This is a genomic window from Kitasatospora sp. NPDC096204 (assembly GCF_044763205.1).
Lineage (GTDB): Bacteria > Actinomycetota > Actinomycetes > Streptomycetales > Streptomycetaceae > Kitasatospora.
In genome coordinates, this window is sequence record NZ_JBIWFT010000002.1 from 1 (window position 1) to 56,907 (window position 56,907).

Annotated in this window: 47 protein-coding genes (1 of these 47 only partly in view); 21 read left to right on the top strand and 26 right to left on the bottom strand. The window is 74.4% G+C overall.

What is annotated here, in order from left to right:
- A partial coding sequence (locus ACIQ87_RS01780) for an IS110 family transposase (protein ID WP_402400031.1) occupies positions 1 to 841 on the top strand: 841 nt, incomplete at its 5' end.
- 8 nt (positions 842 to 849) lie between these two features.
- Here the strand turns inward: ACIQ87_RS01780 and ACIQ87_RS01785 are convergent.
- A complete protein-coding gene (locus ACIQ87_RS01785; protein ID WP_402400034.1) occupies positions 850 to 1,512 on the bottom strand; it encodes a LysE family translocator in 663 nt (220 codons plus the stop codon).
- Between the two features lie 86 nt (positions 1,513 to 1,598).
- Between ACIQ87_RS01785 and ACIQ87_RS01790 the strand changes: the two genes are divergently transcribed.
- Entirely contained in the window at positions 1,599 to 3,008 is a 1,410-nt protein-coding gene (locus ACIQ87_RS01790; RefSeq protein ID WP_402400037.1) for a PLP-dependent aminotransferase family protein, read from the top strand.
- Between the two features lie 80 nt (positions 3,009 to 3,088).
- On the opposite strand, the gene ACIQ87_RS01795 is transcribed toward ACIQ87_RS01790, so the two are convergent.
- Genes ACIQ87_RS01795 through ACIQ87_RS01805 form a run of 3 tightly spaced genes read right to left on the bottom strand, consistent with a single transcriptional unit; the run spans position 3,089 to position 6,599 of the window.
- A complete protein-coding gene (locus ACIQ87_RS01795; protein WP_402400040.1) occupies positions 3,089 to 3,994 on the bottom strand; it encodes an SDR family oxidoreductase in 906 nt (301 codons plus the stop codon).
- Positions 3,991 to 4,992 (bottom strand): alpha/beta fold hydrolase, encoded by a 1,002-nt coding sequence (locus ACIQ87_RS01800; protein WP_402400043.1) that lies wholly within the window; start codon positions 4,990 to 4,992, stop codon positions 3,991 to 3,993. Before ACIQ87_RS01800 ends, ACIQ87_RS01795 begins: the two co-directional genes overlap by 4 nt.
- The gene (locus ACIQ87_RS01805) at positions 4,989 to 6,599 is read right to left on the bottom strand and encodes a flavin-containing monooxygenase (RefSeq protein WP_402400045.1); all 1,611 of its coding nucleotides are present in this window, start codon (positions 6,597 to 6,599) and stop codon (positions 4,989 to 4,991) included. The genes ACIQ87_RS01800 and ACIQ87_RS01805 overlap by 4 nt, the downstream gene beginning before the upstream one ends.
- Positions 6,600 to 6,801: 202 nt before the next feature.
- On the opposite strand from ACIQ87_RS01805, the gene ACIQ87_RS01810 reads away from it, so the two are divergent.
- Both ACIQ87_RS01810 and ACIQ87_RS01815 read left to right on the top strand, forming a co-directional pair.
- Positions 6,802 to 7,590: a MerR family transcriptional regulator gene (locus ACIQ87_RS01810; protein WP_402400048.1), complete on the top strand. Its 789-nt coding sequence runs from the start codon at positions 6,802 to 6,804 to the stop codon at positions 7,588 to 7,590.
- Between the two features lie 59 nt (positions 7,591 to 7,649).
- The gene (locus tag ACIQ87_RS01815) at positions 7,650 to 8,672 is read left to right on the top strand and encodes an ABC transporter substrate-binding protein (protein ID WP_402400051.1); all 1,023 of its coding nucleotides are present in this window, start codon (positions 7,650 to 7,652) and stop codon (positions 8,670 to 8,672) included.
- A 114-nt stretch (positions 8,673 to 8,786) separates the two neighbouring features.
- Here the strand turns inward: ACIQ87_RS01815 and ACIQ87_RS01820 are convergent, their stop codons facing one another.
- From ACIQ87_RS01820 to ACIQ87_RS01840, 5 genes are all read right to left on the bottom strand, one after another.
- The gene (locus tag ACIQ87_RS01820) at positions 8,787 to 9,716 is read right to left on the bottom strand and encodes a CPBP family intramembrane glutamic endopeptidase (RefSeq protein WP_402400054.1); all 930 of its coding nucleotides are present in this window, start codon (positions 9,714 to 9,716) and stop codon (positions 8,787 to 8,789) included.
- A gap of 360 nt (positions 9,717 to 10,076) precedes the next feature.
- The gene (locus ACIQ87_RS01825; protein ID WP_402400057.1) at positions 10,077 to 11,714 is read right to left on the bottom strand and encodes a M4 family metallopeptidase; all 1,638 of its coding nucleotides are present in this window, start codon (positions 11,712 to 11,714) and stop codon (positions 10,077 to 10,079) included.
- Between the two features lie 619 nt (positions 11,715 to 12,333).
- Positions 12,334 to 14,388 (bottom strand): serine/threonine-protein kinase, encoded by a 2,055-nt coding sequence (locus tag ACIQ87_RS01830; protein WP_402400060.1) that lies wholly within the window; start codon positions 14,386 to 14,388, stop codon positions 12,334 to 12,336.
- A 311-nt stretch (positions 14,389 to 14,699) separates the two neighbouring features.
- On the bottom strand, positions 14,700 to 15,506 hold the full coding sequence (locus tag ACIQ87_RS01835; RefSeq protein ID WP_402400062.1) for an alpha/beta fold hydrolase: 807 nt from the start codon (positions 15,504 to 15,506) through the stop codon (positions 14,700 to 14,702).
- A gap of 176 nt (positions 15,507 to 15,682) precedes the next feature.
- Entirely contained in the window at positions 15,683 to 16,441 is a 759-nt protein-coding gene (locus ACIQ87_RS01840; RefSeq protein ID WP_402400067.1) for a dienelactone hydrolase family protein, read from the bottom strand.
- 236 nt (positions 16,442 to 16,677) lie between these two features.
- Between ACIQ87_RS01840 and ACIQ87_RS01845 the strand changes: the two genes are divergently transcribed.
- Entirely contained in the window at positions 16,678 to 17,040 is a 363-nt protein-coding gene (locus ACIQ87_RS01845) for a DUF6191 domain-containing protein (protein WP_402400069.1), read from the top strand.
- Here the strand turns inward: ACIQ87_RS01845 and ACIQ87_RS01850 are convergent.
- Together ACIQ87_RS01850 and ACIQ87_RS01855 are read right to left on the bottom strand one after the other, a co-directional pair.
- Complete coding sequence (locus ACIQ87_RS01850) at positions 17,001 to 17,402, bottom strand: VOC family protein (RefSeq protein ID WP_402400072.1); 402 nt, start codon at positions 17,400 to 17,402, stop codon at positions 17,001 to 17,003. The two genes, ACIQ87_RS01845 and ACIQ87_RS01850, sit on opposite strands and share 40 nt — an antisense overlap.
- Before the next feature lie 66 nt (positions 17,403 to 17,468).
- Positions 17,469 to 18,275 carry a (2Fe-2S)-binding protein gene (locus ACIQ87_RS01855; RefSeq protein WP_402400075.1) on the bottom strand — a complete coding sequence of 269 codons (807 nt, stop codon included), beginning with the start codon at positions 18,273 to 18,275 and terminating at the stop codon, positions 17,469 to 17,471.
- Between the two features lie 296 nt (positions 18,276 to 18,571).
- Here ACIQ87_RS01855 and ACIQ87_RS01860 point away from each other — a divergent pair, with 296 nt between their 5' ends.
- From ACIQ87_RS01860 to ACIQ87_RS01905, 10 genes are all read left to right on the top strand, one after another.
- The gene (locus tag ACIQ87_RS01860; RefSeq protein ID WP_402400886.1) at positions 18,572 to 19,549 is read left to right on the top strand and encodes a FecCD family ABC transporter permease; all 978 of its coding nucleotides are present in this window, start codon (positions 18,572 to 18,574) and stop codon (positions 19,547 to 19,549) included.
- Entirely contained in the window at positions 19,546 to 20,580 is a 1,035-nt protein-coding gene (locus tag ACIQ87_RS01865; RefSeq protein WP_402400078.1) for a FecCD family ABC transporter permease, read from the top strand. Before ACIQ87_RS01860 ends, ACIQ87_RS01865 begins: the two co-directional genes overlap by 4 nt.
- Entirely contained in the window at positions 20,580 to 21,563 is a 984-nt protein-coding gene (locus ACIQ87_RS01870; RefSeq protein WP_402400080.1) for an ABC transporter ATP-binding protein, read from the top strand. Before ACIQ87_RS01865 ends, ACIQ87_RS01870 begins: the two co-directional genes overlap by 1 nt.
- A gap of 127 nt (positions 21,564 to 21,690) precedes the next feature.
- Entirely contained in the window at positions 21,691 to 22,695 is a 1,005-nt protein-coding gene (locus tag ACIQ87_RS01875) for an ABC transporter substrate-binding protein (RefSeq protein WP_402400083.1), read from the top strand.
- Between the two features lie 144 nt (positions 22,696 to 22,839).
- Positions 22,840 to 24,066 carry an acetyl-CoA carboxylase biotin carboxylase subunit family protein gene (locus ACIQ87_RS01880; RefSeq protein WP_402400086.1) on the top strand — a complete coding sequence of 409 codons (1,227 nt, stop codon included), beginning with the start codon at positions 22,840 to 22,842 and terminating at the stop codon, positions 24,064 to 24,066.
- Positions 24,063 to 25,937: an IucA/IucC family protein gene (locus tag ACIQ87_RS01885; RefSeq protein ID WP_402400089.1), complete on the top strand. Its 1,875-nt coding sequence runs from the start codon at positions 24,063 to 24,065 to the stop codon at positions 25,935 to 25,937. The genes ACIQ87_RS01880 and ACIQ87_RS01885 overlap by 4 nt, the downstream gene beginning before the upstream one ends.
- Positions 25,934 to 27,157: an MFS transporter gene (locus tag ACIQ87_RS01890; protein ID WP_402400092.1), complete on the top strand. Its 1,224-nt coding sequence runs from the start codon at positions 25,934 to 25,936 to the stop codon at positions 27,155 to 27,157. The genes ACIQ87_RS01885 and ACIQ87_RS01890 overlap by 4 nt, the downstream gene beginning before the upstream one ends.
- Positions 27,154 to 29,001, top strand: coding sequence for an IucA/IucC family protein (locus ACIQ87_RS01895; RefSeq protein ID WP_402400095.1), 1,848 nt, complete (start codon positions 27,154 to 27,156; stop codon positions 28,999 to 29,001). The genes ACIQ87_RS01890 and ACIQ87_RS01895 overlap by 4 nt, the downstream gene beginning before the upstream one ends.
- Positions 28,998 to 30,281 carry a type III PLP-dependent enzyme gene (locus ACIQ87_RS01900; protein ID WP_402400098.1) on the top strand — a complete coding sequence of 428 codons (1,284 nt, stop codon included), beginning with the start codon at positions 28,998 to 29,000 and terminating at the stop codon, positions 30,279 to 30,281. Before ACIQ87_RS01895 ends, ACIQ87_RS01900 begins: the two co-directional genes overlap by 4 nt.
- A 252-nt stretch (positions 30,282 to 30,533) precedes the next feature.
- The gene (locus ACIQ87_RS01905; RefSeq protein ID WP_402400889.1) at positions 30,534 to 31,331 is read left to right on the top strand and encodes an inositol monophosphatase family protein; all 798 of its coding nucleotides are present in this window, start codon (positions 30,534 to 30,536) and stop codon (positions 31,329 to 31,331) included.
- A 55-nt stretch (positions 31,332 to 31,386) separates the two neighbouring features.
- Here ACIQ87_RS01905 and ACIQ87_RS01910 read toward each other — a convergent pair whose 3' ends face one another.
- The 4 genes from ACIQ87_RS01910 to ACIQ87_RS01925 all read right to left on the bottom strand — a co-directional run bounded on the left by ACIQ87_RS01910 (position 31,387) and on the right by ACIQ87_RS01925 (position 37,244).
- Positions 31,387 to 32,901 carry a pyridoxal phosphate-dependent decarboxylase family protein gene (locus tag ACIQ87_RS01910; protein ID WP_402400101.1) on the bottom strand — a complete coding sequence of 505 codons (1,515 nt, stop codon included), beginning with the start codon at positions 32,899 to 32,901 and terminating at the stop codon, positions 31,387 to 31,389.
- Positions 32,898 to 34,367 carry a diaminobutyrate--2-oxoglutarate transaminase gene (locus tag ACIQ87_RS01915; protein ID WP_402400104.1) on the bottom strand — a complete coding sequence of 490 codons (1,470 nt, stop codon included), beginning with the start codon at positions 34,365 to 34,367 and terminating at the stop codon, positions 32,898 to 32,900. The genes ACIQ87_RS01910 and ACIQ87_RS01915 overlap by 4 nt, the downstream gene beginning before the upstream one ends.
- Before the next feature lie 244 nt (positions 34,368 to 34,611).
- A complete protein-coding gene (locus tag ACIQ87_RS01920) occupies positions 34,612 to 35,364 on the bottom strand; it encodes a response regulator (RefSeq protein ID WP_402400107.1) in 753 nt (250 codons plus the stop codon).
- Entirely contained in the window at positions 35,361 to 37,244 is a 1,884-nt protein-coding gene (locus ACIQ87_RS01925; RefSeq protein ID WP_402400110.1) for an ATP-binding protein, read from the bottom strand. Before ACIQ87_RS01925 ends, ACIQ87_RS01920 begins: the two co-directional genes overlap by 4 nt.
- A 323-nt stretch (positions 37,245 to 37,567) precedes the next feature.
- Here ACIQ87_RS01925 and ACIQ87_RS01930 point away from each other — a divergent pair, with 323 nt between their 5' ends.
- Entirely contained in the window at positions 37,568 to 38,983 is a 1,416-nt protein-coding gene (locus tag ACIQ87_RS01930; protein WP_402400113.1) for a cation:dicarboxylate symporter family transporter, read from the top strand.
- A gap of 172 nt (positions 38,984 to 39,155) precedes the next feature.
- Here ACIQ87_RS01930 and ACIQ87_RS01935 read toward each other — a convergent pair whose 3' ends face one another.
- Entirely contained in the window at positions 39,156 to 40,262 is a 1,107-nt protein-coding gene (locus ACIQ87_RS01935; RefSeq protein WP_402400116.1) for a hypothetical protein, read from the bottom strand.
- A 30-nt stretch (positions 40,263 to 40,292) separates the two neighbouring features.
- The gene (locus tag ACIQ87_RS01940; protein WP_402400118.1) at positions 40,293 to 40,946 is read right to left on the bottom strand and encodes an RNA polymerase sigma factor; all 654 of its coding nucleotides are present in this window, start codon (positions 40,944 to 40,946) and stop codon (positions 40,293 to 40,295) included.
- A gap of 331 nt (positions 40,947 to 41,277) precedes the next feature.
- Here ACIQ87_RS01940 and ACIQ87_RS01945 point away from each other — a divergent pair, with 331 nt between their 5' ends.
- A complete protein-coding gene (locus ACIQ87_RS01945; RefSeq protein WP_402400121.1) occupies positions 41,278 to 41,649 on the top strand; it encodes a hypothetical protein in 372 nt (123 codons plus the stop codon).
- A gap of 215 nt (positions 41,650 to 41,864) precedes the next feature.
- On the opposite strand, the gene ACIQ87_RS01950 is transcribed toward ACIQ87_RS01945, so the two are convergent.
- The 7 genes from ACIQ87_RS01950 to ACIQ87_RS01980 form a co-directional block, all read right to left on the bottom strand.
- The gene (locus ACIQ87_RS01950) at positions 41,865 to 42,437 is read right to left on the bottom strand and encodes a GTP-binding protein (protein ID WP_402400891.1); all 573 of its coding nucleotides are present in this window, start codon (positions 42,435 to 42,437) and stop codon (positions 41,865 to 41,867) included.
- Positions 42,438 to 42,543: 106 nt separating this feature from the next.
- Entirely contained in the window at positions 42,544 to 42,873 is a 330-nt protein-coding gene (locus ACIQ87_RS01955) for a DUF742 domain-containing protein (protein ID WP_402400894.1), read from the bottom strand.
- A 143-nt stretch (positions 42,874 to 43,016) separates the two neighbouring features.
- Positions 43,017 to 43,427, bottom strand: a complete 411-nt coding sequence (locus tag ACIQ87_RS01960) for a roadblock/LC7 domain-containing protein (RefSeq protein WP_355257205.1) — start codon at positions 43,425 to 43,427, stop codon at positions 43,017 to 43,019.
- Entirely contained in the window at positions 43,424 to 46,483 is a 3,060-nt protein-coding gene (locus tag ACIQ87_RS01965) for a nitrate- and nitrite sensing domain-containing protein (protein WP_402400124.1), read from the bottom strand. The genes ACIQ87_RS01960 and ACIQ87_RS01965 overlap by 4 nt, the downstream gene beginning before the upstream one ends.
- A 125-nt stretch (positions 46,484 to 46,608) precedes the next feature.
- Positions 46,609 to 47,472: an MHYT domain-containing protein gene (locus ACIQ87_RS01970; RefSeq protein WP_402400127.1), complete on the bottom strand. Its 864-nt coding sequence runs from the start codon at positions 47,470 to 47,472 to the stop codon at positions 46,609 to 46,611.
- A 365-nt stretch (positions 47,473 to 47,837) separates the two neighbouring features.
- Positions 47,838 to 49,241 carry a cytochrome P450 gene (locus ACIQ87_RS01975; protein ID WP_402400130.1) on the bottom strand — a complete coding sequence of 468 codons (1,404 nt, stop codon included), beginning with the start codon at positions 49,239 to 49,241 and terminating at the stop codon, positions 47,838 to 47,840.
- 121 nt (positions 49,242 to 49,362) lie between these two features.
- Positions 49,363 to 50,430 carry an RNA ligase (ATP) gene (locus ACIQ87_RS01980; RefSeq protein WP_402400133.1) on the bottom strand — a complete coding sequence of 356 codons (1,068 nt, stop codon included), beginning with the start codon at positions 50,428 to 50,430 and terminating at the stop codon, positions 49,363 to 49,365.
- 381 nt (positions 50,431 to 50,811) lie between these two features.
- Here ACIQ87_RS01980 and modA point away from each other — a divergent pair, with 381 nt between their 5' ends.
- The 3 genes from modA (at position 50,812) to ACIQ87_RS01995 (ending at position 53,835) form a co-directional block, all read left to right on the top strand.
- Positions 50,812 to 51,672 carry a molybdate ABC transporter substrate-binding protein gene (gene modA, locus ACIQ87_RS01985; protein ID WP_402400136.1) on the top strand — a complete coding sequence of 287 codons (861 nt, stop codon included), beginning with the start codon at positions 50,812 to 50,814 and terminating at the stop codon, positions 51,670 to 51,672.
- Between the two features lie 95 nt (positions 51,673 to 51,767).
- On the top strand, positions 51,768 to 52,634 hold the full coding sequence (locus tag ACIQ87_RS01990; protein ID WP_402400897.1) for an ABC transporter permease: 867 nt from the start codon (positions 51,768 to 51,770) through the stop codon (positions 52,632 to 52,634).
- A 124-nt stretch (positions 52,635 to 52,758) separates the two neighbouring features.
- A complete protein-coding gene (locus ACIQ87_RS01995) occupies positions 52,759 to 53,835 on the top strand; it encodes an ABC transporter ATP-binding protein (protein ID WP_402400139.1) in 1,077 nt (358 codons plus the stop codon).
- Positions 53,836 to 53,977: 142 nt separating this feature from the next.
- On the opposite strand, the gene ACIQ87_RS02000 is transcribed toward ACIQ87_RS01995, so the two are convergent.
- The gene (locus ACIQ87_RS02000) at positions 53,978 to 54,685 is read right to left on the bottom strand and encodes a response regulator (protein ID WP_402400142.1); all 708 of its coding nucleotides are present in this window, start codon (positions 54,683 to 54,685) and stop codon (positions 53,978 to 53,980) included.
- Complete coding sequence (locus tag ACIQ87_RS02005; protein WP_402400144.1) at positions 54,682 to 56,043, bottom strand: sensor histidine kinase; 1,362 nt, start codon at positions 56,041 to 56,043, stop codon at positions 54,682 to 54,684. Before ACIQ87_RS02005 ends, ACIQ87_RS02000 begins: the two co-directional genes overlap by 4 nt.
- A 205-nt stretch (positions 56,044 to 56,248) precedes the next feature.
- Here ACIQ87_RS02005 and ACIQ87_RS02010 point away from each other — a divergent pair, with 205 nt between their 5' ends.
- Positions 56,249 to 56,907, top strand: the 5' portion of a protein-coding gene (locus tag ACIQ87_RS02010; protein WP_402400147.1) for an ATP-binding cassette domain-containing protein. Its footprint extends 259 nt past the window's final position; 659 of the gene's 918 nt are visible here — the first part of the coding sequence; it begins with the start codon at positions 56,249 to 56,251; the stop codon falls past the right edge of the window.

The following is a 56,907-nucleotide window of genomic DNA, read 5'->3' on the forward strand; positions in this document are numbered from 1 at the left end:
GTCGACTTCCGTCCTACGCGGAGCCCCGCCCATCTACATCAACTTCACCAAACCACTTGACAGCAGCCCTATACCCCAAACTTCCCGGCATTGGGGCAAGACCGACGCCCGCGACGCCCACGTGATCGCCGACCAGGCCCGGATGCGCCGCGACCTTCAACCGATTCGTCCCGGCGACGAGGCCGCGATCGAACTCAAGCTGCTGACCGGGCGCCGTGCCGACGCGCGGTTGACGAAGTGGTTGGCCAACCGCAAGGTCCGCAACGCAAGAGCACTTGCCGAGGCGGCAGTTGAGGCTGCCGGGCGGCAGTACACCTCCGTTCCCGGGGAGAAGACCATCGCCAGACTGGTCCACACCCTGGCCGAGGGGGTGATGGCCCTCAACGAGCAGATCGCCGAGATGGACAAGCTCATCGAGGGCCGGTTTCGCGAGCACGAACTCGCCGAGATAGTCGAGAGCGTCCCCGGCATCGGCACCGTCCTCGGCGCCGAGTTCCTCGCCGGCGTCGGCGGCAACCTGGACGGCTTCGCCTCCCCGGACGCCCTGGCGGCCTTCGCCGGCGTCGCCCCCGCGCCCCGCGACTCCGGCAAGGTCAGCGGCAACCTCCACCGGCCGACCGTCTACCACCGCAGACTCCAACGCGTCTTCTACACCTCCGCGCTGGTCAGCATCCGATGCGACCCGAACTCGCGAAAGTTCTACGACCGCAAACGCGCGGAGGGGAAACGGCACGTCCAGGCCGTGATGGCCCTGGCCCGCAGACGCGTCAACGTCCTGTGGGCGCTGGTCCGTGACCGACGGTGCTACCACATCACACCCCCAGCGACCGAGACGGCTTGACAACAACATTAGGAAGCGACGGCCTTGGCGCGGTCCGCCGCGATGTTCACGGCGAGGCCGGCGAGGACGGTGCCCATCGCGTAGCGCTGGATCCGCAGCCAGCCGGGGCGACGGTTGAGGAAGGCCGCGATGCTGCCCGCGCTCACCGCGATCAGGCCGTTGACGGTGATCGCGATCGCGATCTGGGTCAGGCCCAACAGCAGGCTCTGCACGGCGACGTGACCGCGCTCCGGGACGACGAACTGGGGCAGCAGCGAGATGTACATGATGGCGATCTTGGGGTTGAGCAGGCAGGTCAGGAAGCCCATCGCGAACAGCCGGCGCGGCGGGTCCGGCGGCAGCTGCTGCGGGGCGAAGACCGCCGTGCCGCCCGGCTTGACCGCCTTCCAGGCCAGCCAGAGCAGGTAGCCGGCACCGGCCAGCTTGATCGCGGTGTAGAGGACGGGCACCACCGAGAACACCGCGGCCACCCCCGCCGTCACCGCGACCAGGTAGACCAGGAAACCGGCCCCGACCCCGACCAGCGAGATCAGCCCGGCGCGGCGGCCCTGCGCGATCGAACGCGACACCAGGTAGATCATGTTCGGCCCTGGCGACAGCACCATGCCCAGGGCAACGGCGGCGATCCCGAGCACGGCCCGGCCGTCCACGGCGGTTGTCAACGCGTCCATGCGAGGAGGCTAGGCCGGGCAATCGGCTCGATGCAATGATGACTTTGCACTCGGTGCAATGTGAGCCCGCTGGAGGACCGACCCCGATGGACGACTACCGCCTGATCGCCGACCGGATCGCCGCCGAGATCGCGGACGGACGGCTGCGTCCCGGCCAACAGCTGCCGACCCAGCGCGCGTTCGCCCGCAGCAAGGGCATCGCCGGCTCGACGGCCGGGCGCGTGTACCGGGAGCTGGCCCGGCGCGGACTGACCGTGGGGGAGGTCGGGCGCGGCACCTTCGTCCGGGCCGGGCGCGCACCGGACGGCGCCCGGGTCGCGCTCGCGGAGCCGTCCGCCACCCCCGTGGACCTGGAGCTCAACTACCCCTCCGTTCCCGGGCAGAGCGAACTGCTGACGGCCGCACTGGCACCGCTGCTGCGGCCGGACGCACTGGGCGAGGCGCTGCGGCCGGTCGGCGCGGCGGGAACGGGCGCGGCCCGGCGGGCGTTCGCGGGACTGCTCTCGGTCGACGCCTGCGACGCCTGCGACGCGTGCGATGCCTGCGACTCCTGCGACTCCTGGCACGTCGACGCGGCGGACCTGCTGTTCGCCGGCAACGGGCGGCAGGCCATCGCCGGGGCGCTGTCCGCCCTGGTGCCGCCCGGGCAGCGGCTGGGCGTGGAGGAACTGACGTACCCGGTGGTCAGGGCGGTGGCGGAACGCCTGGGCATCGTGCTGGTGCCGCTGGCCGTGGACGAGCACGGGCTGCTGCCGGACGCCGTGGCGGCCGCCCACCGGAGCGCCGGGCCGCTGCGCGCGGTGTACGTCCAGCCTCGCCTGCAGAACCCGCTCGGCGTGAGCCTGCCGCGGGACCGGGCGGTGGCGCTCGTGGCCGTGCTGCGGCGGCTCGACCTGCCGGTGGTCGAGGACGCCGTCTGGTCCTTCCTCCGGCCGGGGTCGGCACCGCTGGCCGCGCTCGCGCCGGAGCGCACGGTGCTCGTGGACAGCCTCTCCAAGCGGCTCGCCCCGGGGCTGACCACCGGGTTCGCGGTCGTCCCGGCGGCGCTGCGCGAGCGGGTGGCGGGAGCGCTGCGCTCGGGCGGGTGGGCGCCGAGCGGCTTCGCGCTGGAGGCGGCGGTGCGCTGGATCGGGGACGGCACGCTGGCCTCGGTGGAGGCCGCGAAGCGGGCCGACGCGACGGCCCGGCAGCTGCTGGCGCGCGAGGTGCTGACGGGGCAGCGGCTGCGGTCCGACCCGGGCTCGTACTACCTGTGGTGGGAACTGCCGCCGGGCCTGCGGGCGGAGGCCTTCGTCGCGGAGGCGGCGCGGGCCGGGGTGTCGATCACGCCGGCGGCGGCCTTCGCCGTCGATCCCCGGCGCTCGCCCTCCGCAGTCCGGGTCGGGCTCGCCTCACCGCCGTTGCCGGTACTGGCGCGGGCGCTGGAGACGCTGGCGGGGATCGCGGCGGGGCGCGGCGAGCAGGCCAGGGGCGGACGGATGACAGCTGACAGCTGACAGATTTCGAAATCTGTCAGCTGTCAGCTGTTCGCTGTCATCTGTTCGCAGCCCGCCGCCGGCCGTCGGACTGTCAGCCATCAGCCGCCCGACCCGCTCCGGCTCCCCCGGGCCACCGTGTCCGCCGCGCCCCCGGCACCGACGGCGCGCAGGCGGCTCGCGGCGGTGGCGGCGAGCTGGGGGGCGAGCCTGGCCACGTCCCGGGAGCCGACCACCGCGATCATGGTCGGCAGCAGCCAGCGGACCGGCTGCATCCCGCGCAGCCAGGCCTGCGCGTAGACGTGGGCGGACCGGCGGGCGATACCCGCGACGATCCGCTCCACTGCGGGTTCCAGCGGGTACGTCTTGTTCGCCGGCCACGGCAGCCGGGATCGCATCTGCTTCAGCACGGCATCCTGGTCGGCCCCGCGCACCATGTCGGTGTCGGTCCAACTCAGGTACCCGACACCGACCTTGACCCCCTGGTACGCCACCTCGGCGCGGATCGAGTGGGCGAAGGCCTCCACCCCGGACTTGCTGGCGCAGTAGGCGCTCATCAGCGGCGCGGGGGTCAGCGCGGCGAGCGAGGCGATCTGGAGCAGGTACCCGCGGCTCTCGGCGAGCGCCGGCAGGAAGGCCCGCGCGGTGGCCACGCTGCCGAGCAGGTTCACCTCGATGACCCGGCTGAACGCCTTGTGGTCGCTGTCGGCCAGCGGCCCGCCGATGGCGATCCCGGCATTGGCGACGACGGTGTCGATCCGCCCGTAGTGCTCCTTGATCCGGCGGGCGGTGTCCTCCAGCGCCTCGAGGTCGGTGACATCCACCTCCCAGCTGGTGGCGGACGGGCCGCACCGCTCGGCGACGTCCTTCAGCTCCTCCGGCTCCAACCCGAGCAGGGCCACCTTGGCCCCGCGCCGGGCGAGCTTGCGGGCCAGCGACGCGCCGACGCCGCGCGCGGCCCCGGTGACGACGACGACCTGCGCGGACAACGGCGGGATGGCATTCATGCGACGGAGGTCCTCTCGTCGACGGAGGCGGGAACGGTGCCGGTGGGCTCGGCAACAGCGACGGAACCGGCGGAACCGGCGGGAGCGGCGGCCAGGTACGCCGAGGCCATCCGGTGGATCTCGGCGGCGACCTCGTCCGGGCGCTCCAGCGGCGACATGTGGCCGACCCCGGGGAGCAGCAACAGCCCCTGTGGGTCCTGGAGTTCGGCGACGATCCGGTGGGCGTGCACCGGCGGGGTCAGGCGGTCGGCGGTACCGACCACCACCGCCGTGGGCGCGGCGAGCCGGGCGAGCCCGGCGTGGACGTCCAGCCGGTCCAGCACCGCGGCCCAGTTGGCGCGGACGGCGGTCGGGCAGGCGTGCACGACCCGGGCCGTCGCCTCGACCTGGCCGGCGGGCGAACCGGGCCCCATGGTCGCGTACTTGAGCGCCACCCGGCTGACCGGCGAGACCGGTCCGAGCGGCAGGCGGGAGCGCAGCAGCTGCCGGTGCAGGAGGCGCCGCAGACCCGGGGAGCGTACGGCCGGTGGCAGGACGGTGAGTTCGGCCACCAGGTCGCCGGGCCCGGTGGAGATCAGGACGGCCGCGGCGGTGCGCTCGGCGACGTCGGGTCGGCCGCCGGCGGCCATGATGGTCATCCCGCCCATGCTGTGTCCGGCCAGCACGGCCCGCTCTCCTGCCGGAACGGTCCGCGCGAGCACGGCGGAGAGGTCCTCGGCCAGTGCCCGGGTCGAGTAGCGGGCCCGGCTGGGCGGGATCTCGCTGTGCCCGTGACCACGCTGGTCGTAGGCCACCACCCGGTAGCGGTCGGCCAGTCGGCGGATCACCGGGGCCCAGAAGGCGGTCGAGCAGGTCCAGCCGTGCGCGAGCACCACGGTGGGCGCGTCGGGCCGGCCGTGCACCTCGGCGTGCAGCCGGATGCCGTCCGCCGACCGGATGCTCAACTCCTCGGCCGGAAGCGGTGGTTCGTACCCCTCGGGGAGGTGGACGCGACTCACGCGGACACCTCCTGGCCGGTGGTGCGGGCGGCGGCCGGTGCGGCGCGCATGATCAGTTCGTACTCCCCGAGGTCGACCTTGCGGGTGGACCGCCGGAACGAGGTGGTGGAGCCGGGCCAGAGCACGGTGTTCTTGCCGTTCGGGTCGAGGTACCAGCTGAGGCAGCCGCCGGTGGTCCAGACGGTGCGGTCCATCCGGTGCTGGAGTTCGAGGTTCCACTGCCGCTGGGCACGCGCGGTGGGCTGCATCGCGGCGGCTCCGATCGAGCCGAGCGTGGTCAACGCGTCGATCATGTAGTTCAGTTGGGACTCGATCATCAGGATCATCGAGCTGTTGCCGAGGCCGGTGTTGGGCCCGATGACGAAGAAGAGGTTCGGGAAGCCGTTCACGGTCGAGCCGCGCAGCGCCTCCATGCCGTCCTTCCACTCCTCCGCCAGGCTGGTGCCGTTGGCGCCGAACACCCGGGCGCCGATGGGCATGTCGGTGACGTGGAAGCCGGTGCCGAAGACGATGGCGTCCACCTCGTGCTCGCTGCCGTCGGCCGCGACCAGGGTGGAGCCGCGCAGTTCGCGCAGGCCGGAGGAGACGACCTCGGTGTTGGCCGCCGCGAGCGCCGGGTAGTAGGTGTTGCTGAGCAGGATGCGCTTGCAGCCGATCCGGTAGTCCGGGGTCAGCCTGGCGCGCAGCGCCGGGTCGGGGACGCCCTGGGCGATGTGGCGTTCGGCGATCCGCTGGACCAGGCGCAGCAGTCCGGGGCGGCGTACGAAGGCGTCGACCTGGATCTCGCGGAGGGCGAAGAGAGTGCCGCGGCGGATCTTGGTGGTGACCGGCAGGCGGCCGTGCAGCCACTTCTCCAGCTGGGTGATCTCGCGGTCGCGGCGCGGCAGCACCCAGGCCGGTGTGCGCTGGAAGACGGTCAGCTTGCCGACCTTGGGCTGGATCGACGGGATGATCTGGGCGGCGGAGGCGCCGGTGCCGACCATGGCGACGCGCTTGCCGGTGAGGTCGAAGTCGTGGTCCCAGCGGGAGGAGTGGAACACCTTGCCGGGGAAGCCGCCGAGCCCGGGCAGGTCGGGGATCTGCGGGTCGGCGAGCGGTCCGGCGGCGGAGACGATGGCGTCGGCGGTCCACTGCCCGGCCGAGGTGGTGATCCGCCAGTGGGTCCGCTCGCTCTCCCAACGGGCTTCCAGTACTTCGGTGTTGAAGCGGAGGTGGGGGCGGAGGCCGAAGACGGTGGCGACCTTCTCCAGGTAGGCGCGGATGTCCGGCTGACCGGAGAAGCTGCGCGGCCAGTCGGGGTTGGGCGCGAAGGAGAAGGAGTAGAGGTGCGAGGGCACGTCGCAGGCGCAGCCGGGGTAGCTGTTGTCGCGCCAGGTGCCGCCGACGGAGTCCGCGCGTTCCAGCACCACGAAGTCGGTGATCCCGGCGCGGCGCAGCCGGACCGCGGCGCCGAGGCCGCCGAAGCCGGAGCCGATCACCGCCACCCGGACGTGCGGGACGGACGCCCGCGCAGCGGCGGTGTCGGTCGCAGCGGCGGTGTCGGTGGCAGCGGCGGTGTCGGTCGCTGCGGACGCGCCGGAGCTGGGGCGCTTGCTGCTGGATGCCATGCGGCAACCTCCTGAGGGTGGGACGGTGATCGTCGCGCTCTCCCGGGGGTCTGCGGCCCCGGAACTTCCCGGGGGCTCGCCTCCGGGACCCTGTCAATCGCGCCAGCAATCACTGGCATGATTGGCAGGGTAGCCCTTGCTGACACCGGATGGAAGAAGCGCGACGGCTCCGGTTCGGGGATCCTTCCGAGCCGACGGTCCTATGCTGATCGCCGTGGACAAGGTCAGAGCTGCTGCGGGCGACAGAAAACGCGAGTACCGGGTGGAGGAACTGGCCGAGGCCGCCGGCATCACCACCCGCACCCTGCGCTTCTACCGCGAGCGCAAACTGCTTCAGCCGCCCCGCAAGGAGGGCCGCATCGCCTGGTACGGCGAGGAGCACCTGGCCCGGCTGCGGATGATCGGCGAGCTGCTCGAGCGCGGCCACACCCTGGGCGGTATCGCCGAGCTGATCGGCGCCGGGGAGAGCGGGCGGGACGTCGCCGGGCTGATCGGGCTGGAGGCGGCGATCGTCGCACCGTGGTCCGACGAGACGCCGGTGCGGCTGGACTGGGAGGAGCTGAAGGCGGCCTTCGGCGACCAGCTCACCGAGGAGAACACCGCCGAGTCGATCGCCCAGGGCTACATCACCGTCGAGGAGGACGGCATCACCCACGTCAGCCGCCGGCTGATGGACGCCACCACCGAGCTGGTGGCGGAGGGGGTGCCGCTCTCGGCGGTGCTGGAGGCGAGCCGCCGTACCTGGGAGCACGTGGACGCCATCGCCGAGATCTTCATCGAGGTGGTCACCGAACACCTGCTCAGCGCGCTCGCCACCGACACCCCGCTGCCGGCCGGCGAGGCGGCCCGGCTCACCGAGCGCATCCTGCGGGTCCGGCCGCTGGCGCGGACCGTCGCGGACGCCCAGTTCACCCTCGCGATGGACCGGCGGGTACACGTCGAGTACGCCGAACTCCTGCGCCAGCGACGGGAGAACGGCTCCGAGGCGTAACCCGGCCGCTGTCCGGGCAGGGATTCCGGCGCCCCGCCCGCACGTTGGAGGTGCCGCCGATGCCCCGACCGCTCAGCCGCCGCACCGCTCTCGGCCTCGCCGCCGGGATCGCCCCCGGGCTCGTGCTCGCCGCGTGCGGGGCCGGCTCCCCTGCCTCGGGCTCCGACTCGGCCGGCTCGTCCGGATCTTCCGGCACGGGCAGGACGGGCGGCACCGGCGGCACCGGCGGGACTCGGACGGTCCGGCACGCGCGCGGCGAGAGCACCGTACCGGCGCGGGCGAGCCGGGTGGTGGCCCTGGACAGCGACGCGCTGGACTCGGTGGTCACCCTCGGGCTCAGCCCGGTCGGCGCCACCACCGTCGCGGCGGGCGCCGCCTTCCCCGCCTACCTGCCCGCCGAGCGGCTGGCCGGCACGAAGCCCGTCGGGGCCATCGGCCAGCCCAGCCTGGAGACGGTCGCCGCACTGCGGCCGGACCTCATCCTGAGCAACCAGGTCCGCGACGACAAGCGGTACGACGAACTGTCGAAGATCGCGCCGACGGTGCTCACCCGGACCACCGGGCCGACCTGGAAGGAGAACGTCCGGCTGCACGCCGAGGCCCTGGGCCGGACGGCCGAGGCCGACACGGCGGACGCGGCGTACCGGGCGAAGCTGCGGGACCTGGTCACCGCGCTCGGCGGGCCGGCCAGGGCGGCGGCCACCCGGGTCGAGATGGCCCGCTTCCTGGCGGGCGCGCCGACCAGGCTCTACCTGAACGACACCTTCGTCGGCTCCCTGTTCAAGGACCTCGGACTCGGCCGGCCCGCCAACCAGGACAAGACCGGCTTCTCGATGGAGATCAGCCCCGAACAGGTCGACCAGGCCGCGGCGGACGTCGTCTTCTACTCCGTGTACGGGGACGAGGCCAAGTCCGACCAGGGGAAGATCACCGGAGGGGCGCTCTGGAGGAACCTGGACGCCGTGCGGAGCGGGCGGGTCTTCCGGGTGGACGACAGCCTGTGGATGCTCGGCATCGGCTACACCGGGGCCGGGCTGATCCTGGACGAGATCCGCAAGGACCTGGTGCCGGCGGTCGGGTGACGGGCGACAGGTGACGGGCGACGGATTTCAGATGTCAGCTGACAGCTGACAGCTGACAGCTGACAGCTGACAGCTGACAGATTTCATCATCTGTCAGCCGAACTCCGTCATCTGTCACCGACCGCCCGTCGGCGCCAGCCGCCCGGTGCACGCGAGGAAGGCCACGAACCCGCCGAGGACGATCCAGCCGGGCCAGCCCGCCAACGACATGGTGAGCGGGTCCAGCTCGGCGTCCGGGTCCGCGAACTCCCGGACCATGGACACGCTCATGCTGCTCGCAAAGGCGTGCGCCACCACCGCCGGGACGACCGACCCCGAGCGCAGCCTCAGCCAGGTGAAGACCGGCACGACGAGCACACAGCTCACCGTCAGCGCGGGCACCGCCAGGTACCAGGGCCGTCCCGGGTACTGGCCGCCCATCAGCAGTGTCGGCAGGTGCCAGAGCGCGAAGGCCGTCCCGGTGAGCAGGTACGCCCGCACCAGCGCCGCCGTACCGCCGCCACCCCCGTAACCGTGGACGCGGCCGTGCTGCAGCAGCCGGGGGAAGAGGAAGCCCTGCCAGCCGATCTCCTCACCGAAGAACAGTGGCAGCGACAGCACCATCCCGATCGACCCCCGGACCGCCCACGCTCCGACCCGCCCCGGGTCCAGCGAGCCGAAGCCGGCGAAGGGGTAGCTGCCCACCAGGGCGCCGAGCACCAGCGCCGCGGCCGTCAGCCCGCCGAGCACCCCGAGCGGCAGCAGGCAGGCCCGGACCGCGAGCCACCGCGGCTGCGGCAGGCGCAGCGCGAGCGCCTCCCGTACCCCGCCGCCGCGCTCGACGAAGCGGACCACGAGCAGCGCCGCCAGCGCCGGGGCCAGCATGGCGGCCCCGATGCAGAGTTGCTCCAGGGCGCCGGTCTCCTCCCGGGCGTCGGCCCGCCGGTACCCGTCGGCGAGCAGCGGCGCCATCGCCGCCCACATCCCGGCGTAGGCGAGCACGAGGTAGACCAGCAGGCCGCGCCGCCGGACGGCGCTCGTCGGGGTTCGCGTCAGTAGCGTCATGTCGGGGACGCTACGGAACCGCGCTCCACCCCGGAACCAAGTGCACTGCCGCCCCGGGTAGTTGTCCACTACCACCGCGATGGTCGAGTTTTCTGGGTGTACGGGAGCCCGGCAGAGGTGCTACTTCACGCCCCGCGCTCCGCCGCCCACCGCCCGTCGTGCCGCGAGCCACCACGAAAGCTGCACGAGAAGGAAAATTGACGTATCGTCAGGCGTCACACAGCGGAAGCGACGGTGGTCCGCTCACCGTCGCCCCCGCCGTACTCCCCCGCCGGCCGGCACCCACGGCCCGGCGGGGCCTCGACACTGTCCCGGGCCGGGCCTGATCGGCTCAGGCCCGGGCCTCGACCTCGGTCCGGATCAGTTGACGTTGACCGCCGTCCAGGCGGCGGCGACCGCGTTGTACTCCGCACTGCCCGAGCCGTACAGGTCGGCCGCCGCGCTGAGGGTGCCCGCGCGGGCGCCCGCGTAGTCGGTGGTGGAGGTGAAGTACGTGGTCAGCGCGCGGTACCAGATCTGCGCGGCCTTGTCCCGGCCGATGCCCGCGAGCGTGGAGTTGTCGTACGTCGGGCTGTCGTAGCCGAACCCGTTGATCGTCTTCGCGCCGCTGCCCTCGGACAGCAGGTAGAAGAAGTGGTTCGCCACCCCGGACGAGTAGTGCACGTCGAGGTTGCCGACGTTCGCGTCCCAGTAGTCCGCCGAGCCGCCGTCCTTGCTCGGCTGGTCCATGTAGCGCAGCGGGCTGCCGTCGCCGCGCAGGTTGATCAGCTCGCCGATCCAGTAGTTCGGCGGGTTGGAGGGCAGGTTGGCGTACCACTCGACCATCGTGCCCATGATGTCCGAGGTGGCCTCGTTGAGGCCGCCGGACTCGCCCGCGTAGTTGAGGTTGGCGGTCGCCGCGGTGACGCCGTGGCTCATCTCGTGGCCGGCCACGTCGATCTCGGTGAGCGGTGCGGTGTTGTTGCTGCCGTCGCCGTACGACATGCAGAAGCAGCTGTCGTCCCAGAAGGCGTTGACGTAGTTGGAGCCGTAGTGCACCCGGCTCAGGGCGCCGACGCCGTCGTTGCGGATGCCGCTGCGGCCGAAGGTGCTCTTGTAGAAGTCCCAGGTGGTGGCGGCACCGAACTGGGCGTCCACGGCGGCGGATTCGCGGTTGTTGACGGTTCCGTCGCCGAAGCTGTTGCTGGTGTTGGCGAACAGCGAGCCGGTTCCGTCGGTGCCGTTGTTGAGGTCGCTGGTGGACTGGCCGCCACGGCTGTCGTCCTTCAGCCGGTACTCCGAGCCGCTCTGGGCGGTGGTCAGCGGGACCTGGCCGACGAAGACGCCGTTGCCGGTGCCGGCCGCGGTCTGGACGGTCTCGTGGGTGGCGAGGGTGCGGCCGTCGGTGGCGTCGGTGACCAGGATCTGGCGGCTCGGGGTGCCGTCGGCGCGCAGGCCCTCGACCGTGGTGCGGTACGCCAGGCGGGGGTTGCCGTCGGTGGCCCAGACCACCAGCTCGGCCCGGCCGGCCTGGTGGACCTCGGTGAGCGGCGACTCGTCGGCGTCGGTGGTCACCCCGACGGTGGCCCTGACCGTCGCGGTGACCTGCGTGACGGCCTGGTCGACGGAGAGCTTCGGGGTCAGGTTCGGCAGCGTGATCCGTGCCGCGACCGCCTTGTCGACCGACTTCACCGAGCCGTCGGCCTTCTGGTGCACGACGAGGTCGCCGCCGATCACCGGCAGGCCGGCGTAGGTGCGCTCGAAGCGCAGGTGGCGGGTGCCGTCCTTGTCCAGCACGGCGTCCTTGGCGACCAGTTGCTCCTTGTCGCCGAGCTTGAGCACCTCGGCCAGCGGGCCGGCCTGACCGGCCGCCAGCTTGAGCACGGTCGCGTGCTGCTGGGCGGCCTGGGCCTGCAGCGAGGGGGCGGGAGCGGCCTGGGCGGCGGTGCTCACCTGGATCACACCGGTCAACAGGGCCGTGGCCGAGAGTACGGCGACGGCCGCGAGCTTACGCTTCACGTACGAGTCCTTCCGGGAAACCGCGTCATGGGCGCGGTCGTACCTCGTCCCGGGGGGCCGGGTCGGCACACCTGTGGGGCGGGACGGGCACTGACGTGCGGGAACCCCCGTGCAGTCGAGCGGCTCGCCACCGAGGGGTGGGGGTGGGGCTACCGCTGAGGGATGACCAGAAGCATGACAATCCAGCAGATGAATTGACAGGTCTGGCTCAGCTATTGGCCAGGTCCCGCCATTGGGTAAAGGGCGTCCAATCGACGGGCATACCGGGGCGATTCACCACATCCCGTCGCGGGTTTCGCCCCGCATGACGGCCGACCGCCTGCGCCTACGGGCACTCAGCCGCCGAACGCCGGGGGGACTCGCGCACCAGGCCGGCCGTCGATCGACTTTTACATGTGTGTAGAAGATTCCATACGGTCCCTTGACACCCGGGTGGCGAGGTCCCGCCACCCGAACCCCCTTGCCCGCCTGGAGGGTTCCTGCTAGCGGCGCGCGTCGGCCCGGGCCTGCGCCCGGGACCGTGGCCGGACCTGCGGCCGGGGCTGAACCCGGCCCTGAACGCGGGCCTGAAACCAGGTCTGTAACCGGGTCTGTAACCGGGCCTGCGCCGCCCGGGCCGTCACTGGAGCCGCCACTCCTGGGCGGTGTTCCCAGGGGTGCAGGCGACCATGGTGACCGCGTTGCCGGGGCCGTTGTTGGTCATGCAGATCTGGTTCTGGTAGTCGCCGAGCGTGTACGAGCCGGCCGAACTCCCCGTGCGGACCGTCCAGTTGGTGAGGAAGCTGAATCCGCTGTTCAGGACGACCTTCCCGTCCATCGTCTGGACCATCAGCGGGCCGCCGTTGTTGCAGGCGTTGAAGAGGATCCACGAGCCGGGGTTGGTCGATCGCACCCAGCCGTACTGCGGGTGGCCTCCGACCACGATCGGGTTGTCGCCGTTCAGGTTGTCGTCGCGCATGCCGATCGCGCGGCCGTCCTTCACGCTGACGATGCTGCCCCAGCTGTTGCCGCCGCAGGAGGCGGGCCGGCTCGGGCTCTGCGGGGCGCCGGTGGAGCCGCCACCGGTGGTCTGCGCCGGGGGCTGCGGGTTCTGGTTGGCGGGCGGGTTGGCCGGGTTGCCGCCGACGGGCTGGTTCGCCTGGCCGGCCGACGCCCCGCCCGCGGCCGTTCCCGTACCGCCGGTCCGGCCGGCGCCGGAGCCACCCGGGCCCCCGCTGCCGCCCTGACCGGCCGCCGGGACCTGGGCGGGCGGGAGTTGCGGCTGGCCCTGGGCGGCGCCGGGCACCGGCTGGTCGGGCCCCGGGGTGGCCGCGGGGGTGTCGGTCGGTGCCGGGGCGGCGGGCGCGGTCGTGGTCGCGGGCGTGGTCGCCGACGTGGCGCCGCCCGGGTTCGCGGGGGCGGTGACCACCACGGTCGACTGCGCGCCTGGCGGCAGGGCCGCGTCGGAGCCGCCGGCGCCGCGGTCGATCAGCAGGACGGTCGCCGTGCCCATCGAGATGACGACGGGGATGACGACGGGCACCAGCAGGGTGCGCCGCGAGCGCCGTCGGCCCGGTTCGGTGGGCGCCTGCGGCCCCACCTTCGCGACCTCGTCCGGCGCCGGGGCGCCGCCCTTCGCCAGGTCCACCGCGGCACCGCCCCCGGCCGGCTCCGCCGCACCGCCCTCGGGCCGATCCGCCGCACCGCCCTCGGCCCGATCCGGCGTGCCCCGCTCGGCCGGCTCCACCGCACCGGCACCGCCCGCGGCCCGCTCGCCCGCACCGGGCCGCAGCGGGATGGTCCCGCCGGCCACCGCGCCGGCCTTCCCGGGCCCCTGCGCGCCTACGGCGCCGCCCTCCCCCGCGAGCGCCGCACGGGCCGCACGGGCCGCCGACGCCATCGCGGCGGCGTCCGCGTACCGCTCCTCGGGCTTCTTGGCGAGCGCCCTGGCGACCAGTGCCCGCACCGACACCGGGAAGGTGTCCGGCAGTTGCGGCACTGGCTGGTTGACGTGCTTCAGCGCGATCTGGAGCGGCCCGTCACCGGAGTACGGCGGCCGGCCGACCAGCAGCTCGTAACAGACCACGCCGATCGAGTAGAGGTCGGTGGCCGGCCCGAGGTCCGCGCCCTCGGCCTGCTCCGGGGACATGTAGAGCGCGGTGCCGATGATCGCGAACGGGGCGGTGAGCTTGGTGCTGGCGAGCGCCCGGGCGATGCCGAAGTCGGTGACGGCCACCCGTCCGTCGGCGCGCACCATCAGGTTGGAGGGCTTGATGTCCCGGTGCACGATCTCCCGCCGGTGCGCGGCGTGCAGCGCGTCCAGCGCGCCGGCCACCAGGTCGAGGACGCGCTCGACGCCCATCGGGCCGGTGTCCTTGAGCACCCGGTCCAGCGGACGGCCGTCGATCAGCTCCATGACGATGTAGGCGCAGCGCTCCTCGCCGTCTCCGCCGCTCTCGCCGTAGTCGTGGACGCCCACCACGCCGGGGTGGTCGACCGCGGCGACCAGCTGGGCCTCGCGGCGGAAGCGCTGGGCCGAGGTCTCGTCCTCCAGCAGCTCCGAGCGGAGGATCTTGACCGCGACCCGCCGCGCCAGCACGGTGTCCTCGGCCTTCCAGACCGACCCCATCGCGCCGCCGCCGATCTTCTCGACCAGCTCGTATCGCCCACCGAGCACGGTGCCCGCGCCGCTCATACCCCTGCCCCCCGGTGTCATGACCCCGCCCCCGCGGGTTGTCGGCACACAGTGTGCCAGAGGGTGTCGAGGACTCAGTCGCACAGGTCCGAACAGGAATTGAGCATCAGTTGTCAGTCGACGAGGAAGTACCGAGCACGATCCGCGACTTCCCGGACGGCCGCGACGACTGCCCGCGGCCGGCCGGACCGGATGGCATGACCGGCGCCGCGGACCGTGCCATGCGTTCCCCGGACGGCGCTCCTCGCGATGCCCGCCTGCCGGGCGGTCCGCTGGGCGCGCATCGCCCGGGGGCAGCCCCCGGGTCGCGCTCAGGACCGCCGGCGGCACCTCGGGCGGGGCGGTGCCTCGGCGCGGTGACGGCGGATCTCGGGGACGGCGGTCGCGGTCAGCCGCTGCTCGGCGAGGATGGCCCGCCGCTGGTGCCGGTGCGCGATCACGGCCGTCTCGGCCCGGTCGAGCGGCTCGTCCGGTTCGATCGCCGTCGGTGACAGCGCCGCGCGCGACAGCGCCTTCCGCGACAGTGCCGCCCGGTACAGCGCGTTCCGCGACGGTACCGCCCGCGGCAGTGCCGCCCGGCACAGCCAGGGCCGGGTCAGCGCGGCCTCGGCGACCCGGACGGACCGGGGCTGGAACTCCTCGTACGCCGGGTCCACCAGAACCAGCCCGGCCACCGGCTCGGGCCGGCGCCAGGCGAGGAGTCGGGCCGGCCGGCCGCCCCAGCTGTGCCCGACCAGGATGGCCGGTCCCGCGTTCAGGTGCCGCACGAGGGCGTCCAGGTCGGCGAGTTGGCCGTCCGACGTCGGGACGGTGGCATGCTCGGGCTCACTGGCGCCCAGCCCGGCCCGGTCGTACGCCGCGTCCCGCCCGCACCGGACGAGTTCGGGCGGGACGGCCGACCAGCCGGGCGCCGTGCTGCCGCACCCCGCGATCAGGCCTACGGGGGCGACGCCGCCCCGACCGGCCTCCACCCAGCGCAACGTCCTTCCACCACGGTCCAGTTCGCCGGTGCGAACGCCGCCGGGCAGGTGCGCGCCGAGCGCCCGCGCGATGGCCTCCTGGATCCTCCGCAGCCTCGGCCCGGCGGGTGCCCCCCGCTCGCCCTGGCTGGTGTTCATGCGCCGCCCCTGAAGCCCTCGCTCGACCCCTCCCCCCGGGGCCCGGTGCCGACGGACCTGCGACCAGCCGGGCGGGCAACCGCCCGGACGTCTCCCCTGGCGGGACACCGGCCCGGCCGGGTAGCTGCCGCCGGATTGGTGTCCGGCCGACGGGTCGGCCGGGTCGGGAGCCGGCCTCAGGCCGGCAGGACCCGCTTCAGCAGGCCGAGCAGCGCCTCCCAGTGTCGTTCGGCGGCCACCGCGTCGTAGCGGGTGGTGTCGGCCTGGGTGTAGCCGTGCGGGGCGCCGGCGTAGACCTCGGCCCGGTACCGGACGCCGGCGGCGGTGAGGGCCTCGGCGAGCCGGTCGATCTGCTCGGGCGGCAGCGCGGGGTCGTCGTCCGCGTGGCCGAAGTACAGCTCGGCGGTGATCCGGTCGGCTCCCAGGTGCGGGCTGTCCGGGAGGTCGGTGGCGAGGCTGCCACCGTGGAACCCGGCCGCGACGGCGATCCGCTCCGGGTGGCTGGCGGCCGTGCGCAGCGCCAGCAGGGCCCCGCGGCAGTAGCCGGTCAGGCCGACCGGGCCGTCCTGGACCAGCGGGGACTCGGCGAGCCAGCGCAGGTACGCGTCCGCGTCGCGGGCGGTCGCCTCCGGGGTGAGCGTGTCGAGCAGCGGGACGAGCCGGCCGAAGAGTTCGTCGGCCTGGTCCAGGTCTATGAGTTCCGGCAGTTCGACGACCGGCGCGCGACCGTTGCGGTAGTAGGCGTTGGGGACGAGCACGGTGTACCCGGCGTCGGCCAGCCGGTCGGCCATGGCCTCCAGGTGCGGCCGGAGCCCGAAGGCGTCCATGTAGAGGATGACGCCGGGGTGGGCCCGACCGTCGTCGGGGTGGGTGAGGTAGGCGTCGGCGGTGCCGTCCGCCGTCGGGATGTCCACGAGGGTTCCGCGCACGGGCATGGTGAGGGGCGCTCCTTCCGGTTCGTCCGGCAGCGTATCCGGTGGGCCAACGGCCCGCCCATGCGCTTTTCGCCACAACACGGCCTCGCCCTCACGGTGTGACCGCCGCTCACAGCGCGGCCCCCGTGCACAGCGCGTCCTCGTGCACAGCGCGTCCTCGTACGGCGGCGCGGCCATGATGCACGGCCACGGCGTGCCCGGGGAACGCTGGGGCCCCGCGGGGGCGTTGAGCGGGCATGGGGTGGATCGTGGGTGTGACGGCGGTGGTCGCGGCGGTGGTGGGGCTGGTCCTGCTGGCGGCGTGGCAGGTCCAGGACGAGGCCTCGCCACGGCCGCGTCAGCGCGGGCCGGGGACGGGGCTGGGTGTCGGCGGGCTGGAGGAGCTGCACGCGCTGTTCAGTCCGGGCAAGCAGGTGCAGATCGAGCAGAAGCACGAGCGGCTCGTGCTGCGGGACGACGCGCAGGCCGGAGCGCCGCCGCACTTCGGCGTGGACCTGGACCGGGGCGTGGCGGTGCTGCCCGACGGCGCCGGCGGGCGGGCGCCCGGGGAGAAGGGGACTCAGGACTCCCAGGTGCGGGAGCAGAGCACCAACCGGTAGCCGTCCGGGTCGGCCATCGTCACGCCGTACTCCTCCCAGTACGGGTTGTGGGACTCGACCCGGGTGCCTCCGGCCTCCTCCAGCCGGGCGACCAGGGCCTCGTCCACCGGGGCGCCGAGGTAGACGACGAACAGGTCCTCCACCGTCGGGGTGGGCTCCAGCGGCCGTTCCGGGTCGTGGGTCAGCTCGAAGTGCCAGCTGCCGCCGGACGGACCGACCATCAGCAGGTCGTGCTTGCCGGACACCCGCTCGGTGCTGCGCCACTGCACGTCGAGACCGAGGCCGCCGACGTAGAAGCGCTCGGCCGCCGCGAGGTCACGCGAGGGGCGGGCGATCCGTACCCGCGTCGTGGAATCGATCATGCGGGTGACCATAGCCGATGCCACTGACAGTGAACGGGCCCGTACGGCAGCGCTGTGGACGGACCGTCAGAGACGGCCCAGCCGCTCCTCGTCGGAGGTCCGCGGGCAGGTCAGGCAGGCGGTCGCGGCGGGACCGACGGCGTAGTAGAGGCAGCAGCCGAGCCGGGTGCGGGTGTGGTGCGCGCGCCCGTCGGGGGTGCGCAGGCGGCGGAAGTCGGCACCGCCGGGGAGCGGCAGGGTGCCGCCGGGCAGGACGGCCTCGGCGGCGGCGACGGAGGCGTCCTCCTCGCCGAGCATCCGGCCGAGGTACCAGAGGGCGGAGGCCAGATCGTCCGTCACCATGCCCCAGAGCGCGCGGTCGCGGCGCCGGGTGGGCCCGGCGAACGCGGCGAGCACCGGTCCGAGGTGCGCGACCACGGCGGCCCGCAGTTCGGCGCGCAGCTCGTCGTCGCCGGGGAGGGAGACGTGCCCGCGCGGGCGCAGGGCGAGCGCACCGGTGGGGGCGTGCAGCCAGAGGTCGGCGGGGTCGACGACGGGGACCCGGCGGGCGAGGTGCCAGGGCCCGGCGATCAGCAGGCAGGCCGACCAGGCGTAGTGGTGGAGCAGCCGGGAGGCGGTGACGTGCGGTCGCGGGGAGCGGCCGTGCTCCTCGGCGATGCGGGCCTCCGCGCCGGCCAGGACGGCGGCCAGCGCCCGTTCGTCGGCGGCGAGTTCGGCTCCGGAGTACCAGCCGTCGGCGGCGCGCGGGTCGGGCTCGGCGGCATCGAGCAGGCGCAGTTCGAGCACCGGGCAGAGCTCCAGCAGCAGCCGGAAGTCGGCGACGAGCGCCGAGGACGCGACGGACACCGAGGACGCAGCGGGCGCCACGGGCATGGGTGTTCCGGGAACCATTGACACTCCCGTGATCGATTCTGCATGATCGATTAAGGTGAGGCTCACCTTACAACGCTTCGCGGCGTCGAGCGGCACCGGGCAGTCCGACCGGCCCCGGCCGGCCTCGACCGCTCCCGCCGGCCCGTCGCCCGACGACCCATCGCCCGACGGCTCGCTCCCACGGTCGAGCCGGCCGAAGCTTGACGAATTTAGGTAAAGCTAACCTAAGATATTGCTTCGTGCTGAGAACCGACCCGCCGGCCTCCACAGCCCCGGCGACGCCTCGTTCTCCGGCGATCCGGCAGCCCCTGCTGCTGCTCGCCGGCGTGTGCGCGCTCGTGCTGTGTGCCGCCCTGAGCCTCGCTCTGGGCTCCCGCTCCATTCCGCTCTCCACCGTGGTCGACGCCCTCACCGGTGCCGCCCACGGCGGTGACGCCGATGTGGTGACGGGCCTTCGGGTCCCGCGCACCCTCATCGGACTGGCGGTCGGGGCCGCGCTCGGCGTCGCCGGGGCGGTCGCCCAGGGCGTCACCCGCAACCCGCTGGCCTCCCCGGTCACCCTCGGCATCAACGCCGGCGCGAGCCTCTTCGTGGTCGCCGCGATCTACGCGCTGGACCTCGCCCGCCCGGTCGAGTACGTCTGGTTCGCCTTCGCCGGTGCCGCCGTCGCCGCCGTCGGCGCGTACGCGATGTCCCGGCGCGGCGGGGACCTCGACCCGGTCCGGCTGGCGCTCGGCGGCACCGTGCTCACCGTGGTGCTCACCTCCTGGACCTCCGCGCTGATGCTGGCCAGTCACCGCACCCTGGACGAGGCGCGGTTCTGGCTGGCCGGCTCGATCGCCGGTCGGCACCTGGACACCCTCGCCCCCGTCCTGCCCTTCCTCGCCCTCGGTCTGGTCGGTGCCCTCGCCATCGCGCCCGCGCTCAACGCGCTGGCGCTCGGCGACGAGACGGCGCAGGCGCTGGGCGTGCCGGTGGCCCGGATCCGGCTGGCCGGCGGGCTGGCCGTGGTACTGCTCGCGGGCAGCGCCGTCGCCGTGGCCGGACCGGTGGCGTTCATCGGACTGGCCGCACCGCACCTGGTCCGTCCGCTGCTCGGCAACGACCACCGCTGGCTGCTGCCCGGCTGTCTGATCACCGGTCCGCTGCTGCTGCTCGGTGCCGACGTGCTCGGCCGGCTGGTGGTCCGCCCGTCCGAGATCGAGGTCGGCATCGTGACCGCCTTCCTCGGCGCGCCGCTGCTCGCGGTGCTGGCCCGGAAGGTGGCCAAGTGAGCACGATCGCGCTGCCCGTCCGGGGCCTCGCCCGCCGCCGTGCCCGTACCGCCGCCTGGTCGCTGGTGGCCGCCGCGCTGCTGGTGCTGCTGACCGGGATCGCACTCGGCACCGGCCAGGTCGGCATCCCCGTCTGGGACGCGCTGCGCGCGCTGGTCGGGCAGGGCGACCCCGGGAACGTCCTGGTGGTGCGGCAGTTCCGCGCGCCCCGGGTGGTCTCGGCGCTGATCGCGGGTGCCGGGCTGGCGGTGGCCGGCTCGATCCTCCAGCGGCTGTTCCGCAACCCGCTCGCCGCGCCCGACACCATCGGCATCACCGGCGGCGCGTCCTTCGGCGCGGTGCTGATGCTCGCCACCGGCGCCTCCCAGCAGCTGATCCCGCTGGCCGCGGTCGGCGGCGGGCTGCTCGCGGCGCTGCTGCTCGGCGGCTTCGCCTGGCGCTCCAAGATGGCCGTCACCCGGCTGGTGCTGGTCGGCCTGGCGGTCCAGCAGGGCCTGGCCGCCGCCGTGAACCTGATGATCGTACGGTTCCCGGCCGAGCTGGCCTCCTCCGCGCTCCAGTGGACCACCGGCTCGCTCTACGGTCGCAACTGGACCGAGGTGTGGATCGGCGGCACCGCGATCGCGCTGACCGCCCTCGCCCTGCTGCTCTGCCAGCGGCGGGTCGCAGTGCTCGACCTCGGCGACGACTCGGCCGGCGGCCTCGGCCTCAACCCGGCCCGGGACCGGCTCTGGCTGCTGCTGCTCACCATCACCCTGGCCTCACTGGCCGCCGCGCTCACCGGGCCGGTCGCCTTCGTCGCACTCGCCGTCCCGCACCTGGTCCGGCTGCTCGCCGGGCCGCCGACCCTCGGCACGCTCGGCCTCACCGCGCTCACCGGCGCCGTGCTGCTGCTCTCCGCCGACCTCCTCGTGCTGCACGTGATCCCCGTCCACGGCCTGCCGGTCGGTGCCGTCACCGCCACCCTCGGCGCGCCCTGGCTCCTGGTGCTGATGATCCGCCAGGGCCGGCTTCCCCAGAGGAGCAGCTGATGACCTCCGTCGAGACGACTGCCGGGACGGGCCCGGCCGCACCGGCGGCTACCGGTACGGCCGCCGGTTCCGGTGCGACCGCCCGTGCCGCTGCTGCCCCCGGTGCCGCCGGTGCCGCTGGTGTCGCCGGTGCCGCTGGTGTCGCCGGTGCCGCCAGTGCCGCCGGTGCCGCCGCGAACCGGCTCGCCGCCAGAGGCCTCGGCCTGCGCTACGGCGACCGGACCATCGTGGACGGACTCGACCTCGAACTGCCCGGCAACGCCGTCACCGCGATCGTCGGGCCGAACGCCTGTGGCAAGTCGACGCTGCTGCGCGGCCTGGTCCGGCTGCTCGACCCGGCCGCCGGGACGGTCACCCTGGACGGCGCCGACATCCACCGGATGCCCGCCCGGGCGCTCGCCAAGCGGATGGGCCTGCTGCCGCAGCAGCCCGTCACCCCGGAGGCCGTCACCGTCGAGGCGCTGGTGCGGCTCGGCCGCTACCCGCACCAGCGGATGCTCAGCCCGTGGTCCAAGGCGGACCAGGCGGCGGTCGAGGAGGCGCTGGAGCGCACCGGCACCGCCGAGCTGCGCGACCGCCAGGTGGACCGGCTCTCCGGCGGGCAGCGCCAGCGGGTCTGGATCGCGCTGGCGCTCGCCCAGGAGACCGACCTGCTGCTGCTGGACGAGCCGACCACCTTCCTGGACCTGCGCCACCAGCTGGACGTCCTCGACCTGGTCGCCGACCTGCACGCCCAGGCCGGGCGCACCGTCGTGATGGTGCTGCACGACCTCGGGCAGGCCGCCCGGTACGCCGACCACCTGGTGGTGCTCAAGGACGGTCGGCTCGCCGCCGCCGGTCCGCCGTCGGAGGTGCTGACGGCGGAGCTGGTGGAAGCCGTCTTCCAGGTGCCGTGCCGGGTCGTGCCCGACCCGGAGACCGGGACTCCGCTGGTCGTGCCGCGTGCGCGCGGACGCGGCGGCGCCACTGCGTCCGCCTCGTGAACCCGGCCTCCTGAGCCCCGCCTCGTGACCTGCGGCCGCTGACCTCCGCCCTGCCGAACTCCCCCGTCCCGTCCCCTCCCCGTCCCCCTGCTCGGGCCGACCGCCCGAACCGATCCAAGGAACCCCGATGAACCGCCGACTCCCTGTCGCCGTCCTCACCGTCGCCCTCTCGACCACCCTGCTCGCCGCCTGCGGCAGCAACGGGGACGGCGCCGCGTCGGGCGGCGACTCCGCGTCGTCCGCGTCCTCCGCCTCGGCCGCAACCGCCGCCGGGTTCCCGCGCAGCGTCAAGCACGCCGCCGGAACGGCCCAGATCAAGAGCCAGCCCAAGCGCGTCGTGGTGCTGGACAGCGGCGAGCTGGACGACGTCACGCTGCTCGGCATCACGCCGGTCGGCGCGGTGTCCCCGCACATGAAGACCGAGGGCGGGTTCCCGAACTACCTCAAGGACAAGATCAAGGACACCAAGGACGTCGGCCCGATGAACGAGCCGAACCTGGAGCTGATCGCCTCCCTCAAGCCCGACCTGATCCTCTCCTCCAAGGTCCGCCACGCCAAGGTGTACGACCAGCTGAACGCGATCGCCCCGACCGTGCTGGCCGAGACCACGGGCTTCCCGTGGAAGGAGAACCTCGCGCTGTACGCCCAGGCGCTCGGCCGGGAGGACGACGCGAAGAAGGCGCTGGCCGACTACGAGGCGCGGGCGAAGAAGCTCGGCGAGGAGATCAGGGCGAAGAACAACGGGACGATGCCGACGGCTTCGGTGGTCCGCTTCGTGGCCGGCCCGACCCGCCTGTACGCCAAGGCCTCCTACAGCGGCGTGGTGCTCAAGGACGTCGGCCTGGCCCGTCCGGCCTCGCAGGACGTGGAGCAGAACATCGTCGAGGTCAGCGCCGAGCAGATCAGCCAGGCCGACGCCGACCTGGTGTTCGTCACCACCGCCGACGACCCGAGCAAGACCAAGGAGAGCGAGGTCCAGCAGACCCCGGTCTGGCAGGGCCTCAACGCCGTCAAGAACAACAAGGTGTTCAACGTCCCGGACGAGACCTGGATGTCCGGCATCGGCGTCCAGGCCGCCGACGCGATGCTCGTCGACATCGCCAAGGCCGCGGGCGTGGACGCGCCGAAGTAACCGTCGACAGCCGGGGCGAACAGATGACAGCCGTCGGACGACCGACGACAGATGACAGATGACGGATTTCGGATAACAGATTTCGAAAGTTGTCAGCTGTCATCTGTTCGCCCTCCCGCCTCCGCCAGCCCCCGAGGACCCTCCATGCGGCTCTACCTGCTCGCGCTCAACCCCACCGACTCCGTCACCTCCGGCTTCCTGCCCGCCGCCGCCCGGCTCGGGCTCGACGTCACCGTCCTGACCGACGGCGCCGAAGCCCACCGTCGGGCCTACGCCGAGCTCCCCTTCCCCGCACCCGAGGTCCTGGAGTGCGACGTCCGCGACTTCCGCGCCGTCATCAGCCTCGTCTCCCGCCGTGCCCTGGCCGCCCCGGAGCACGCGCCCGACGCGGTGTTCAGCAACAGCGACCACCTCCAGACCCAGACCGCGCTGGCCGCCGAGTACTTCGGCCTCCCGGCCAAGGACTGGAAGGCCACGCTGCGAGCCAAGGACAAGGGCCAGCTGCGCCGCCACCTCACGCTGACCGGCCTGGACACCGTCCGCTCCGCCGAGCTGGCCCCCGGCCAGGACCCGGCCGAGCTGGACGTGCCGTTCCCCTGCGTGGTCAAGCCCCGTGAAGGGGTTGCCAGCGAGGACGTCACCCTGGTCGCCGACGCCGCCGAACTCGCCGAGCGCTGCGCGGAGATCCGGCACCGCAGAGCCGGCGCCACCCTGGTGGTCGAGGAGTTCCTGGCCGGGCAGCTGTGCACCCTGGAGACCCTCGGCGACGGCCGGCGACGGCACGTCCTCGGCGGCTTCCGCACCCGGCTCTCCCCGCCGCCGGACTTCATCGAGGAGGTGCTCACCTTCGTCCCGGCCCACCCGCGGCCGGTGGTCGACCAGGTACTCGCCCAACTCGACGCGCTCGGCGTCGGTTTCGGTGCCTGCCACACCGAGTTCGTGGTCCAGCCGGACGGCCGGGCCCGCATCATCGAGGTCAACTACCGCGCCATCGGTGACCAGTGCGACCTGATGCTGGCCGAGATCCTCGACATCCCCCTGTTCGAGCTCGTCCTCGGCGTCCACCTGGGCCGCGACCTGCCCGCCGACCTCACCGAGCGGTGCGCCGCCACCCCCCGCCGGGCCCGCAACGAGGTGGTCTGCGCCGACCGCGCCGGCGTCCTCACCGCCGCACCCGGCGCGTACGACGAGGAGCGCGACGGCGTCCGGCTCGCCTACCGGCCCCTGCGTCCGCTCGGCGAGCGCCACGAGCACTACCGCACCAACCGCGACTACCTGGGCGTCGTCTGGACGATCGGCGCCGACCAGGACGCGGTGGACGGCGCCGCCGCCCGCTTCCTCGACGCCAACCGCTGGGAGATCACCCCATGACCGCCGGACAGCCGTCGACCGGTGCCGCACAGCGCTGGACCCCGGCCGAGCAGCTCACCCTGCGCGTGCTCTCCGCCCTGCTGCGCGAGGACGTCCTCGGTCTGCGCACCCTCGGCCGCGTCGAGGAGCGCCCCGACGGCCGCTGGCTGACCGTCCCCGGGCTTCAACTGGCCCTGCCCGTACGACCGGAGGGCTTCCAGAGCGAGTACGCGGCCCGGCTGCCGGTGCTGGAGCTGGCCGGTCGGCGGATCACCGGCCCGGACGCCGCCGTGGCGGCGCTCGCCGAGTCGGCCGAGGCCGAGGACCGGCCCGGCTGGGCGGCCTTCGCCGAGGAGTGCCGGCAGACCCTCGCCACCATGGAGCTGCACGAGCGGGTCCGCCCCGAGGTGCACGAGCGGCTCGTCGACCTGTACGGCGAGGACCCGGCCGACTGGACCGGCCCCGCCGCCGCCCTCGGCCACGACACCCTGGCCGCCTACCTCGACCACCCCGTCTACCCCACCGCGCGCGGCCGCTCCGGCCTCACCGAGCCACAACTGCGAGCCTACGCACCCGAGTTCCACTCCCCCTTCGAGCTGCGCTGGCTGGCCGTGCCGGCCGAGGCGCTGACCGTCCACGGCGGGCGGCCGCTGCCGAGCTGGTGGCCCACCCCGGCCTGGCTCGGCCTCGGCGACCGGTGCCCCGGCGAGGGCTGGGCCACCCTGCCGGTCCACCCGCTCACCGTCGGCGCACCCCTGGACGAGGCACTGGCCGCCACCGGCCTGACCGGCCGCGCGGTGCTCGCCGAACGGCCGTACCTGACCGTCGTCCCGACCCTGTCCATGCGCACCGTCGCCGTCGTCGACGACCCCACCTGCCACCTCAAGCTCCCGCTCGCCACCGCGACCCTGGGCCGCCTCAACCGCCGCACCATCAAGCCCGGCACACTGCTCGACGGGGCCGCCGGCCAACGGCTGATCGAGGCCGTACTGGCGCGCGAGCCGCGTTTCGCCGGCCGCGTCCTGCACGCCGACGAGCAGTCCTGGGCGCACGCCGGACACGAGCTGCTGGCCGTGCTGCTGCGCCGCCACCCGGCAGGGCTGGAGCACGCCGCCACCGTCCCGCTGGCCGCCCTGCTGGCCCCCGCGCCCGGCGGCCGCCTCGTCCTCGACCACCTCGCCGACCGCTACTACCGCGGTGACGTCCTCGCCTGCTACGACGCCCTGCTGGAGCTGCTGCTGGACTGGCAGACCGCACTGTTCGGCCACGGTGTCGCCCTGGAGTCGCACCAGCAGAACACCTCGCTGGTGATCGACCGGGACGGCCTGCGGCTGCTCTACAAGGACGACGACGGCCCGCGCGTGCACACCGCCCGGATGACCTCATCGCTCGGCGAACTCGCCCCTGCCCGCGACGAGTTCGACGACGCACGGATATTCGGCGAGGACGACCGGGCGCTCACCGACCTGTTCGCCACCATCACCGGCCACCTGTGCACCGGCGCCCTCGCCTTCGGTCTCGCCGACCACGGCCGGGCCGAACTCGCGGACACCCTGGCCCTGTTGCGCAAGCGCACGGCCGAGGCCGTGGAGCGGATCGGACCGGTGGGCGCACCGCTGCGGGCCGCGCTGCTGGACGCCGAGCGGCTGCCGGTCAAGGCCATGGTCACCGCCGGGACACTGCTCAGCAAGCAGCGTTCGGGCGCCGCCGACATCAACAAGCACTACACCAGTGGGCCCAACTACCTGCGCGAACAGGCCCAAGAGCCCCCACACGACCGGCCGAACGGCGTACCGGACGGCGTTCCGGATGACCATCCACACGACCGTCCGCACGACCACCCGGTCGGCCTTCCGGCCGGCCGGCGACGCGCGGACGGGACCGTCCGGTGACCGCGGAGACCCTGTCGCAGCAGTCGCAGCCCTCGGCCGACCGCTCCGGCGGACTCGGCCGGCGCCAGGTGCACGCCGTCGCGGCCTGCTACTTCGTCGCCTCCTTCGCCGCGCTCGGCCTGCCGCCCTACCTGACCACGATCCTGCCCTCGCTCGGGGACCCGCAGGCCCGCTGGGCCGGCGTGCTGTACATCGTCCCGACGGTGTTCAGCGCCCTCGGCGCACCGCTGTGGGGCCGGCTGGCCGACCGCTTCGGCCGCAAGCGGCTGCTGCTGCGCGCCCAACTGGGGCTCACCGTCTCCTTCCTGCTGGCCGGAGCCGCCGACAGCCTGACCGCGTTCACCCTCGCGCTGGTCCTCCAGGGCTTCCTCGGCGGCACCTTCGCCGCGACCAACGGCTACCTGGCCGCCGCACTCGACGGCCCCCGGCTCTCCCGAGCCCTCACCCTGATGCAGGGCAGCGCGCGGGCCGCACTGGTGGCCGCGCCGATCCTGGTCGGGGCGCTCTCCCCGTGGATCGACCCGCACCGCCAGTACCTGGTGATGGCCGTGCTCCCGCTCGCCGCGGCGGTGTTCCTCTCGCTGCTGCCCGAGCCCGAGCGCCCCGAGGCGGCCCCGGCAGCCGGCGGCCGGCCCGCCGAGCGGACCGCCACGGTGTCCCTGCTGCCGCTCTACGCCTTCGAGTTCACCTTCGTCTTCGCGACGGTGATCTCCTTCCCGTACCTGATCGCCCTCGCCGAACAGCGCCTGCCCGGCGTGGACGGCACCACCACCGGCGTGCTGTTCGCCCTCCCGCACCTGTGCTACCTGGTGTTCGCCGCCCGCACCCACACCGTGTTCCACTCCCGCCCGCACGCCGGCATCGCGCTCGGCTTCGGCTTCGTCGCGCTCGGCCTGGCCGGGCACGCGGTGGCGTACTCGCTGCCCGTGTTCGTCGCCGTCCGGCTGCTGCTCGGGGCCGGGCTCACGCTGGGGCTGGTCTGCCTCGCCGTGCTCGCCGCCGGTGCCGCCCAAGGGCGCCAGCCCGGGCGGATGTTCGGCACCCTCGAACTCGTCTCCAAGGGTGGCGCCGTCGCCGCCGGCGCCGTCGCCGCGCTGGCCAACGGACGGTTCGGCGCCGCCGCCCCCGTGGTGGCCGGAACCGCCGCCGCCCTGCTGGCCGCCGTCGCGGCCACCACCCTCACCCTCCCGTCCCTCCGCCAGCGCTGGAGTCGCCGATGACCGCCGAGCAGTCCCCCCACTCGCCCAGGACCGACGACCCCCGCGGCACCGACGGCCGGCCCTTCGAGTCCGGAAGCCGAGCCGGCGGCACCGACGAACTGCCCACCCCCGACGAGGCGGTGGTCCACACCCTGCTGAACTGCCTGCTGCGCGAGGTCTCCGCGCCCGAGCACCAGACCGCCGCCGACGAGGGCCGTCTGCTGCTGCGCCTGCCGCGCCGCGGCGTGCTGCTGCGGGTCGCGCTGCGCCGCACCTCGCTGCTCGGCGCGCACCGCTTCACCGGCCCGGTCGAGGTCGAACAGGACGGCGGCTGGTCGGAGTTGGAATGGCGGGAGCTGGCCGAGCACGTCCGACACGAACTGGAGCTGCGCACCGGCACGGTGAACGAGGAGTTCCTCGACCAGGTCGCCTCCAGCCACCACGGCGTCCGCGAGGGCCTGGCGGACCGACCGGCCGCCGGAACCGACCGCTACCTGGAGTCCGAGCAGGCGCTGCTGTTCGGCCACCGCTTCCACCCGGCCCCCAAGTCCCGCTCCGCCGCCCGCGGCGACTGGCGCAGCTACGCCCCCGAGTCCCGCGCCGCGTTCCCGCTGCGCCACCTCGCCGTCCGGGCCGACCTGCTGGCCGAGGAGTCGCTGGACGGGAGCGCGACCGCCCTGCTGGACGGGCTCGGCGAGGTACCGGACGGCTACCGGCTGCTGCCCGCCCACCCCTGGCAGTACCAACTCATCGGCGACCACCCGCTGTTGCGCGCCGCCCTGGCCCGGGGCGACGTCCTCGACCTGGGTCCGCGCGGCGAACGCTTCACCGCCACCGCCTCGGTGCGCACCCTGCACGGCGCCGACGCCTTCCTCAAGTTCAGCCTGAACGTCCGCATCACCAACTGCCTGCGCAAGAACGCCGCTTACGAACTCACCGGCGCCGTCGCCCTCACCCGGCTGCTCGCCCCGGCCCTGGCCGACCTCGCCCGGCGCTTCCCCGCCTCGGCCATGCTGCGCGAACCGGCCTTCCGCACCCTCGCACTGCCCGGCGCCGACGGCCACCCCGACCGGGCACTGTACGAGGGCTTCGGTCTGATCGTCCGGGAGGGCTTGGGCGGTGTGCTCCGGCCGGGCGTCACCCCGCTGCTGGCCGCCGCCGTCGCCGACGAGCACCCGACCAGCTCCGCGCACGTCTCCCGGCTGCCGGCGGGCGGTTCGGACGGCGCGGCGGCCCTCGGCTGGTGGCGCGACTACCTGCGGTTGCTCGTCCCGCCTGTCCTGGCCGCCTACTTCGACCACGGCGTGGTGCTCGAACCGCACCTGCAGAACGTGCTGATCGGCGTGGACCCCACCGGGCACCCCGTCCAGGTGCTCTTCCGCGACCTGGAGGGCACCAAGCTCGTCCCCGAGCAGAACGAGGACATTCTCGCCGCCCTGCCGCCCGAGGTGGCCGGCCCGATGACCTACGACGCGGAGCGCGGCTGGGACCGGGTGGTCTACTGCCTGCTGGTCAACCACGTCGCCGAACTGCTCGCCGCACTCGCCGACCGCCACCCCGACCTGGAATGCGCGCTCTGGCAGGCCGTCCGGGACAGCCTGGAGGAGTATGCCGCCGCACACGGCTGCCCACCCCGGCTGCGCGCGCTGCTCGCCGGTGTCCCGCTGCCCGCCAAGGCGAACCTGCTGACCCGCTGGGAACGCAAGGCCGACCGCGAGGCGGGCTACGTCCGGCTGCCCTCCCCGCTGGCCGGCTCCGTCCTCGCCGAGGCCGCCCGGATGCCCACCCGCACGCCGGCCCGCGCGTCCGGCCACGCGCCCACCCACACGCCCGTCCGCCTTCCCGCCGCGAGCACCGCCCGATGACGAACCAGACCGTCCGGCCGACCCAGCCCCTCCGGGCGACCGGGGCGGCCCGGCCGACCGAGGCCGTCCGCCGCTTCAGCGCCGCCCTGGCGCCCGGAGAACTGCCCGCCTACGTCTACGACTTGGCGGCACTGCGGGAGCACGCCGCCGCCGTCCGGGCCGCGCTGCCCGGGCGGGTCGAGCTGTACTACGCCGCCAAGGCCAACCCGGAGGCGCCACTGCTGACCGCGCTGCGCGACTCGGTGGACGGCTACGAGGTCTCCAGCGGCGGGGAGTTGGCCCACGTCCGGGCCGCCGTGCCGGGCGCGCCGCTGGCCTTCGGCGGCCCTGGCAAGACCCCGGCCGAGATCACCGCTGCGGTGGAGGCCGGGGTGCACCGCTGGCACGTCGAGAGCGAGCAGGAGCTGCATCGGCTGGCCGCGGTCCTCGCGGACCGGCCGGGCACGGTCGTGGACGTGCTGCTGCGGGTCAACCTGGCGGTCGAGACGGAGGCGCTCGACGCGGTGCCGCTCGCGATGGGCGGACGTCCGACGCCGTTCGGCCTGGATCCGGACCGGGCCGAGGAGTGCGTCCGGCTGCTCACCGGGGACGGCCCGCTGGGGCGGCAGCTGCGGCTGCGCGGCGTGCACGCCCACCTGGCCAGCGGGCTCGCGGCGGCGGAGCAGCTGTCGGTCGCGGCGCGGATCGTCGGCTGGTCGGCCGCGCTGGCCGAGCGGCACGGCTTCCCGCTGACGGAGGTCAACATCGGCGGCGGAATGGCCGTGGACTACGCGGACCCGTCCGCCCGCTTCGACTGGACGGCCTTCGGCGAGGGCCTGGCCAAGCTGCTCGACGCCCACCCCGGGCTGACGCTGCGGATCGAGCCGGGCCGGGCACTGACCGCCTACTGCGGCTGGTACGCGACCGAGGTGCTGGACGTGAAGGCGAGCCACGGCGAGGACTTCGCGGTGGTCCGCGGCGGCACCCACCACCTGCGCACGCCCGCGACCCGGGGGCACTCCCAGCCCTTCGCGGTGCTCCCGGTGGACGCCTGGCCGCACCCGTGGCCGCGCCCGGCCGTCACCACCGGCCGCGCCACCCTGGCCGGGCAGCTCTGCACCCCGAAGGACGTCCTCGCCCGCGCCGCCGAGGGAGCTGACGGCCTGCGGGCGGGCGACCGCGTGCTGTTCGCGATGGCGGGCGCGTACGCATGGAACATCTCGCACCACGAGTTCCTGATGCACCCTCGCCCGGGCTTCCACCACCTGGACGGCGACGGGCCGGGCGCGGCGGAGGAGTGACGGAGGAACCGCCGAAGGACCGCCGACAGATGACAGCTGACAGATTTCGAAATCTGTCAGCTGTCATCTGTCGGCGGTCGGTCATCCGCTGTGATCTGTCGACTGTCGGCCGTCGGCTGTTGTCCGTCGGCCACCGATAGCCACCCCGCCCGCCACCTGAACCGGCGCCCCCTTCCGCCACCTGGACCGCCGCCGCCCCCTTCCGCCACTCGTGGGAGAGTGGTAGGCAGCGAAGGGAGCGCGAACGTGCTGATGGACAAGGTGGCGGAGATACTCGCCGAGGCGTCGGCCGAGGCGGTGGAGCCGCGCTTCCGGGCGCTGACCGCCGGCGAGGTGATGGAGAAGGCCCCCGGCGAGATCGTGACGGTCGCCGACCGCGAGGCCGAGGCGATCATCGCCCGCCGCCTGCACGAGCTGCTCCCCGTGCCCGTGGTCGGCGAGGAGGCGGTCGCCGCCGACCCGTCGCTCGCCCTGGCCCTCCACGACGAGCCCGCCGTCTGGCTGGTCGACCCGGTGGACGGCACCGCCAACTTCGTCGCCGGCAAACCCGAGTACGCCGTGATGTGCTCCCTGGTCCGTTCCGGCCGGACCGTCGCCTCCTGGATCTGGCAGCCCGCCACCGCCACCGCCTACCGCGCCGAACTGGGCTCCGGCGCCTGGCGCGACGGCGTTCGCCTGACCCGTCCCCCGGCGCCGAAGGACGTCGCGAAGCTGCGCGGCTCGGTGAAGAGCCGCTACCTCGACGCCGAGCACCGCCGCCGGCTCCAGGACAACATCGCGGCCTTCGGCGAGATCTCCCCCGGTCGGCACGCCGCCGGCATCGAGTACCCGGACGTCGTCGAGGGCCGCTTCGACTTCGTCCTCTACTGGCGCACCCTCCCGTGGGACCACGCCCCCGGCTCCCTCCTGGTCACCGAGGCCGGCGGCGTCTCCGCCCGCCCCGACGGCTCCCCGTACCGCCCGGAGGCCCCCGGCTGCGTGGACGGTCTCCTGGTCGCCGCCGACCCCGAGACCTGGGAACTCACCCGCTCGATCCTGCTGGACGGCTGACCCCGCGGCCGCGCCCCGCCTGGACCCTTCCGGCCGCGCACCGCGGGACCCGCGCCTACCCCGCCCGCTCGCCGGCCACCTCGCGGCCGGCGCCCACCACCTCCCGCAGCAGCGCGCCGACCTCCTCCACCGTGGTGTGGGGGTTCAGCAGCGTGAGCTTCAGCCGGACCCGGCCCGGGCCGTCGCCCGGCAGCTCGGTGCGGCCGACCACCGCCCGTCCGGTGCGCAGCAGCAGGCGCCGCAGCCGTCCGTTGACCTCGTCCAGCGCCGCCTCGTCCGTCACACCGGGCGGCCGGTAGCGGAAGAGCAGGACGGTGAGCACGGGCTCGGTGTGGAGTTCGAGCGCCGGGTCGGCGCGCACCGCGTCGGCGGCGGCGCGGGCGAGGTCGTGGCAGGCGTCGACCAGCCGGCCGAGTCCGTCGCGGCCGAGGGTGCGCATTGTGACGGCGAGCTTGAAGGCGTCGGCCCGGCGGGTGGTGCGCAGCGAGCGGCCGAGCAGGCTGGGATACCCGGCCCGCTCGTCGTCGGCGGGGTTGAGGTACTCGGCCCGGCGGGCGAGCGAGACGTAGGTCTCGGCGCGGCCCACCAGGAAGATCCCGGCCGCGGCCGGCTGCCAGCCGAGCTTGTGCCAGTCCAGGGAGACCGAGTCGGCGCGGGCGAGGCCGTCGAGCAGCGGGGCGAGCCGGTCCGAGAGCAGCGCCCCGCCGCCGTACGCGGCGTCCACGTGCAGCCAGGCGCCGTAGCGGCGGGCGAGGTCGGCGGCGGCGTGCAGCGGGTCGACGGCTCCGGTGTCGGTGGTGCCGGCGGTGGCGACGACGGCGATCGGGGTCCGTCCGGCCCAGCCGGCCTCGGCCATCACCCGCTCGAGTGCGTCCTCGCGCATCCGCAGCCCGCGGTCGACCGGGACGGGGATGACGGCCCGCTCGCCGAGTCCGAGCAGGGCGGCGGCACGCTGGACGGAGAAGTGCGCGGCCTCGGAGGCGAGGATGCACGGCCGGACGCCGGCCGGGAGGCCGTCCAACTCGACGATGCCGTCGAGTTTCTGGTCGCGCGCCAGCATGAGCCCCATGAGGTTGGACTCGGTGCCGCCGGAGGTGAGGACGCCGGCGGCGCGGTCCGGGTCGTAGCCGACCAGTCCGGCGATCTCGGCGAGCAGGGCGCTCTCCAGGGCGGTGGCGGCGGGGGCCTGGTCCCAGGAGTCCTGGGAGGGGTTGAGGGCGCTGACCGCGAGGTCCGCCGCGGTGGCGACGGCGAGCGGCGGACAGTGCAGGTGTGCGGCGCAAGCCGGGTCGGCGGGGTCGGCGGCGGCGTGGGCGAGCAGTTCGGTGAGCCGGGCGAGCGCACCGGGTCCGTCGGCGGTGGCCAGCGCGTCGTCGACGAGTGCGGCGATCTCGGCCGGGGTGCCCTTCGGCAGCGGTCCGGAGCGCTTGGCGGTGCCGCGCTCCAGGGAGTCGAGGACAGTGGCCAGCAGTGGTCCGAGCGCGCCCGGCCCGGCCGTGCCGCCCGCCAGGGCGTCCGTCGCGACGCCGTCGTCAGGGAGCCCGACGGGGTCGGGTCCGGCCCCGATCACCGCTTCTCCCGAGCCGCCGGACCGCCCGCCGAACCGTGAACCAGCGCGCCCGCCGAACCGTGAACCAGCGCGCCCGACGGCCCACCGCCGGGCCCGCTCGCGGACACCGCCGCGATCGCGTCCGCCAGCCGCTCCAGTACCGCCGCCACCTGTTCGCCCGTGATGGTCAGTGGCGGGAGCAGCCGCAGCACCGCGTCGTGGCGTCCGCCGAGTTCGACGATCAACCCCCGGGCCAGGCACGCCTCCCGGACCCGCACCGCGAGCGCCGGGTCGGCCGGCCGGGCGCCGCACGCGTCGGGCTCGGCCTCCGGGTCGACCAGCTCGACCCCGAGCATCAGTCCCCGGCCGCGCACGTCGCCGATCACCGGCAGCTCGGTCGCGAGTTCGCGCAGCCGGGCCGCCATCCGCTCGCCGACGGCGGCGGCCCGCTCGGCCAGCCCGTTCGCCGCGACGTGGCGCAGCGTCGCGGCCCCGGCGGCCATGGCGAGGGTGTTGCCGCGGAAGGTGCCGGTGTGGGCGCCGGGGCGCCAGCCGTCGTAGTCCTCGCGGTAGACGACGACAGCGAGCGGCAGACTGCCGCCGATGGCCTTGGAGAGGACCATGGCGTCCGGGACGATGCCGCTGTGCTCGATCGCCCACATCGCCCCGGTGCGGCCGACTCCGGTCTGCACCTCGTCGACGATCAGCGGGATGCCGCGCTCGGCGGTGATCCGACGCATCGCGCGCAGCCACCCGTCGGGCGCGGGGACGACGCCGCCCTCGCCCTGGACGGCCTCCAGGATCATCGCGGCGGGCGCCACCACACCGCCCGACGGGTCGTCCAGCAGCCGCTCCACGTACGTCTCGGCGAGTTCGGCACCCGCCTCGCCGCCGACCCCGAACGGGCAGCGGTAGCCGTACGGGTAGGGCAGCCGGGCGACCTCGCCGCCGCTCGGCAGCGGCTCCTTGACGGCGACGTTGCCGGTGAGCGCGAGGGCGCCGGCGGTCATGCCGTGGTAGGCGCCGGTGAAGGCGAGCGCGCCGGAGCGGCCGGTGGCGGTCTGCATCAGTTTGAGGGCGGCCTCGACGGCGTCCGTCCCGGCCGGTCCGCAGAAGTGCACCCGGGCGCGGGCAGCGAACTCCGCGGGCAGGCTCTCGAACAGCGCGCTGGTGAAGTCGTCCTTCTCCGCGGTGGCGAGGTCGAGCAGGTGCAGCGGGGCGCCGCTGTCGAGGGTGCGGCGGATCGCCTCCAGCACCACCGGGTGGTTGTGGCCGAGGGCGAGCGTGCCGGCGCCGGAGAGGCAGTCCAGGTAGCGCCGCCCGTCGGCGCCCTCGACGGTCATGCCGTGGGCGCGGACCGGGACGATCGGGAAGGAGCGGGCGTAGGTTCTGGCGGCGGACTCGCGAACGCGCTGACGGCGCAGGATGGCTTCACCGGCGGCCGGGGTTCCGGAGGTGGCCTGGACGGGTACGGCAGCGAGCGACACGAGAAACCCCCAGGAGAAGTTAGGTAAGCCTAACTTTACTGGCCTTGACCTGGCGGAATGCCCTCGGGCCCCCAGAACCACCCGCGCGAGTGAACCTCCCCTGGTTCCCCCAACGAGCGCCGCGCGGAAAGGTCACGGCCCGGACCCCTCCCCCTCCGACCGACGGTCCGGGCCCGCATAAGGCCCCGACCACGGTCCGGGGCTCGGGCTCGGGCTCAGACTCGGGCTCAGGCTCGGTGAACCGTCAGGCGCGGCTCCTCCACCGGTAGCAGAGTTCCGGCCGCCCGACGCTGCCGTACTGCGGCTCCCGCACCGCGCATCCGGTCTCCACCAGGTGCTCCAGGTAGCGCCGCGCGGTGATCCGCGAGACCCCGGCGGCGGCGCCGGCGGCCGCGGCCGACAGCCCGGTGGCCGCCTCGCGCAGGACCGAGGCGACGGAGTCCAGGGTGGGCGCGCTCAGCCCCTTGGGGAGGGTGGTGCGCTCCGGCGTGCGGAGTAGCGCGAGCGCCTGGTCGACCTCCTCCTGGCCGGTCGCCTCGCCGGTGCGCCCGAGGCTGTCGCGGTAGCGGGCGTAACGCTCCAGGCGGTCGTGCAGGGCGGCCGCGCTGAACGGTTTCAGCAGATACTGCACGACGCCCGCGGAGACGGCCTGCCGGACCATGGCGAGGTCACGGGCCGAGGTCACCGCGATGACGTCGGTGCTGTGACCGGCCGCGCGCAGGGTTCGGCAGAGCTGGAGCCCGTGACCGTCCGGCAGGTAGAGGTCGAGCAGGATGAGGTCGACGGGCGTCCCGGCCGCGCGGGCCCGGTCCAGGAAGCGCAGCGCGTCGGCGCAGCTGTGGACCGCGCCTGCGGCGTGGAAGCCGGGCTCGCGCCGCACGTACAGGGTGTGCGCGGCGGCGGCCACCGGGTCGTCCTCGACCACCAGGACGGAGATCTCCTTCCCGGCGGGGGCGCCGATCGCGGTGTCGGCCGTGCTGTCGGCGGCGCCGCTCATGCCAGGGCCCCTTCCTGCTCCCGACCGGCGGACTCCTCCGGCCCGCCCGCCGACCTGCCCGGCTCCCCCGGCTCCCCCGACCCGCCCGGTCCTCCCGGCTCCCCCGCCCGGACGGCCAGCGGCAGCCGCACCGTGAGCACCGCGCCGCGCTCCCGTCCGACCTCGACGGTGCCGCCGTTGCGCCGGGCGGTCTGGGCGACCAGCGCCAGCCCGAGCCCGTGCCCCCGGCCGTCCTGCTTGGTACTCCAGCCGCGCCGGAACACGTCCTCGACCGCGCCCGGGTCGATCCCCGCGCCGGTGTCGGCGACCCGCAGCAGCAGGCACTCGCCGGGCGCCTCCGCGTCCCCGTCGCCGCCCCGGCCGTCGCTCCCGCGGTCCCGGCCGCCGCCGTCCCGACTGCCACCGCCCCGAACACCACCGCCCCGAACGCCGCAGTCCCGGCCGTCGGCGATCCGCGCCGTGACGGTGACCTCGGGCGGGACGGGGCTCTCGGCCGCTCCGGCGATCGCGGCGTCCACGGCGTTGTCGATGAGGTTGCCGAGCACGGTGATCAGGTCCCGTGCGGAGAGCCCGGGCGGCAGCACCCCGTCGTCGATCCGGCTGTCCTCGGTGAGGGTCAACTCCACCCCCCGTTCGGCGGCTTGGGCCGCCTTGCCGAGCAGCAGCGCGGCCAGCACCGGCTCGCTCACCGCCGCGACCACCCGGTCGGTGAGCTGCTGGGCGAGTTCGAGTTCGGCGGTCGCGAACTCCACCGCCTGTTCGTGGCGGCCCAGTTCGATCAGCGAGACCACGGCGTGCAGGCGGTTGGCGGCCTCGTGCGCCTGCGCGCCGAGCGCCTCGGTGAAGCCGCGCACCGAGTCCAACTCTCCGCTGAGTGCCTGGAGTTCGGTGTGGTCCCGGAGGGTGACCACCCGGCCGAGGCCGGCTCCGGAGCCGATGGTGGAGGTGTTCAGCACCACGACCCGTTCGGCCGTCAGGTGCACCTCGTCCCGGACCGGCTCCTTCCCCAGCACGGCCGCGACCAGCGCCTCCGGCAGGCCCAGCTCCACCACCGGACGTCCCTCCAAGTCACCGGCCAGTCCGAGCAGTTCACGGGCGGCGTCGTTGCACAGCACCACCCGGTGCGAGCGGTCGACCAGGATCAGCCCCTCGCGCACCGCGTGCAGGGTGGCCTGGTGGTACTCGTAGAGGTGGCTCAGCTCGTCCGGTCCCATCCCGTGGGTGTGCCGCCGAAGCCGGGAGTTGGCGAGGTAGGTGCCGACGCCGCCGAGCGCGAGCGCGGCCACCGCCACCCCGACCAGGGCGAGCAGCGGACCGCTCAGCTGCGCGGAGATCGAGTCCACCGTGAGGCCCGCGCTGACCAGCGCGACCACCTGGTGCCGGTCGTCCCAGACCGGGGTGACCACCCGGACGGACGGGCCGAGCGTTCCGGTGTACGTCTCGCTGCGGGTCTGCCCGGCGAGCGCCCAGTCGATGTGCCCGAGGTAGGTCCGGCCGATCTGCTCGGGCAGCGGGTGGGTCCAGCGCACGCCGTCGGTGTCCATGACGGTGATGAAGGAGACCCTGGTGTCGGCCCGCACCTGCTCGACGTACGGCTGGAGCGCCGCGGTCGGGTCCGGGCCGCCGACGGCCGCGCGGACGGACGGCGAGTCCGCGACGGCGTGCGCGACCGCGGTCACCTGGCGGCGGGCGGCGTCCTCGGTGCGGCCGGCGGTGAAGAGGTACGCGAGCACCGCGCCGCCGGCGACCACGGCGGCGACGATCACCACCTGGACGACGAACAGCTGCCCGGCCAGGCTGCGGACCAGCCGCCGGGGCCCGCGGCCCGTCGACCGGTGCGAACGGCGGCGCGGGGCGGTGGGGGCGGTGCGCTCGGACATGCCTGCCAGTGTGCACCACGCTCCCGGACGACCCCAGGGCACGGCGACGGGCGACCGCACCCCGCCCGCGCCCACCCGGCCCGCGCCGACGTTCGCGGCCGCCCGGCCCACACCGTTCACGACCCCCGGCCCGCGCCGTTCACGACCCCCGGCCCGCGCCGTTCGCGGCCCCCGGCCCGCGCCGTTCGCGGCCCGGACATCCGGGCCACCCGTACCGTTCATGAACTCTATGAACGCAAACGTGACCTCCGTCACCTCCGGGCCCATAGTCAGAGCGGCCCATCCCCCGGGGCCACCAGGACTGCACGGCAAGGGAGCCGCAGATGTCGATCACCGGAGCCGCCACGGCGGCGGGACCCAGACGCAAGGACCGGACCCACTACCTCTACATCGCCGTGATCGCCGCGGTGGTCGCGGGTGTGGTGGTCGGCCTGGCCGCCCCCGGTTTCGCCGTGGGGCTGAAGCCGGTCGGTACGGGCTTCGTCAACCTGATCAAGATGATGATCAGCCCAGTGATCTTCTGCACCATCGTCCTGGGCATCGGCTCGGTGACCAAGGCCGCCAAGGTCGGCAAGGTCGGCGGCCTCGCCATCGGCTACTTCCTCGCCATGTCGACCGTCGCGCTGGGCATCGGCATGGTCGTCGGCAACCTGCTGGAGCCCGGCGGCGGCCTGCACCTGACCGCCGCGCTCGCCAAGTCCGGCCACGCCCAGGCCGCCGCCGGCGGCGCCCAGTCGACCACCGACTTCCTGCTCGGGATGATCCCCGAGACCCTGTTCTCGGCCCTCACCCAGGGCAAGGTGCTCCAGACCCTGCTGGTCGCCCTGCTCGCCGGATTCGCCCTCCAGGCGATGGGCACGGCCGGCGCGCCGGTGCTGCGCGGGATCGAGCACCTGCAGCGGCTGGTCTTCCGGATCATGTCGATGATCATGTGGGTCGCGCCGATCGGCGCCTTCGGGGCCATGGCCGCCGTGGTCGGAGCCACCGGCACCGCCGCGCTGAAGAGCCTGGCCGTCATCATGATCGGCTTCTACGTCACCTGCGTGCTGTTCGTCGTCGTGGTGCTGGGCACGCTGCTGCGCCTGGTCGCCGGGGTCAACGTGTTCTCGCTGCTGAAGTACCTCGGCCGCGAGTTCCTGCTGATCCTCTCGACCTCCTCCTCCGAGAGCGCGCTGCCCCGCCTGATCGCCAAGATGGAGCACCTGGGCGTCAGCCGCCCGGTCGTCGGCATCACCGTGCCGACCGGCTACAGCTTCAACCTCGACGGCACCGCCATCTACCTGACCATGGCCTCGATCTTCATCTCCGAGGCGATGGACAAGCCGATGTCGCTCGGCGAGCAGCTCTCGCTGCTGGTCTTCATGGTGATCGCGAGCAAGGGCGCGGCCGGGGTCACCGGCGCCGGACTGGCCACCCTCGCGGGCGGGCTGCAGTCGCACAAGCCCGCGCTGGTGGACGGGGTCGGCCTGATCGTCGGCATCGACCGCTTCATGTCGGAGGCCCGCGCCCTCACCAACTTCGCGGGCAACGCCGTCGCGACCGTCCTGATCGGGCACTGGACCGGCGAGCTCGACACCGAGCGCTCCCGGCGGGTGCTGGCCGGAGAGCTGCCGTTCGACGAGCAGACGCTGGTCGACGTCCACGGCGCGCCCGCCGGCCCGGCCACCGCGGCGGACGGTTCCGCGGCTGCCGCCCCCGAGGCCGTTCCCGCCCAGGGCGCCGCTCCCGCCGGCGCCTGAGCCCGGCAGCGGCCCTCACACTCCCCCGGCCCGGCGCCTCCACCAACCCCGGAAACGGCGCCTGGCCGGGGGTTTCGTCTTCCCCCGGCCAGGGGCTTCGTCTTTCCCAGGCCGGGGGTTTCGTCTTTCCCGGGCCGGTCGGTCAGCCCGGACGGGCCTACCGGCTCGCTCGTCACAGCTCCTGCGAGCCGCTGACCACCCAGGCCACCCCGCTGGCCGGATCCTCCAGCGCGACGTGCAGATGGTGCAGCCCGGCCGACGGCTCCTGCCAGGTGAAGCAGCGCATCCGGGCCACCAGCGCGTTCACCTCGGCGCGGTCCACTCCGCCCGTCCCGGCCGTCCCGGCTGCCCTTTCCCGAGCGTCCGCTCCGTCCGGCCCGTCCATCGCGGCCATCGCGGCCAGCGCCCGCCACAGCGCCAGCCGCCCGTGCGCGCAGCCCTGGTCCCGTCCCACGGCGGCGGCCCGCACCAGCGCCGGGTAGGCGAGCGGGAACGGCAGGTACCCGCCGACCACCCGACGGTCGCGGGCGAGCAGGGCGGCCGCGGCCGCGGCCGGACCGCGGACGCAGGCCGTCGCCGCCCACGGCGCGACTGCCCCCAGCCCGGCCAGCGCCCGGGTGACCCGCGGCCCGTCCGGGCGTCCTGCCGACTCCGCCGTCAGCGGCAGTTCCACCTCACCCAGGCCCTCCCGGCTGGCAGGCAGGGTCAGCAGCGCGCTGCGCGCACCCCCGCCGGGCAGGTACTCGCGCACCCGGGCCGCCTCGTCCCAGCCCGACGCCTCCCACGGCTCCAGGCGCAACGGCACGCCCTCGGGGTCGGGCTCGGGCCCGTACGGCCCGGAGGCCGACCCCGGCTCGTACCGGTGCGGATCGGACCCGTGCGGATCGGACCCGTGCGGATCGGACCCGTGCGAGAGGTCCTCGCCGAGCAGTGCCCGGGTGTGCGCGACCAGCCGTCGCACCGGGGCCGGGCCCAGCAGCGGGGCGAGCCGCGACCAGGAGTGCCTGGTCGCCAGCACCTCCCAGAGCGGGCCGGCGTCGTGATCGGCCACCCCGGCGGCCGTCCCCGCGCCGCCGTCCCCGTCGAACAGCCGGACGGCCAGCTCGGGCGGCGCCGCGTAGGCGATCAGGTGGCCGAGCGGTGCCGTCAGCACGGCCGCGGCCTCCTCACCGGCCTCCGCCACGGCGGCCGCCCGGCCCTGCCGGTAGGCGGCGAGCAACTCTGGCCAGCGGCCGTCCTCGGCCAGTGCGCGCAGGCGGCCGTCCTCGTACGTGATCACGATTCGCAGGGTACGGGCCGGGGCGCCGCATCAGTTCGACTTGCCGTCAGCCCGGTGCGTCGGAGCGGCGACCGCACACCCGTCCCGACCCCCTCGGCCGCGCCCACGTCCGCGTCCGCGAGCGCGTTCCCGGTCGCCCTGCCGATCACACTCCCGGTCGCATTCCCGGTCGCATTCCCGGTCGCGCTCCCGCTCGCGCTCCTGCTGGAGGATCGCGCGCAGCCGACCGTGGGCGCGGCGCCGGGTGACGGCGAGCGTGCTGCGATGCAGCCCGAGCAGTTCGGCGGCCTCGTCGATGCTGTAGCCGTCGAGGTCCACCAGCACCACCGCGCGGGCCTGCTTGACCGTCAGGAAGCCCAGCAGACGCAGCACCTCCCAGCGGGCCTGCGACTCGGCCATCCCGCCGGCCCAGGAGTCGGCGGCGCTCCGGCCCCGCTCGCCGGCGTCGCCCGCCTCCGGCACCTCGGGCATCGGCACCCGCCGGCGCTCCCGGCGCCACTGGTCGCGCAGGATGTTCACCATCGTGGTGAACGCATAGGCGTACGGCTGCGGATGGCCGAGGAAGCGCTCCGGCCGGCGGGCGATCCGGAGGTAAGCGTCGTGGACGACGTCCCCCGCTCCGATCGGGCCGCCGGCGAGGACGGCCGCCGCCTGCTGGAGTCTGGGCAGCAGATCCGTGAACACCCGGTTGAACTCTGACGATTGACCGCCGCTCCCACTCGGAGCGCAGTCCGCTTCCCGTCCGCCGCCCGCATTCCGACCACTGCAATCCGCCATGCCGCTCTCCCCGGAAATCGGCACCCCGAGCACCCGGCCGACCCTGGGCACGGAGCGCCGTAAGCCAACCGGATGACTTGTGACACAGGTCACATCATAGTTCGTCGTTTCACTGTGCGCAGTCAATCGTGTGCAACATGTCACCGATCGCGCGGGGGGCGGGAGTTCACCTCCCGGCGGACCCCCGGGCGGTCGGGGCGCTCCGCCCGACGAGAACCCCCCAGCAAGGAGAACCACCGTGCGAGGCTGCATCGCCAGGAAGTTCGCCATGTTCGGACTGGCCGCCACGGCCGCCCTCGGCGCACTCGGGACCACCACCCTGCCGGCCGCCGCGACGCCGGGCCGGATCCGGACCGCGACCCCCGACGCCATCCCGGCCTGGAACACCGTTGCGACCGACACCTACCGCTGCGTCATCACCGGCAACTACGGCTGGCGCTGGGAGGGTCGCTGCAACGTCTACTCCGGGCGGCTGCGCACCATCACGTACTGCGCCGACGGCTCGTACAGCACCGGCCTGTGGGTCGGCGCGCGACCTGAGGCCTGGGCGGTCTGGGGCAACTGCCCCGGATCCACCTGGACGCGGGTCGTGTTCCAGTGGCACAGCTGAACCGCTGACACCCTCGGCGGCACGACTGGAGCACCTCCGGCCGAACGCGGACGACCGACCGCCGACGACGACCGACCGCCGACGACCGACGGCGGACAGATGACGGAGAACAGATGACAGCTGACAGATTTCGACATCTGTCAGCTGTCATCTGTTCTCCGTCCGCCACACACTGTCCGGCCATCGGCGTCTCGGCCCGCCTCCGTCCGCCCGTCTCAGCCCACCGGTGCGACGTCCGCGAGCAGCCGGGCGGCGTGCACCCGGCCCGCGTGCTCGACCAGGTTGATCAGCACCTCCTTGCCCGAGGCCCGGTGGCGCGCGTCGCACAGCAGCACGGGTGTGCCCGCGTCCAGGTCCAGCGCGCGGGCGACCTCCTCCGGACCGAACTCCCGTGTCCCCGCGAAACGATTCACCGCGACCACGAAGGGAATTCCCCGGTGTTCGAAGAAGTCGACGGCCGGGAAGCAGTCCGTCAGTCGGCGGGTGTCTGCGAGCACCACCGCACCGAGCGCCCCCTGGGCCAGCTCGTCCCAGAGGAACCAGAACCGGTCCTGGCCCGGGGTGCCGAACAGGTAGACCGCCAGTCCCTCGCGGATGGTGATCCGGCCGAAGTCCATCGCGACCGTGGTGGTGGACTTCCGCTCCACGCCGTCCAGGTCGTCCACCTCGCGCCCGGCCTCGGTCAGCCGTTCCTCGGTGCGCAGCGGCCGGATCTCGCTGACGGCGCCGACCAGTGTCGTCTTCCCCACCCCGAATCCCCCCGCCACCAGGATCTTGAGCGCGAGCACCGCGCCGTCGGGATCCTCGGCGTCGAACGGATCCGGTCCGTCGTACGGCGCGGACGGGGCGGGCAGGGCTGCCGACGCGGACGGCGTGGACGGGGCGGGCGGGTGGTCAGAGTGCGCGGAGTCCACGGATGACCTCCTGGAGGATGCGCTCGTCGGGGAGCAGGGCGGGCGGGACGGGGCGGCGGACCCGGATGAGCCCGGCCGCCAGCAGGTCGCCGAGCAGCACCCGCACGACACCCACCGGCAGGTCGAGGTCGGCGGCCAGCTCGGCGACGGACAGCGGGGTCCCCCGGCACAGCGCGAGGATCCGCGCCTGTTCCGGGCCGACCGGCGGCTCGGGCGCGCCCGGCACGAGCGCCGGGTCGGGCAACTCGGTGACCACCACGGCGATCAGGTCGAACTGCTGCTCCCCGGCCCCGGTGCGCCCCCGGGTCATCGCGTACGGCCGGACCACCGGCCCGGCGTCGTCGTCGTACCAGCGGGCCCGGTGGGCGGCGGCGAGCGGATTGCGGGGGTGCCCGTCGGGTTCGGCCCTCGGGTGCTCCGGATGTCGCCCCCGGTACGGGCGGGGCACCGGACTCACCGGCCGCCCACCGCCCGCGGCGGGGCGCTCAGGTGCTCGCCGACCCGGCGGACCAGTCTGGCCATCTCGTAGGCGATCAGGCCGAGGTCGGCCCTGGCGGTGGCGAACACGGCGAGGCAGGTGCCCTCCCCGGCCGCCGCGACCAGCAGGTAGCCACCCTCCAACTCGACCATGGTCTGGCGGACTTCGCCCGCGCCGAAGTGTCGGCCGGCGCCCTTGGCCAGGCTGTGGAAGCCGGAGGCGACGGCCGCCAGATGCTCCCCGTCCTCGCGGGCCAGGCCGGCCGAGGTGCCCATGGCCAGGCCGTCGGCGGAGAGCATCACGGCGAAGCGGAGCTCGGGGGCGCGCTGGACCAACTCGTCGAGGAGCCAGTTCAGCTCCCCCGCGCGGTGGGTGGTGGCGATCACGGACGCTCTCCTTCGGGTCGGGACGGGTGTCGGGGGTGGCGCGCCCGCGGCGGCTGCGGAGGGTCGGCGGGTTGGCGGTCCGGCCGGCCCTCCGGGTACAGGCCGCGCGCCCATCCGTTCTGGAAGGCGGACATCGCCGCCCGCGCCTCCTCGAGGCTGCGGCCCGCGGCGCCGAGGCCGTCGCCGGCTCCGGGATCGGCCGAGGAGGCGGCAGCCGTACGGCGACCGCGCGCGGCCGGGCGGGCCGGGGCCTCGCGCAGCTGCGGCGCGAGGCTCGCCTGGCGGGTCCTGCGCGGCAGCTCAGCGGGGCCCGGGTCGGCCGGGTGACCGTCCGGTACGTGGCCGCTCGCGGGTCGGGCCTCCGGTCGCCGGGCCTCCGGTCGGTGATCGTCGAGTCGGTGACCGCCCGGTCGGTGGCGCTCCGACCGTTGGCCGCCCGGTCGCCGGCCCTCCGGCCTGGCGTCGTCCGCGCCGCCGGGCCCGGGTACCGGTTCGGCCCGGGGTTCCGTACGGTGCGGCGCCGCGCCGTACGGCTGTGGCGGTCCGGACTGCGGACGGGCGGTCGCACCCGTACCCCCGCCCGCAGCCGGACCGGCCACCCGGGCGCCGTCGGCCCGGAAGGGGGTGCGGCGCACCGGCCCGGGGTCACTGCCCCGGACGCCGAACGCCAGCAGAGCCCCACCCTCCGGCGGTGGCCCACCCACCGCCGGAAACCCGTCGCCGGTCCTGCCCCGCGGGTGCTCCCGGCGCCTCGGACCGCCGCTCGGACCGCTGCTCGGACCACTACTCGAGGCGTTGCCCATGGCGCTGCTGCCCGGATCGCCCGCCGCCCCCTCCCCGCGGGCGTGCACCGCCGTGAACTCCCGCTCCGGGAGACCGGTTTGTGCCCACTCGGCGGGCAGCGGCCCCACCGGCGCCTCCCCGGCCGCCGCACTGCCCACCGCGCTGCCCGCCACACCGCCCGCCGCCGCTGCGGACGGCAGGGACGCCACCGGCTCGAAGTCGTGTCGCACGTCCTCCGCCTCCATCGCCTCCGCCGCCGCCTCGTCGGCCAGCAGCGTGGTCGGCAGCAGGACCACCGCCGTGGTGCCGCCGTACGCGGAGGTCACCAGCGAGACCTTGACGTCCTGCCGCCGGGCGAGCCGACTGACCACGAACAGGCCGAGCCGGTCGCTGTCGAAGAGGTCGCTCTGCTCTACGGCGGCGATCCGGCGGTTGGCCGAGGCCAGCACCTCCGGGCCCATGCCGAGGCCGCGGTCCTCGATCTCCAACGCGAAGCCGTTGCCGACCCGTTCGCCCCGGATGTGCACCCGGGTGTGCGGCGGGGAGAACCCGGTGGCGTTCTCGACCAGTTCGGCCACCAGGTGGGTGAGGTCGGCGACGGCATGGCCGACCAGGGCGGCGCGCGGCAGCGGGTGGACCTCGACCCGGGCGTACTCCTCGACTTCCGAGACGGCCGCGCGCACCACGTCCACCAACGGGACGGGTCGGCGCCAGCCACGCCCGGGAGCGGCCCCGGAGAGGATGATCAGGCCCTCGGCGTGGCGGCGCATCCGGGTGGTGAGGTGGTCCAGCCGGAACAGGTCGGCCAGCTCGGACGGGTCGTCGGTGCGACGCTCCATCGCGTCCAGCAGGGTGAGTTGGCGGTGCACCAGGACCTGGCTGCGGCGGGCGAGGTTGACGAACACCCCGGAGACGCCGGAGAGCACCTCGGCCCGCTCGACCGCCGCCGTGACGGCCGCCCGCTGGACGGTGCCCAGCGCCCGGTGCACCTGGCCGATCTCGTCGTCCCGCCCCACCGGCCGGGGCGCCTCGGCCTCGATGTCCACCTCCTCTCCCGCACGCAACTTCCGCATGGTCGCCGGGAGTTTTCGTCCGGCCAGCTCAAGTGCCGAATTGCGCAGGCCGATCAGCTCGGTGACCAGCCCGCGACCGATCTGCACCGAGATCACCAGCGAGGCCACCACGCCGACCAGGCCGAGCAGCACGGCCATCCCGGCCGGGGTGAACAGGCCCAGGGCATAAGGGTCCTGGCGCTCGGCGGCGACCCGCCCGGCCCGGTCCTCGACGGTCCGCAGGGCGCCTGCCACATTGCCCGCGACCATCGCCCAGCGGTCGGCCGGCACCGCGGCGACCGCGGTCCGCCCGTCGGCGGCCGTCCGTATCCTGTCCTCGTACCCGGCCAGCTCGCGGTGGTCCTGGCCACCGGTGACGGCGAGCAGCGACTCCCGGTCGGCGGGGCGCAGGTCGGCGGCCGCACCCCGCTCGAACTCCCGCCGGGCGAAGGCCGCGCCGGCGAACTCCCGCAGCTGGTCGTCACCGAGCCCGCCGGACAACTGGGCGGCGCGCAGCAGCGCGTCCTCGCGGGCGAGCAGCTCACGGGAGCGGGCCAGCTCCAGCAGTACCCGGGCGTCGGCGGCCACCTGGCGGTCCTGGAAGGGCGCGACGGCGCCGGCGGCGGCGAGCGCCCGGTCCACCGCCTCACCGTAGGCGGCGTACGCCTCGGGCCAGCCGACGCTCCTGGCCAGGACCCGGTCGCGCAGGACGGGCAGGGCGGCGAGCGAGCTGCCGAGGGCGTCCAGCCGGGCCGCCGCCTCGCCGCCCAGGCCCTGGGCGTCGGCGCGGTTGTAGCCCCGGTCGGGGCGGTGGGCGTCCGGGAACAGCGGGGTGAACGCCCGGTCGGTGGCCGCCGCGGCCTCGCGCAGGGCGCTCTCCCGGACTGCGGTGGGGGCCGTCGCCGGGGCGGCCAGCAGCTGACCGACGGCGGTGCGTTCGGCCTGGAGCCCGGCGGCCGTCTCGGCGACGGGGGTGAGCAGCGTGCGCTGGGCATCGCGCTGGCGCATCAGGCCCCAGACGCCCTGGGCGGTGGTGACGGTGGCGAACCCCCACAGCGCGATGACGGAGACGACCGGGACCATCAGCAGCGCGATGATCCGGGCGCGGACGCTCCGGGGGCGCAGCCCGCGCAGCCACGGGCCGGGGCGCGGCGGACGGGCGGGCGGCCCGGCATGGGCACCCCGACGGGTACCGGGGGCGGTACCGCGGTCTTCTCGCATCGGTGAGGGGCCTTTCGGGCGGGGAGGGCGGGGAGGGCGGAAAAACGGGATAGCGGAGGGCGTGCGGCACGTGCGGCTCATGCGGCACGTGCGGCACAGAGGGCGCGCCGCGGCGGACGCGCAGCTCAGGCGCTGCGCTGCCCGGCCCCCGCCTCGGCCGGGGCCGGCCCGTGCGGGGCGGACCCGGGGTGCGGGGGCTCGCCGGAGTGCTCCCCGCCGGAGTGCTCCCCGCCGGACGGCTCGCCGGCCGCCCGGTAGCCGGCCCGCTCCTGGGCGGTCGGCGAGAGCGCCACGAAGGCGGAGGCGAGGAAGAGGAACGAGCCGAGGCCGACGGCGAGCGGGAAGACGAACTCCATCGGGCTGACTCCGCCGAGCTCCGTGCGGGTCGGCTCCAGCCGGACGTGGACGGCGGCCATGCCGGTGTAGTGCATGCAGCTGACGGCGAGGCCCATGGCCATCGCGGCGGCCGCGGCCGCGTACACGTTGCGGATGGTGACGGCGGACCAGAGCGCGGCGGTGGCGGCACCGACGGCGACCAGTACGGAGAGCGCGACCGTTCCGGGGTCGTAGTGCAGTCCGCCGTGCATCCGGAGGGCGGCCATGCCCAGGTAGTGCATCGCGGCGACGCCGAGACCGGTGGTGACGCCGCCGGAGAGCAGGGAGAGGCCGCGGTGCCGGCCGTAGCAGACCACGGTCAGGCCGAGGCCGGTGACCAGCACCGCGACCCCGAGGCTGAGGAGGGTCAGCGGCACGTTGTAGCGCAGCTCGGTGCCGTCGACGTTGAAGCCGAACATGGCGACGAAGTGCATGGTCCAGATGCCGGAGCCGATCGCGGCGGCGGCCGTGACCAGCCAGTTCCGCCTGGCCGGGCCGCTCGCGGCGAGGCCGCGCAGCGTGCAGCGCAGCCCGAGGGCGGCGCCGGCGCAGGCCATCAGGTACGAGAGGGCGGGGGTCAGCCAGCCGAGGCTGAGATTGGTGAGGGTGCCCATGGGACCTCCGGTCGACCGGTCGGGCCCGGGGCGGTACACGGTGCGCCCGGGCTCCCCTGGCCGGGCGGACTGCACACGAATGGCATATGCCAGCCGCATGTGCGCTTCCGGTCCGGGGTGCGTGGGACGCTACCGAGCGGCCGGAATCGGTCAGACAAAGATCTGAAAAGCTGCCCGTGACACACGGGTGGTGTGTTCGAATGGCCCGGTCGTGTACCCAGCGGACGGCCGACGAGCGCGCGGCGGGCGACGTACGGACGACAGCGGACAACCGACAGCGGACAGATAACAGAGTTTGAAATCTGTCATCTGTCCGCTGAACCCCGTCGCCTGTCGCCTGTCAGCTGTCGCCCGCCAGCCGCCCGTCAACCGCCCGGCGTCACCCGGATCCGCATCGGGCTCGCCGCCCGCAGTGTGATCCCCAGCGCCAGCGCCACCCGCCGGTCCACGGCCTCCAGCTCGAAGTCCCGCAGCAGCACCCCCAGCGCCAGCACGGCCTCCAGCATCGAGAAGTGCTGGCCGATGCAGGCCCGCGGACCACCGCCGAACGGGAACCAGGCGTACCGGTGCCGGGCCCGCTCCGCCTCCGGCAGGAAGCGGTCCGGGTCGAAGCGCTCCGGCTCCTCCCAGTGGTCCGGGTGCCGGTGGGTGACCAGCGGCGCGACGACCACCTGTGCCCCCGCCGGGATCACGTACCCGTCGATGACGGTCTCCTCGACCGCCCGCCGCCCGCCCAGGGCCGCCGACGGGTAGAGCCGCATCGCCTCCTTCAGCACCCGGGTGATGTACGGCAGCGCGTCCAGGTCCGCCGCCGTCGGCGCCCGCCCGGCCAGGACGGTCCGCGCCTCCTCCCGGGCGAGCCGCCGCTGTTCGGGGTGGATCGCCAGCAGGTGCAGCGCGAAGGCCAGTGCGGTGGCCGTGGTCTCGTGCCCGGCGAGCAGGAACACCAGGACCTGGTCGCGGAGTTCGGCCGGGTCGAGCCGCTCGCCGTCGTCGTCGCGGGCCCGCCCGAGCAGGGTGAGCAGGTCGTCCGCGTCCTCGTCGTCGCCGCGCGCGGCCCGTTCGGCGATGATCCGGTCGCAGACCCCGTACAGCGCCCGCTGGGCCTCGGTGCCGCGCCGGTTGGCCGGGGTCGGCCAGGTGCGCGGAAGGCGGACCGGGGCGTAGCCGCGCTCCTTCACGTAATCGCCGAGCACCGGGAAGCTGTGCTGCACCACCGCGATCGCCTCGTCCACGTCGGCGCCGAAGAGGATGCGCGCGACCGCCCGCAGCGCGAACCGGGACGTCTCCTCCGCCGCGTCCACCACCCCGTCGGGCACCGCCCGCCAGCGCTCGACGAGCGACTGCGCCTCCTGCGCCAGCGCGTCCGCGTAGCCGTCCACCCGGCGCCGCGTGAACAGCGGCTGTATCATCCGCCGTTGACGCTGGTAGTCGGCGTCCTGGCTGGTCAGCAGCCCGTTGCCGACGCTGGTGCGCAGTTCGTCGTAGAAGGAGTTCTCCTTGCGGAAGTTGGCCGCGTCGCCGGCCAGCACCTGGCGGACGCCCTCCGGCGAGAACACCCCGTAGAAGTCGGCCCGCAGCCCGGGCGGCCCGGCCTGGAAGCGCACCACGTCGCCGTGTTCGCGGTGGGCCGCGAGGTAGCTGCGCAGCGGGCGACGGGTGAGGTCGAAGAGCGATCCGACCAGACGGTTCCCGGACGGTACGGGTATCGCGGAGGTGGGGGCGGGCACGAGCCCGGGGGCGCGCGCGGGGATGACGTCGGTGGCCATCGGCACTCCTTCTGCACAGGGATGCGCCCGCCGTCTCTCCCGACGGGCAGTCAGCACCGAAAGGAGGCGAGCCCGGACCCGCCCGACCGGGCTGATCCGCCCGGTCGGTTCCGGACCCGTCTCACTCGTATTCGGTGCCCCCCTTGCGGGTCAGGTAAGCGTCACTGACCACTTTGGCGATCGCCCGCCCGCCGAGCACCGGGCTCCACCGCTCGGTGACCGGCCGCACCACCACGCCCTCGCGCAGGTGCAGTTGACGTCCGGAAACGGTCTCCTTGCCCCGGGCGAACCCCAGCACGGTCTCCGGGTCGAACGGCCCGCGCCACAGCTCGGGAACCAACGGCAGCTCACCGTCCAGGAGTTCGACCGCCGACAGCCAGTTCAGCTGCCCGTCGATCAGGGCCGACACGTCGAAGGCCGCGTAGCCGGGGCGCTCGGTGCGCGCCGAGGCGCCGTAGCCCAGGTCCTGCACCCCCTCGCCGAAAACCTCGCCGAAGATGCCGACCCGCTCGGCCCCGAGGCGCTCGGCCAGCCGCGCCGCCACCTCCGGGATGCCGTAAGCCCGCACCGCCCGCCAGTACAGGTTGCGCTCGTCCTCGGCCAGCGCCAGCCCCTGCGCGCCGATGCCCTTGGAGGACACCTGCACCTCGCCGGTGGCGGCGAAGTACGTGACCAGGCAGCAACTGCCGTGCAGCTTCTCGGTCAGCACCACGGGCTCGCCCGGTTCGAAGGCGTCGGGGTAGCGCTTGAGGTTCTCGACGTCCACCCAGGGCAGCAGGTCCGGCGCGCTGACCACGTCGCCGCTCATCGACGTCGGCACCGGCGGCTGCCACTTGACGATCCCGAGCAGCTCGGCGTAGTCCTCGCCGCGCTCGGCCGCGGCGGCCAGGTCGGAGCCGGCGAGCGCGGCGGGCCGGCAGACGATGCCCTGGGACAGCTCGCCGCGCAGCCGTACCGCCTTCACCCGGTTCGCCCGGGCGCCGGCCAGCTTGCCGGTCAGCCCCAGCTCGTCGATCAACCCCTCGGGGAGGACGGCCTGTTCGGGGATGTAGACGGCGTGGTCCCCGGTCCGGTACGCACCCTTCGCGACCACCGCGCGGTAGAGGCCGACCTGGGCGAGCTCCAGGGCATCGGCGTTCGGGTGCTCCAGGATGACCAGCTTCTCGGCGGTGACGCGCAGCGTGGACACGGACGGACTCCTCCCCTTGGTTCGGCCGCGGCGGCGCCTCCGACCGCCCCCGGCCGCATGTACGGACGGCGACCACTGTGACCGTCCGACCCTTCACGGCGCGACACAATTTCCGCGCGCCCCTTCCGGCGCGCGCACGCCAGGCACGCGCTTACTCACGCACGCCAGACGCGCAGGCCGGGCACGCACGGTCCCGGACGCGCCGTTCCACGACAGTCCGAGGGCCGCCACCCGGCCGCCACCGGCCGTCTTCGGCCTCCGCCCTGCGAACCGACAGGGGCTTCATCGCTCGCATCTGCGGCACTATGATCGCCGTAATGGCCGCACCTGCGATCAGGACCCCGCGCCCCTTCCGGCGCGCACCCCGGAGGGGAAGCACCGATGAGCACCCGCACGCCGACCACCCGCAGACTCGCCGTCGCCACCGCCGCGGCCCTCGCCCTCGGCCTCGGGGTCACCGCCTGCGGCAGTGGCGGTGGCTCGTCCCCCGGTTCCACGGCCTCCTCGAACGCCTCCCCGAACACCGCCGCGGACGCGGACGGCACGGGCGGTGGCGTCCCGAAGGCCTCCGGCACCGTCACCGTCTTCGCCGCCGCCTCGCTGAAGGAGACCTTCACCGCACTCGGCCGGAAGTTCGAGGCCGCCAACCCCGGCAGCAAGGTCACCTTCAACTTCGGCGGCAGCTCCGGCCTCGCCACCAGCATCAACTCCGGTGCCCCGGCTGACGTGTTCGCCGCCGCCAGCCCGGCCACCATGAAGACCGTGAGCGACGCGGGCGGCGCGAGCGGACAGCCCACGACCTTCGTCAGGAACGCCCTCACCATCGCCGTCCCCAAGGGCAACCCCAAGCACATCGCGGGCCTCAAGGACCTCACCGCCTCCGGCGTGAAGGTCGCCCTGTGCGCGAAGGAGGTGCCGTGCGGCGCCGCCGCCCAGACCGCGCTCAAGGCCGCCGGCGTCGACCTCACCCCGGTCACCCTGGAGCAGGACGTCAAGGGCGCGCTCACCAAGGTCGAACTCGGCGAGGTCGACGCCTCCCTGGTGTACCGGACCGACGTGCGGGCCGATGCTGCGAAGATCGACGGCGTGGACTTCCCCGAGGCCGACAAGGCCGTGAACGACTACCCGATCGCCGCCCTCGCCAAGGCGCCGAACAAGGACGGCGCCGCCGCCTTCGTCGCGTACGTCCGGACGCCCGAGGCCAGGCAGGTGCTGACCGCGGCGGGCTTCCAGGCGCCGTGAACGACCGCACCGCCGGCTCCGGGGCGAACGACCACCCGGGCCGGGACCAGCAGGCCCGCACCGTCGGCGGCGGCCCGGCAGGACCCGCGCAGGCCCTGCCGGGCGGCCGCCCGCGAGGCCGCCGTCCCCGAAGCCGCCCCCGGAGCCATCCGCGAAGCCGCCCCCGGAGCCGTCACCCGCGCACGCAGCGCGTCCCGGTCGCACTGCTGCTCCCGGCTCTGCTCGGACTGGCCTTCCTGACCCTGCCGTTGGTCGGCCTGCTGATCCGGGCGCCCTGGAGCAGCCTGTCCGAGCAGCTCACCAGCGCCGCGGTCTGGGAGGCGCTGCGCCTGTCGTTGATCAGCGCGACCGCGGCCACGGCGGTGTCGCTGGTCCTCGGTGTCCCGCTGGCCTGGCTGCTCGCCCGCACCGAGCTGCCAGGCCGGCGGGTGATCCGGGCGCTGGTCACCCTGCCGCTGGTGCTGCCGCCCGTGGTCGGCGGCGTGGCACTGCTGCTGGTGCTCGGGCGGCGCGGCATCGTCGGTTCCTGGCTGGACTCGGCCTTCGGCATCACCCTGCCGTTCACCACCACCGGGGTCGTGATCGCCGAGGCGTTCGTGGCGATGCCGTTCCTGGTGATCAGCGTCGAGGGCGCGCTGCGGGCCGCCGATCCCCGCTACGAGGAGGCCGCCGCGACCCTGGGCGCCTCCCGGCTGACCGCGTTCCGGCGGGTCACCCTGCCGCTGATCGCCCCGGGGATCGCCGCCGGGGCCGTCCTCGCCTGGGCCCGGGCGCTCGGCGAGTTCGGCGCGACGATCACCTTCGCGGGCAACTTCCCGGGCCGCACCCAGACCATGCCGCTGGCCGTCTACCTGGCCATGGAGTCCGACCCCCAGGCGGCGATCGCGCTGTCGCTGGTGCTGCTGGTGGTCTCCGTGGCCGTCCTGGTCGGCCTGCGCGACCGCTGGCTGTCGACGCCGTGACCCCGCCCGCACCGGAGACACCCGCCACACCGGCCACACCGGAACACTTCGAACGCCCTGGACACCTCCAACGCCCTGGACAACTCCAACGCCCTGGACACTCCGGACACCTGGAGCCGCACCGATGAGCACCGACAGCCGCCCCGGCCCCGCCCTGGACGCCCGTCTGCGGGTCGAGCGCCCCGGGTTCACCCTCGACCTCGACCTCACCGCCGCCCCCGGCGAGGTGGTGGCGCTGCTCGGCCCCAACGGCGCCGGCAAGTCCACCGCCCTGCGCGCCCTCGCCGGACTGCTCCCGCTCACCGGCGGCCACCTGCGCCTGGACGGTCACCTCCTGGAGGAACCTGCGCAACGCGCGTACACCCCCGCCGAGGAACGGCCGGTCGGCGTGGTCTTCCAGGACTACCTGCTGTTCCCGCACCTCAGCGCGCTCGACAACGTCGCCTTCGGCCCGCGCTGCCAGGGCCGCCCCAAGCGCGAGGCCCGGGCCGAGGCGGCGGCCTGGCTGGAGCGGATGGGCCTGGCCGACCACGCCTCGGTCCGCCCCGGCCGGCTCTCCGGTGGCCAGGCCCAGCGGGTGGCGCTCGCCCGCGCCCTCGCCGTACGCCCCCGGCTGCTCCTGCTGGACGAGCCGCTGGCCGCCCTGGACGCCCGCACCCGGCTCGACGTACGGTCCCAGCTGCGGCGCCACCTGGCCGAGTTCGAGGCGGTGGCGGTGCTGGTGACGCACGACCCGCTGGACGCCATGGTGCTGGCCGACCGGCTCGTGGTGATCGAGGACGGGCGGGAGGTGCAGTCCGGCAGCCCGGCGGAGGTCGCCCGGCGTCCGCGCACCGACTACATCGCCCGGCTGGTCGGCCTGAACCTGTACCAGGGCCGGGCCGACGGCACCCGGGTCACGCTCCCGGACGGCACGGTCCTGGCCACCACCGAGGAGCTGCGCGGCCCGGCCTTCGTGGCCTTCCCGCCCTCCGCCGTGACGCTGTACCGGGAGCGCCCGCAGGCCAGCGCCCGCAACCTGTGGAAGGCCGAGGTCACCGGGCTGGACCTGCACGGCGACCAGGTCCGCGCCGAACTCGCCGGCGACCTGCCGTTGGCCGCCGACCTCACCCCGGCCGCCGTCGCGGAGTTGGAGCTGGCGCCCGGCGTCGCGGTCTGGGCCTCGGTCAAGGCCACCCAGACCCACGCCTACCCGGCCTGACAGCCCACCGCAGGAGTTGGCTCCGGCAGGACCGCTCCGACGGGCCGCCCCCGGCGGGGTCACTCCGACGGGCCGCCCCCGGCGGGCCGCTTCGACGGGATCGTTCGGGCGGGATCGTTCGGGCGGGATCGTGCCGGTGGTGTCACTCCGCCGGTTCGACGAAGCCCGACTCGTACGCCGCGATCACCGCCTGGGTGCGGTCCCGCGCGCCCAGCTTCGCCAGCACGCTGCTGACGTGCGTCTTCACCGTCTGCACGCCGAGGAACAGCTGCTCGGCGATCTCCCCGTTGCTGAGGCCGCGCGCGACCAGCCGCAGCACCTCCGCCTCGCGCTCGGTCAGCGCCGCCCGCTCCATGGCCGCCCGGGCGGTCGGGTTGCCGTGCCCGGCCGCCAACCGGCGGATCGCGGCCGGGAACAGCAGCGACTCGCCCGCCGCCACCAGCCGTACCGCCTGGGCGATCTCGGCCGGGCGGGTGCGCTTGAGCAGGAAGCCGTCGGCGCCCGCGCGCAGCGCCTGGTAGACGTAGTCGTCGTTCTCGAAGGTGGTCACGACCAGGATCCGCGGGGGTCGCTCCCCCGGTGCGCCGGGGCGCAGCAGTTCGCGGGTGGCCGCCAGGCCGTCCAGTACCGGCATCCGGACGTCCATCAGCACCACCTGCGGGCGCAGTGCGCGGGCGAGGGCGACCGCTTCGGCGCCGTCGGAGGCCTCGCCGACCACCCGCAGGTCCCCCTGTGCCTCCAGGACGGCCCGCAGGCCGGCCCGGACCAGTTCCTCGTCGTCGGCGAGCAGGATGTCCGTCGTCCCGACGGCTCCTCCGGCCGCACCTCGGGTCACAAGATCGTTCGTCACGAGCCCAAGCGTAGGGGCAGTCGGACGGTCAGCACCCATCCCCCGTTCCCCTCCTGGGCCTCGGCCGTCCCCGTCCCCGTCCCCGTCCCCGTCCCCGGCCCCGTTCCCGACGCCGCTCCTGGTGCCACTCCCCGCGCCGGTCCCGCCGTCGCCTCCCCGCCGAGCAGGGTGGCGCGCTCGCGGATGCCGCGCAGTCCCTTGCCACCCTTGCGCGTTGCGCCCCTGCCCGCCCCGCCGGCCACCGGCCGAGCCGGTCCGGCCGGTGAACGACCGTTTCCGGCTGGCCGGTTGGCGCAGCGCAGCTCCAACCGGCCGTCCCGTACGGCGATCCGGATGTCGATCGGCTCGCCGGGCGCGTACTTCAGCGCGTTGGTGACGCCCTCCTGGACGATCCGGTACGACTCGCGGGAGAGCACTCCCGGCAGGCTGCCGGGAGGCACCTCGATCCGCGCCTCCACCGGGCTGCCGGCCGCCCGGGCGGTGTCGAACAGCGCGGGCAGCTGGTCGATCCCGGGCTGTTCGGTGGCCGCGCCGTTCGCGCCGGCCGGGGTCTCGCGCAGCAGCACGAGGGTGCGCTCGAGGTCCTCCATGGCCTGCCGGCCGGTCTCCTCGATGACTTCGAGCGCCTTGGCGACGAAGGCCGGATCCCCGACCTCGCGCGCCGCGCCCGCCTGGAGGACCGTCACCGTCAGGGCGTGGCCGATCGAGTCGTGCAGCTCCCGGGCCAACCGGTTGCGCTCCAGCAGCCGTTCGGCCCGCAGCTCCGCCTCGGCCAGGCGCTCCGCCGGTGACGGGCCCAGCAGTCTTACCGCCATGGCGAGTTGGAGGCGCCCTGCGTACACCAGGAACCAGCCGAGGGCGAGTGCCGCCAACGGCACGAACGGGAGGTACCAGAGGGCGTCCGGACCGGTCAGCCGCTCGAAGGCCCCGGCGATCCCGAAGACCACCGGGAACCCGACCACCGAACCGAGCGCGACCCGTCCGATCAGCCAGCCGGCCGTGCGCCGCCGGTCGGCCCAGGAGCGGGAGGGCTCGGTGGCGATGTCCTCCTCGCGGTCGGGCACCAGCAGCAGCCGGGCCTGCACCCCCTCGGCCCGGCGCGCGGCCGGGATGAGCGCGGCGAGCGCGAGCAGCACGACGTCCGTGGAGATGCTCGCCGTCAGGATCTCGCCGACGCCCTTGTGGTACGTCCCCGGATAGACCATCAGCACGACGCCCGCGAAGATCCACCCGACGAGCAGGTGCAGCAGTCGTGCGTACGTGGTGCCGGCCACCAGGGGCGCGACGAGCCTCGGCACCGCGCTTCCCGGCGCAGTACTCCCGGACACCGCGCTCTTCAGCGCTGCGATCTTGGACATCGGGCCATCCTGTCAGGCCGTCCCGGGCTCCCGGTTCCCGCGCCGGTCTCCGGCCGGCTCCCTCTCGGGAGGGAGCCGGCTCCCCGCCCCGGCGGGATCCGCCGCACCGGGCCGCTCCGGTCGAATGGAGCCATCGCCCGGGGCCGGCCACAGCGAGCCCCGGCGGAGACCGACGACAAGGCGAGACGAGACGAGGGAGCGGGCCGTGATCGAGATCCAGGGCCTCACCAAGGAGTACGACGGCCGGCGCGTCGTCGACGACCTGACCTTCGAGGTCCAACCCGGCGTGGTGACCGGCTTCCTCGGCCCGAACGGCGCCGGCAAGAGCACCACCATGCGGCTGGTCCTCGGCCTCGACCGGCCGACCGCCGGACACGCCCTGGTCGGCGGCCGGCCGTACGTCGAACTCACCGACCCGCTGCGGACGGTCGGGGCGCTGCTGGACGCCCAGGCGCTGCACGGCGGCCGGACCGCGCACGGCCACCTGCGCTGGCTCGCCGCGAGCAACGGCCTGCCGGCCCGCCGGGTCGACGAGGTGCTCGGCCAGGTCGGTCTGGCGGACGCCGCCGGGCGGCGGATCCGGGGCTTCTCGCTCGGCATGCGCCAGCGCCTGGGGGTGGCCGCCGCCCTGCTCGGCGACCCGCCGGTACTGCTGCTGGACGAGCCCGTGAACGGCCTGGACCCGGAGGGCATCCGCTGGATCCGCACCCTGCTGCGCGGCCTGGCCACCGAGGGCCGGGCGGTGCTGGTCTCCTCCCACCTGATGACCGAAATGGCGCTCACCGCCGACCACCTGGTGGTGATCGGGCGCGGCCGACTGCTCGCCGACGCCGCCACCTCGGAGTTCATCGACCGCCACGGCCG

Excerpts from the sequence above, each read along its gene's own strand:
- ACIQ87_RS01785 (WP_402400034.1), bottom strand. The coding sequence starts at position 1,512 with ATGGACGCGTTGACAACCGCCGTGGACGGCCGGGCCGTGCTCGGGATC.
- ACIQ87_RS01790 (WP_402400037.1), top strand. The coding sequence starts at position 1,599 with ATGGACGACTACCGCCTGATCGCCGACCGGATCGCCGCCGAGATCGCG.
- ACIQ87_RS01795 (WP_402400040.1), bottom strand. The coding sequence starts at position 3,994 with ATGAATGCCATCCCGCCGTTGTCCGCGCAGGTCGTCGTCGTCACCGGG.
- ACIQ87_RS01805 (WP_402400045.1), bottom strand. The coding sequence starts at position 6,599 with ATGGCATCCAGCAGCAAGCGCCCCAGCTCCGGCGCGTCCGCAGCGACC.
- ACIQ87_RS01810 (WP_402400048.1), top strand. The coding sequence starts at position 6,802 with ATGCTGATCGCCGTGGACAAGGTCAGAGCTGCTGCGGGCGACAGAAAA.
- ACIQ87_RS01815 (WP_402400051.1), top strand. The coding sequence starts at position 7,650 with ATGCCCCGACCGCTCAGCCGCCGCACCGCTCTCGGCCTCGCCGCCGGG.
- ACIQ87_RS01820 (WP_402400054.1), bottom strand. The coding sequence starts at position 9,716 with ATGACGCTACTGACGCGAACCCCGACGAGCGCCGTCCGGCGGCGCGGC.
- ACIQ87_RS01830 (WP_402400060.1), bottom strand. The coding sequence starts at position 14,388 with ATGAGCGGCGCGGGCACCGTGCTCGGTGGGCGATACGAGCTGGTCGAG.
- ACIQ87_RS01835 (WP_402400062.1), bottom strand. The coding sequence starts at position 15,506 with ATGAACACCAGCCAGGGCGAGCGGGGGGCACCCGCCGGGCCGAGGCTG.
- ACIQ87_RS01840 (WP_402400067.1), bottom strand. The coding sequence starts at position 16,441 with ATGCCCGTGCGCGGAACCCTCGTGGACATCCCGACGGCGGACGGCACC.
- ACIQ87_RS01845 (WP_402400069.1), top strand. The coding sequence starts at position 16,678 with ATGGGGTGGATCGTGGGTGTGACGGCGGTGGTCGCGGCGGTGGTGGGG.
- ACIQ87_RS01850 (WP_402400072.1), bottom strand. The coding sequence starts at position 17,402 with ATGATCGATTCCACGACGCGGGTACGGATCGCCCGCCCCTCGCGTGAC.
- ACIQ87_RS01855 (WP_402400075.1), bottom strand. The coding sequence starts at position 18,275 with ATGCCCGTGGCGCCCGCTGCGTCCTCGGTGTCCGTCGCGTCCTCGGCG.
- ACIQ87_RS01870 (WP_402400080.1), top strand. The coding sequence starts at position 20,580 with ATGACCTCCGTCGAGACGACTGCCGGGACGGGCCCGGCCGCACCGGCG.
- ACIQ87_RS01875 (WP_402400083.1), top strand. The coding sequence starts at position 21,691 with ATGAACCGCCGACTCCCTGTCGCCGTCCTCACCGTCGCCCTCTCGACC.
- ACIQ87_RS01880 (WP_402400086.1), top strand. The coding sequence starts at position 22,840 with ATGCGGCTCTACCTGCTCGCGCTCAACCCCACCGACTCCGTCACCTCC.
- ACIQ87_RS01885 (WP_402400089.1), top strand. The coding sequence starts at position 24,063 with ATGACCGCCGGACAGCCGTCGACCGGTGCCGCACAGCGCTGGACCCCG.
- ACIQ87_RS01895 (WP_402400095.1), top strand. The coding sequence starts at position 27,154 with ATGACCGCCGAGCAGTCCCCCCACTCGCCCAGGACCGACGACCCCCGC.
- ACIQ87_RS01900 (WP_402400098.1), top strand. The coding sequence starts at position 28,998 with ATGACGAACCAGACCGTCCGGCCGACCCAGCCCCTCCGGGCGACCGGG.
- ACIQ87_RS01905 (WP_402400889.1), top strand. The coding sequence starts at position 30,534 with ATGGACAAGGTGGCGGAGATACTCGCCGAGGCGTCGGCCGAGGCGGTG.
- ACIQ87_RS01920 (WP_402400107.1), bottom strand. The coding sequence starts at position 35,364 with ATGAGCGGCGCCGCCGACAGCACGGCCGACACCGCGATCGGCGCCCCC.
- ACIQ87_RS01925 (WP_402400110.1), bottom strand. The coding sequence starts at position 37,244 with ATGTCCGAGCGCACCGCCCCCACCGCCCCGCGCCGCCGTTCGCACCGG.
- ACIQ87_RS01930 (WP_402400113.1), top strand. The coding sequence starts at position 37,568 with ATGTCGATCACCGGAGCCGCCACGGCGGCGGGACCCAGACGCAAGGAC.
- ACIQ87_RS01955 (WP_402400894.1), bottom strand. The coding sequence starts at position 42,873 with ATGACCCGGGGGCGCACCGGGGCCGGGGAGCAGCAGTTCGACCTGATC.
- ACIQ87_RS01965 (WP_402400124.1), bottom strand. The coding sequence starts at position 46,483 with ATGCGAGAAGACCGCGGTACCGCCCCCGGTACCCGTCGGGGTGCCCAT.
- ACIQ87_RS01970 (WP_402400127.1), bottom strand. The coding sequence starts at position 47,472 with ATGGGCACCCTCACCAATCTCAGCCTCGGCTGGCTGACCCCCGCCCTC.
- ACIQ87_RS01975 (WP_402400130.1), bottom strand. The coding sequence starts at position 49,241 with ATGGCCACCGACGTCATCCCCGCGCGCGCCCCCGGGCTCGTGCCCGCC.
- modA (WP_402400136.1), top strand. The coding sequence starts at position 50,812 with ATGAGCACCCGCACGCCGACCACCCGCAGACTCGCCGTCGCCACCGCC.
- ACIQ87_RS01995 (WP_402400139.1), top strand. The coding sequence starts at position 52,759 with ATGAGCACCGACAGCCGCCCCGGCCCCGCCCTGGACGCCCGTCTGCGG.
- ACIQ87_RS02005 (WP_402400144.1), bottom strand. The coding sequence starts at position 56,043 with ATGTCCAAGATCGCAGCGCTGAAGAGCGCGGTGTCCGGGAGTACTGCG.